The following is a 40,518-nucleotide window of genomic DNA, read 5'->3' on the forward strand; positions in this document are numbered from 1 at the left end:
CCCTTTTATACTATTCTCCCCATTTGAAATTATAGTTACTAAACGCAACTTAAATTCATAATTATATATCTGTTTTTTACTCATAAAAAATGCCCCAAAAAGTGTCTAACTTTTTGGGGCATGTCTACTGTTAGAAGGGATTTTTATTTTCTATCACCTCATCGAAATCATTTGCTTTCCGATTTCAAGTGTAATCTACTCATTAGAGGGAAGTGGTCAGAATTTACAAAGGAATCAAATGTTTTAAACGACTTGACTTCAATTAAAGGATCTACAAAAATATAATCTATTCGCATTGGAAAAAGATTAAAATCATAGGTTTTTCCAAAACCTTGTCCGGCTTTAACAAAAGCATCATCTAAGTCTCCTCTTACATTTCGATAAACATAGGAGAAAGCACTATTATTCATATCTCCACAAATAATTTTGCGATGGTTAGCGTCCTTCATATGCGAACGAATAAGTTCCGACTGCAATTGTTGTTCAGAGAAAGCTTTTGAAATCCTTTTTATAATACGTTTAGAGTCCATTTCATCCACACTTTCATGGATATCTGGACTAATGCTTATCGATTGTAAATGGATACTATAAATACGAATGGTATCTCTTTGGATTACAATATCTGCAAAAATGACATTGTTATTGGAATTTGGTAAATTAATTTCCCCTTTATCAACAATTCTAAACTTAGAGAAAATGGCCTGTCCAGTCTTTATTTTATTTCCGTGAGAAACAATATAGCTATAAGGATATTGCTTAAACTTAATCTTTGTGTTTTTAGAATATTCCTGTAAAGCTAATACATCAGGATCTTGTACATCAACAAACTCTTTAATGTTTTGACTAACCTTTGGGTCATCTATCCATTTGAATAAGTTAAAAAGTCTTACGTTATAACTCATCAAGGTAAAGTCCGTTTTTTCTTGAGGTAAATTAACTCCTGAAAAACGATAAAATTTATTAATAAAAGTAAAGCCTAAAAGCAGAATAAAAATAGAAAGCCAAATTTGTTTTTTGACCAAAAAAAGCCAATAGATAAGAAAAACCACATTAACGATAAGCAGACTTGGCAGCAACAAAGAAAATACCGATAAAAGCGGAAAAATCTTTGGAGCTAAAAACGGTAAAAAATAGCCTATAATTGTCAATATAGCTAATACTATATTCAACAAAAAAATGCCTTTATTAAACCAAGATAGATTCTTCATAAATTATCTTTTTCCACTAGTAAACAAAAAACTTTTTTCCTCCTTAGTTAAGCTCTCATAACCGCTTTTACTTATTTTCTCTAGTATAGAATCAATTTTAGCTTGATTGCTAGCACTTGGAGCTTTGTCAAAAGTTTTACTTTTGGTATTTCTATATACCTTTTTTAAATTTCCTTTGTTATTATTTGTAAAAACAGAAGACACTTTAGCCTGTAAATTAGAAAAAACGGGAGTATTTCTTATATACTTAATATATAAAAAACCCATGCAAGCCCCTCCTAAATGCGCTAAATGTCCTCCTACATTACTTCCACTTAGTTGTACGATATCTAAGATAATAATAAAAGCAGCGATATACCAAATCTTAACAACTCCTACTAACATCAAACGAATTTCCATTTTGGGATTGTAAAAAACAAGAGCCATTAATGGACAAATAATAGCAGCCGAGGCACCTACTAACAAAGTACTTACAGGTAAGACAAAAGACCCTATTACAAAGAATACCCCACCTAAAAAAGCACCTAAAAAGTAACATGTAACAAACTCTTTTGCCGAAAAATAAGTAGAAAAGAGTTGGCTTACAAAATAAAGTACAACAATATTAAATAGTAGATGTATAGGCCCGGCATGAACAAAACTATAAGTTACTAAGGTAAAAGGCTTATAAAGTAATTCCGTAGCATTACTAGATAGACCTACCCAAAACAAAGCATTGGAGTAAAAGCTAATCGAGATAACTTTTAGTAAAAAGAATATAACAGATACTCCTATTATCCAATACATAAGTCGCTCAATTGGGCTACTTAAAGGATAATTTTGACGAAAGTTCTTCCATATTTTTGCCATACTTAATTCCAACGATAAGGATTAAACTGAGTTTTCTTCCAATAATACATTAAAAGAAATCCCGTAATAGCACCTCCTATATGAGCAAAATGCGCTATTCCACTTCCTCCTCCAAAAAGGCTGAAGCCACCAGTCATACCACCATATAAGTCAATTAATAAGATACCTGGCACAAAGTACATTGCCTTGATAGGAATCGGTACAAACATCATCATTAATTCAGCACGAGGAAACATAAAAGCAAAGGCTACCAAAAGTCCATATATAGCACCAGAGGCACCAACAACAGGTACATTATAAGCTACTACAGCATTAGTTAAATCCTGTGCACTAATAAATTCTAACCAAGCAGTAGGATAACTATAAGAACCTGCTTCTGCTGTAATTATCTGATAAAAATATTCCTTATCTACTCCTAGGTGTTCTACTTTGTTATAAACACTCATAATCGAGTAGTAATTTACACCTTGATGCATTAAGGCTGCCCCTAATCCACAGGCAATATAAAAAATCAAAAATCTTTTGGCTCCCCAAATACTCTCAAGGGTTCTACCAAAGGAGTATAAAGCAAACATATTAAAGAAAATATGCATAAAGCCCCCATGCATGAACATATGAGTTAAGGGTTGCCAAGGGTAGAATGCACTACTTTGAAAAAAGTACATAGCAAATAATTGCTGTAAAGCTTCCACAAAAAAACCAGCACCGAACAAAATAATGTTCAGTATAATTAAATGTTTTACAGTTTCTGAAATTCTCATTATAACGTAAATTTTTTCTCTATATCTTCTACTTTCATAGTTACAAAAGTAGGTTTCATAAATGGTGATACATTTGGTTCATTACAAGCAAACAAGCGATTTACAATATTCTCTTGTTCTTCACAACTCAAGGTTGTACCTGTTTTTACCGATAAACTATGGGCCAAAGACTTAGCAATACGCTCACTTTGGCTATAATTAACTCCAGGATGTCCACTTCTAAAGTCACCGATTAAATCCTCTAAAACAATGGAAGCTTCACTCTCTGAAATATGCACAGGTAAACCAGATATAACTACGAATTCCTCCGCCATTTGTTCAAATCCAAATCCTGTTTGTTGTAGTAATTCCCTTATTTCTCTTAATACCTCCATCTCATAAGGAGCATAGTATAAAGTTAATGGAAATAACAATTGCTGAGACGCACCAGAGTGATTTTTTATACTCTCTAAAAAGTTTTCGTATAAAATTCTTTGGTGAGCTCTTCCTTGGTCAATTACAACAAGTCCAGATTTTATCGGACTAACAATATATTTTCTATTGATTTGAAACGTTCTAGAAGTACTCATCTCATTTTGGTAACCTCCAAAAAGATCGGCAGAAGGAGTTTGTTGCTCCAAAACCAAATTGGAAATATCTAAATGACTAGAATCTTGCTTAAGGCCCTCATATAAACTAGACCAGTTTTTTTGATTACTCTTAGAAGAAATACGCTCATTTTCTACTTTAGAATTATTGAACTTACTCTTTGCAAAGCTAGACTTGGCGTTTACTTTAGAATCTAAAAAAGGAGTATCTCTTTGTTGAGTGAACCCCGAAGTGTATTGATCCTCTTCACTAGTTTCAAAAGGGTTGAAATCACTTTGATTACCTTTAGACTCAAAAGTTAGACTATCCTTTTGATCTGTCTCAAAAGAATAATCTTCTTGGTTACTTTTAGATTCATAGGTTACCCCTTGTTGTGATTCAGAAGACTCCAAAGTGAAATCAGCCGTATTTCCTTTAGACTCGAAAGTTAGATCCGAAGCCATAGAGGGAGATTCTTGCTCTAAATCACTAGAGTCAATAGATAAATCCGTTAATTTAGATTCTATTAAATCTGCATTACCAAAGGGATTTTCAAAAGGATTATATTCAAATTTATCTTCTTGTAAATTCTCTTCCCTTGTAAAGGGATTGAAGTTGCGGTCTACCTCTATAGTAGGGGTAGCTGCATGGGTTCCTTGATAATCGTAAGGTGTATCTAAAGAGGCATCGCGTTGAAAGTCCAACACAGGTGCTACATTAAATTGCCCCATACTATGCTTGATAGTAGATCTTAAAATACTATATAAGGCTTGCTCATCATCGAACTTAACTTCCGTTTTAGTTGGATGAATATTAATATCAATACTATCGGTAGGAACTTGTAAATAAATAAAATAAGTAGGGTGTGTACCTTCTTTTAATAAACCTTCATAAGCTGCAAGTACTGCATGATGTAAATAACCACTTTTCACATAGCGATCGTTTACAAAAAAGAATTGTTCTCCCCTATTTTTTTTTGCATATTCAGGCTTTCCCACAAAGCCCTCTATAGTTACAATATCAGTTGTTTCTGCTATAGGTACTAATTTTTCATTAGTTCTAGAGCCAAAAATGGCAACAATTCTTTGTCTTAAATTACTACTTGGTAAATTAAATACTTCATTGCCATTGTGGATCAAAATAAATTGAACCTCATTGTGTACTAAAGCAATTCTCTCGAACTCATCTACTATATTTCTAAACTCAACGTTTACACTTTTAAGGAAGTTTCTTCGAGCTGGGATATTAAAAAATAAATTTTTTACAGAAAAGGAGGTTCCTACTGGACTTACAACTGGCTCTTGACGGACTAATTTCCCTCCTTCAATAACAATATGCGTCCCTAAGGAATTAGCCTCTTGACGAGTTTTTAACTCTACATGAGCAATAGCTGCAATAGAAGCTAAAGCTTCTCCTCTAAACCCCTTAGTATGCAGAGCAAATAAATCCTCTGCTTTAGAAATCTTAGAAGTAGCATGCCTTTCAAAAGAAAGTAAAGCATCCTGCTCGCCCATACCCTTACCATTATCAATAACTTGAATCAAGGTCTTACCGGCTTCCTTTAGTACCAATTTGATCTCTGTAGCACCAGCATCTACTGAATTTTCAATAAGCTCTTTTACAACAGAAGCGGGTCTTTGAACAACTTCTCCTGCTGCGATTTGATTTGCTACGTGATCCGGTAGTAAGCGAATTATATTTGACATCTATTTATTTTAAGAATAGGTAGATTTATGAATAAATAAAAACTCAGCACTTTGCTTAGAGCTACAAATTTACTTAAATAATAGTCCTTAAACTATTATAGTATTTGTAAATTATCATTAAATAAAAAAACCTGCAAACACTTGATGCTTGCAGGTAGAAGGCTTTTAATTTTAAAAGCTTAATATTTATTATTTAACTCAATCATTTTTAAAGCTGCAACAGCTGCTTCTGTTCCTTTATTACCAAATGCTCCTCCACTTCTATCAATAGATTGTTGCATATTATTATCAGTAAGAACACAGAAAATCACAGGAATATCAGCCATTAAATTTAGATCTTTGATACCGTGTGTTACTCCAGTACAAACAAAGTCAAAATGCATTGTTTCCCCTTTAATAACACAACCTATCACAATTACTGCATCTAAATCCTCATAAGTTTCAATCATTTTACGGGCTCCGTAAACTAACTCAAAACTTCCTGGTACATCCCAACGAATTATATTTTGCTCTAGAGCTCCGCAATCTAATAATGCATCTTTTGCTCCTTGATATAAACCATTAGTTACATTATCATTCCACTCAGATACTACGATACCAACCTTAAACTCTTTTGCATTAGGTAGAGTATTTTTATCGTATTGAGAAAGATTTTTATTTTCTGTAGCCATGTCTTATTGTGCTAATCCAATTAAACCATCAATAGAACTTGCCTCTATTGATCCTTGGTAATTATTTTTAATATCATTAAACATTGTTAATGCTTCTTGTCTTTTTCCTAATTCTAAAGCTACAACTCCTCCTTTGTATAAAAAGCGTGGAGACGTTAAGTCATTTTTCCCATGCTTAATCGCTTTATTGTAATATTCTAAAGCTTCTTTCTTTTGCCCTAATTCAGAGAAAGCGTCTCCGATTGCTCCAAGAGCTAAAGCTCCAACAACTGCATCGTTTGTGCTAAATTTCTCTAAGTGCTCAATAGCCTTAGTATACTCTCTTTGGTTTAAGTAAGCTGTCCCAGCATAATAATGAGCTAAGTTAGCTGAATTGGTTCCACTATAATCTCTAATTATCCCTAAGAACCCTAATTTACCTTCTCCTCCTTCAAGAGCTAATTGGTATAAATTGTCTTTATCTGTAGTACTTTGAACTGCGTTATTATAGTAAGCTTGTGCTTGAAACATTTCATTTGCAGCATCATTATTTTTAGGCTCTACGATAAACTTTCCGTATCCAGCATATCCTAATGTAATTAATGCAACGGCTCCAACAATTCCAAAAATAGCTTTAGAATTACGAGACACCCAATTTTCCATCTTATTGGCTCCCTCATCTAAAGAATCAAACACCTCAGCTGTTGTACTGTTAGATGCATCTACGTTTGCGAATTGATCAAATTCTCCATCTTCATTCTGCGTGGAAGGTTTAGGGGCTTTGTAACCTCTTTTATTATAAGTTGCCATGTTTTCAAAAGTTTAATATACGCAAAAATAGGATTTTTATTGTAATATAAAAGTGCTTTCTATCTATATTTTTGATAATTTGCAGCGAATTTGAGCAAAGTGCTACTTTGAAACATATAATACTTGAATATCCTGTGTATTTAAAAAATTTAAACATCCTGAATTTCAAAAACATAACAGACAAATCTTTTGAATTTAATCAAAAAATAAACTGTTTTGTAGGCTTAAATGGCGTAGGTAAAACCAATATATTAGATGCCATTTATTACATGGCCTATGGAAAGAGCTACTTTAACCCTGTGGCTGTCCAAAACATTAATCATCAGAGCGATTTCTTTGTTATTGACGGTACTTTTGACATAAAAGACCAAGCAGAACAAATCGTATGTAGTCTAAAAAAAGGCCAAAAAAAAATAATAAAAAGAAATGGGAAAAATTACGATAGATTATCCGATCATTTTGGATTAATCCCACTGGTTATTATATCCCCATCTGATAGAGATTTAATCACAGAAGGAAGTGAAACAAGAAGAAAGTTTTTAGATAGTGTTATTTCTCAAATGGACCCAGGCTATTTGCAATTAATTATACAGTATCAAAAATTAATTACTCAGCGAAATGCACTTTTAAAGAATTTTGCTTTACACCATTATTTTGATCAAGCAACCCTTGAGGTTTACAATGAGCAAATACAGGAAATAGCCTTACCTATTTATCAAAAACGTTCTTCATTCATTGAACAATTTGTTCCTATATTTAATCACTATCATTACCTAATAACAGGTTTACAAGATGAAGTTGTCTTAGAGTATGACTCTCAACTACATCAAAATACAATGCTAGAACTTTTCCACGAGAACTTAGCAAAAGACCGTGCTTTACAATATACAAGTGTAGGTATTCACAAAGATGATTTAAATTTCAAATTGAAAGAACACCCAATTAAGAAATTTGGATCCCAAGGACAACAGAAATCCTATTTAATTGCTCTTAAACTAGCACAGTTTGAGTTTATAAAAAAGCAAAAAGGTGTAGCTCCAATTTTATTATTTGATGATATCTTTGATAAATTAGATGAAAATAGAGTTCGCAAAATACTAGAGTTGGTTAATTTAAAAACCTTTGGGCAAATGTTTATCTCAGATACACATGCACAAAGAACAGAAGACTTATTAAATAGTATACACCAAGATTTTGAAATATTTAAAATAGCGGATAATTAATCCATAGTATTGCTTCACGCAAAGTCACAGTTATGCAAAAAAACATCTCTTTACAACCATATAATACTTTCGCTATCCAAGCCCTTGCCAAAGACTTTATCCTTATCAATACCCAAGAGGAGCTAATAAAGGCTTTAAAAGAAAACAACAACAGGGATCTTTTTATTTTAGGAGGAGGAAGTAACATGCTTTTAACCCAGGACATAGAAAAGCTCGTTCTTAAAATTAACACAAAAGGCATCGCTATTGTTCAACAAGATACTGACCATGTAATAGTAGAGGTTCAGGCAGGAGAAAATTGGCATGAGTTTGTACTATGGGCTATAGATAATGATTTTGGTGGAATTGAAAACCTATCCTTAATCCCAGGTAATGTAGGCACTACACCTATACAAAATATAGGTGCATATGGCGTGGAGGTAAAAGACACTATTGTCAGTTGTCAAGCCTTAGATATCGACAAAATTAGTTTTACTACTTTTAGCAATCAAGACTGTCAGTTTAGTTATCGAGAAAGTGTATTTAAAAATGAATTAAAAGATCGTTACATTATAACAAGCGTTAGTTTTAAATTAACCAAAAACAACCATTTATTAAAAACTCAATATGGAGATATTCAAGCCAAACTAGACTCACAAAATATACAATACCCCACTATAAGGGATATCAGTAATAGTGTTATTCAAATTAGGCAAGAAAAGCTACCTGATCCTAAAGTAATTGGAAATAGTGGTAGTTTCTTTAAGAATCCGATTCTACCTAAAGAACAATTCGAAAGGTTAGTGCAAGAGTATCCACAAATACCTAACTATCCATTACAAGATGGCAAAGTAAAGGTTCCCGCTGGTTGGCTTATTGAGAAAGCAGGCTTTAAAGGCTTTAGAATAAAAGACGCAGGGGTACATGAAAAACAAGCTCTTGTACTAGTAAACCACGGCGAGGCTACAGGAAAAGAAATCTTGGAGCTTTCTAAAGCAATACAAGCTAAAGTGAGAGAACTTTTTCAAATAGACATTCAACCCGAGGTAAATATTTTTTAAACTTTTTTTCTACACCATAGATTACTAAACACCCTATGCTAACAACGATCCTTTTATACGCCTTACTTGCAATTATTGCTTTAGAGGTTTTTAATTACTTTATATTTTACAGCAAATTAGCTTTTGGCAAAAACAACATCCAAAAGCAAACAGACAGAATGCAAAAACCTGTTTCTTTAATAGTTTATATTAAAGACCAAGAAGATATTTTACCACAGTATTTACCTACTTTACTAAATCAAGATCATCCAACGTATCAAATAATCTTAGTAAACAATGCCTCTTGTGATGATTCTTTAGAAATACTTGAAGCTTTCGAAAAGACCCATCCAAGAATTAAGCTAGTAAATGTGGTTAATAATGAAGCTTTTTGGAACAATAAGAAATATGCATTAACCTTAGGGATAAAAGTAGCCAAACATGACTATTTAGTGTTTACAGAACCATCTGCACAATTACTAAACACCAACTGGTTAAGTAGTATGGCTAATTATTTCACTCCTAAAAAACAAGTGGTAATTGGATATACTAGCATAGTGAAGAAAAAGAGATCTTTTATTAATAAATTATTCCGCTACCACAATACTTTTGCTTTCAGCAAACTTTTTACCGGTACTCAGCTAATGGGGCCATTACACGGTAATACATTAAATCAAGGATATCTAAAAGACTTATTTTACGCCAATAATGGATTTATACAGCAAATGAAAATCCCTTTTGGAGAAAAGTATTCCTTTATACAGCAAATTGCATCTAGTAAAAACACCACTATTGCTATAAACTCCAGTAGTTTTGTTTACCAAGAAGAAGATAATAAACTGAGTACTTTTATTAAAGAGGTAAAAATGCAAGGTTTACAACTGAAAGCTTCTAGCTTTAAATTTCGCCTTGTTAGAAGTTTTAGCGCAATTTTGCCTTTGAGTTTTTATATTCTTTTTATAATCCTTGTAAGTATTAATCCTCTACTAGAAGTACTATGGATTGGCTTTGGCCTTAGAATGTTAGTGAAGTTTATCTATGACTACCAACTTTTTAAAAAATTTGCTACTAAAGATTTGATTTGGGTACTACCTTTATTAGAATTTATTCATATTTTTATATTATCATATTTGGCCATAACCCAATTTATAACTGGAAAGAAACTTGAAAAAAACAATAGTTAATCAAATAGCACTAGCTAAGCAATCGGATCAATCCGCTTTTACCTTCTTACTTGATCACTATTGGGGCGAAGTTTACTATTTCATTCTACAACGTATAAATAACGAGGCAGATGCAGAAGACATCACTATTGAAACCTTCTCAAAGGCATTTAGTAGTATTCAAAGCTATGATGACAAATTTAGCTTTAATACTTGGCTTATTGCTATTGCTAAAAATGTACATATAGACCTAGTTCGCAAAAGAAAAAAGGATGGTGTTTTGATGGTTAATCCAGAGAATCATCCTGCATATAATAATATTGCAGATGATACGGCAAATATGGAAGACCTACTTATAAAGCAACAGAATTTAGCTGTTTTTAAAAGTTATGTAAAGCTTTTAAAGCCACATTACCAAGAAGTAATTGAATTGAGGTTTTTTCAAGAACTTTCCTATAATGAAATTGCCACTATAACTGGCCAACCTCTAAATAATGTAAAGGTAAAACTCATAAGAGCCCGTAGATTACTTCAAGAAATTATCTTAAAGCAAATTGACTCTAACTTTACCATCTAAAAGGCAAAAATCTCCACCAGATGCTAGCGTTTTAAAAATGTTTCTCCACAAAAAAGTCCTTGAGACAATTCATAAAGCGTAGTGGTCTCTAACATATCGCGTAACATTCCTCTAATATTTTTAAATTTACCATGGACAGGACATGGTTTTAAAGCATTACATTCTTTTAAACCAAGTGCACAACCTGTGAACACAGAATCGCCATCTATAATACTTACAATCTCGGCTAATTTAGTTTGCTTCATTTTTTCTTCCAAGATGCTATAACCACCTCCTACACCTTTTACAGAGTCTAGTATTCCATGTCTAGCTAAATTTTGTAGGATCTTACCTGTAAAGGCAGTTGGAGCATCTATTTGCTCAGCAATCATTTTAAGCCCCACCCGTTTATTACTCAAGGAATTCTCTGCAATATAAATAAGAGCTCTTATAGCATATTCACAAGCTTTAGAAAACATATTTTATTAATTTTATTTATCAAATATAGTTATTTTTTCAACAGTCAATACATTAGCACTATAACAAAACAGGCTAGATAATATTTATCTAGCCTGTTTTGTTTATTCTTGCTTAACGAAAGACAATATCTCTAACAATCTCACTTTTTAATTCTTCATTTAAAAGAGCGATGATTTTACTTTTTCCATAGGTTAATTCTTCTCTTACAATTGGGGAAGAAAGAGCGACATATAATACATCCTTTCTTAACAAGATATCCAAAGTATAATTTTTGATACCTGGACCTAAAATATCCCCCCATGCTTGTTTGATACTAACATTGTTATACCCACTTTGCAAAGGTGTTTCCTTAATAATAATCTGTAGGATATCACCTATAGTATTATTTTCACGAAGTCTTTTAGATGCATTGAATTTCTTCACGTATATTATTTTAAAGTAAAAGGAACTGGTCGTTTGTAGGTATAAATAATATCATTTTGGTTTTTAACAACTAACTCCTTATCATTCAATTTCATTAATTGCTCCTCCCAAGAAGAGTAATCTGTAGTGTAGATAATCCAAGTAGCATCCTTACGATAATCTATAACAAAATCTTCTGCTACTTCATTAGTTAGATATTCTCCATTGAATTGAGGCATTACTTTAAAGCGCTTACCTACCCCTTGATCAACCTCAAAAAAATCAATACTTCCATTAATTGTAAAATCCTTAGTTGTCCCATCGGGCAATTGCACTTTAGCAATTTCCCAATAACCATTAAGAAGTTGTATTTCTTTCGGACTAATTGAAGAAGAACAACTAACAAAAAAAGCTACACAACTCAGTAGTAAGAAAACCTTAAAATACCTCATCTTTTAATTATTTAAAAAAAGAGTCTACAAACTCTACCTTATTAAAAACTTGAAGATCCTCAATACCTTCACCAACACCAATATACTTAACTGGTATTTGAAATTGATCCGATATTCCGATCACTACACCACCTTTAGCAGTACCATCTAACTTTGTTACAGCTAAACTTGTTACTTCTGTAGCGGCTGTAAACTGCTTAGCTTGCTCAAAAGCATTTTGCCCTGTAGAACCATCTAAAACTAACATTACATCGTGAGGAGCGTCGTGAATAACTTTTTGCATTACACGCTTTACCTTGGTTAACTCATTCATTAAATTAACTTTATTATGTAACCTACCTGCAGTATCTATAATAACAACATCGGCATTTTGGGTAACCGCGGATTGTAGAGTATCAAAAGCTACAGAAGCAGGATCACTACCCATCTGTTGCTTGACAATTGGCACTCCTACTCTATCTGCCCAAACTTGAAGTTGATCGATTGCAGCAGCTCTAAATGTATCAGCAGCACCTAAAACAACATTTAAACCAGCTTTCTTAAATTGATAAGCTAATTTCCCTATCGTAGTAGTTTTACCTGCACCATTAACTCCAACAACCATTATAACATATGGCTTTTTATCTTTAGGAATTTCAAACTCTGTTGCCTCCCCTGATTGCGTCTCAGATAATAGCCCAGCGATTTCCTCTCTTAAAATCTTATTAAGCTCTTGGGTACCTACATATTTGTCTTGCGCTACACGCGCCTCAATACGATCGATAATTTTCAATGTAGTATTTACACCAACATCTGAACTTACAAGTACTTCTTCTAAATCATCTAGTACATCGTCATCTACTTTACTTTTCCCAGCAACTGCTTTGGTAAGTTTAGAGAAAAACGAGTCCTTAGACTTCTCTAGTCCTTTGTCAAGAGTTTCCTTCTTCTCAGAAGAAAATAATTTCTTAAAAAAACTCATAATAACCTTTTTTAACTAATACAAATATAGAAATATTAAGTAGACTTTATTCCAAAATAAATCCACAACTTCTATTAATATAATAAAATAAAAAAAAGCCGTCTAAAAAGACGGCTTTTTCAAGATTTTTATAATGGTCAAATTACTTCTTTGCGAAGAATTCGTCTACGAAATCAGGAGCCATAACAGCTTCTACGAATGTGTAAGCACCTGTCTTTGGAGATTTCACCATTTTAATTGCTTTAGTCAACTTTTTAGAACCTGTTCTTAAAGCTGCTATAGATTTTTTTGCCATGACTACTAATTATTTAATTTCTTTGTGTACTGTTACTTTCTTCATGATAGGATTAAATTTTTTGATCTCTAATCTATCTGGAGTATTCTTCTTATTCTTAGTCGTGATGTATCTTGAAGTTCCTGGTAAACCAGACGCTTTATGTTCAGTACATTCTAAGATTACTTGTATTCTGTTACCTTTCTTTGCCATCGTATTCTATTTTTTATGGTCCCGATTACTTAACTAATCCTCTTACTTTTGCATCTTTCAATACAGCAGTAATACCTTTTTTATTAATTGTTTTTAATGCAGACGTTGATAATTTCAATGTTACCCATCTGTCTTCTTCAGCAATGTAGAAACGTTTTTTAACTAAGTTCACAGAAAACTTTCTCTTAGTTTTATTCATCGCGTGAGAAACGTTGTTTCCAACCATTGCTCTTTTACCAGTAATTTCACAAACTCTTGACATTATTTCTTATCTTTTATTTCAATATTCAAAATCAGGGTGCAAAGTAACGGAAAAGAAAATTATTATACAAAATATTTTCCGTTATTTTTTTATTATTTCTTTATATATCAATTCCAAACCCTTTGAAACAGCACAATTTACGACCCTTTCACGAGATCCATGGAATTGAAATTTTTTTGCAAAAACTTTGTTTGGAGTAGCAATTCCAATATAAACGGTTCCTACATCAGCACTAGAATCCCCTTTTTTAGGTCCTGCATTACCTGTTGTAGCTACTGCAAAATCACTTGCAAATTGCAATTTTGCTTTTTTAGCCATTTCAATAGCTACTTGTTCGCTTACCACACTATATTTTTCTACACAGTATGGATCAACTCCTAATATATCTATTTTACTACTTGTTGCATAAGGAATTATTCCTCCTTTAAAATAAGCAGAGGCTCCAGGATTAGAATTGAACATTATTGCCAATCTTCCACCTGTACAACTTTCTGCAAAAGAAATAGTTTTATTTCTAATATGCAACTCTTTGGATATTATTTGTGAAAAATCTATATCCTCGTATCCTAAAATAAACTCAAATACCTGAAAAGGAATACTTTGCAAACATTGTTTCAATTTATTTTTTAATTCATTTTCGTCCCTTCCCCTAGCTGTTAAACGCAAATTCACCCTTCCTTCTAGGGGTAAATAAGCTAAAGTCACCTCTGAGGGTAAAGTATTTTCCCATGGAGCAAGAATTTGAGCTAACTCACTCTCTTCTATTGCATAGGTAGAAATACTTTTATGTAGAACAACATTTGATTTAAAATGTTGCTTTATATAGTCTAAGACTTCTTCTTTCCAAATGGTTTTCATCTCTAAAGGAACACCTGGCAAAATAATAAAGGTAGTATTTCCTTTACGCATTAACATGCCTGGGGCAGTACCATAAGAGTTAAAAAAGACTTTAGCCAAAGAAGGCACTAAGGCCTGGTTAGCCTCAATATCCAATAACTCACTTGGATCTGGCTTTGCTAAAATAGAACATACTTGCTGCAATACCAAAGGATCCATTACAAAATGATCCTCGAAAAATTCGCAAAACACTTTTTTAGTAATGTCGTCTTTAGTAGGTCCAAGTCCACCAGTTAAAACAACTAGGTCTACTTGATCTATAAAGCTTGACATTATTTGCCTAATATTTTTACTTTTATCGGCAATACTACAGATTTGAACTACTTCACAGCCAATTTGATCTAATTCCCTAGCAATAAAAGCAGAATTAGTATTTACTATTTGCCCTATGAGAATTTCATCTCCAATGGTAACAATACTAGCTGTCATACCTTTTGTAAACAAAAATCTTTTTTAATTTCTTTTTTTGCTTTCTTAACGTGTTCTTTAAAAGCTTTAAAGTTTTCCTTTACTTCTTTTATTTTTCCTTTGTCTTGGATCCATTTCTCTATAAAGCCAAACTCTTCCATAGCTTGATCAATACCTAAAAACTCTAAAGAAGGCTTTAATTTCTCTAAATGCTTAGTTACTTTAGAATAGTTCTTTTTCTCTATTGCCTTTTTTATCTGTTTTAAACTATGTTTAGAATCAGCTAAAAACGTCTCCAATATGTTTTTCACTTTTACTTTATCATCATTATATCGACGACAAAGTGGTCCAACATCGTAATATAATGCCATAATGTTATTTTATAGATATACGGAATAATTCTTGATCCTCTAGGCTTCCGCGTAATTCGTCAGCTCTTTCTACTTTACCAACGCCTACAGGAGTACCTGTAAAAATTAAATCTCCTGTTTTTAAAGTAAAATACTTAGATACCTCGCTAATTAACTCATCAATAGACCAAATCATTTGCTTGGTAGAAGCACTTTGAACCACATGTCCATTTTTACTCATTGAAAAATGCATATCGTTTAAATCCTTCAATTCATCCTTACTTATAAACTTACCTACTACAGCAGATCCATCAAATCCTTTTGCCTTCTCCCATGGTAGACCTTTTTCTTTGAGTTTACTTTGTAAATCCCTAGCTGTAAAATCAATACCAACACTTACCTGGTCGTAGTATTTATGGGCAAATTTAGGTTCAATAAACTTCCCTACTTTACATACTTTAACTACAACCTCTAGTTCATAATGAATATCAGTAGAGAAAAAAGGAATAACAAAAGGTATTTCTTTTCCTAACAAAGCAGTATCTGGTTTGATAAAGATAACTGGCTCACTTGGTCTTTCATTATTCAACTCTTCTATGTGCTCTACATAGTTTCTTCCAATGCAAATAATTTTCATTCGAAAATCTAATTTTATAGTTTATTATTAAGCTTACGTAATTTTATACCTGTAAGAACTTTTTTAGTATATAATGGGAAATCCGCATTTTGGATCCAACCATAGTAACCAGGTTCGTTTTCTAAAACATGCTCTACTAAAACTCCTTTGTGCTTACCAAAAGCAAAAATCTCTCTATTTTGTTCATCTAGAGCAATAAATCCAGCAAAGTCAACACTCTTTTTTCTAGTAGTATATTCTGACAAAGCTTTCATATCATTCTCTAAATCCGTATAGCGATCAAGCTGAGCTTTTAAAATCTCATAAGTTGCATTAGTATCTGCTTCTGCTGAGTGTGCATTTTCTAGAGTTTGATCACAATAAAAACGATAAGCAGCACTTAAAGTACGCTCTTCCTTTTTATGAAAAATAGTCTGAACATCTACAGAAACACGATTACCCATGTCAAAATCGATACCTGCTCTTAACAACTCTTCTACTAATAGAGGAATATCAAATCTATCAGAATTAAATCCTGCTAAGTCTGAATCCTTAATCATTTGATATATAGCTGGTGCTAATTCTCTAAAATGAGGTTCATTAGCAACTTTTTCATCTGTTATCCCATGAATACTTGTTGAATGTTCAGGAATAGGCATACCTGGGTTCACTAACCAAGTTTTGCTTTCCTTGTTACCATTGGGAAATACTTTTAAAATAGCAATTTCGACAATTCTATCTTTTGCAACGTCCACCCCTGTTGTTTCTAAATCGAAAAAACAAATGGGTCTATGTAATTTCAACTCCATTATTCTAAATTGTTTAATCACAAATATAATAAATGTAAATCACTACTGGGTTACATTAGCCTTATTGTTTTAGCATTATTTACTAATTAAGGACCTAGCAAACACCATGCGACAAATATTTTATAGGGTATTAAAATGATCCCAATTCTGATTCACAAGCCAAAATCACAAAAAAACTCCCTCTTTTAAAAACAACAAATAAGCTAGATTTTAAAACACCCTTACTTATAATTAAAAAAAAAGCCTCTTAATAAGAGGCTTTTTAATATTTTTTTATAATTGATTCTTAGAAATCATGATGCTCAAGTACATGTACATCATAGAAGTTTACAACCTCATCACATGACTTATGAGAATACTCTTCTTGTCCTGCATCAAATAAGACAAAATTTAATCTCTTAAACAATAAATCTAATAATTGTTTTTGCCCGTCTTGGTCAAGCTCTAAAAGCATATTAACTACATGCTCTTTTGCAGGTGAACTCTTTTCTTTATCTATACAAAATAAAGTAATCTCAAAATTGTGTATTCCTGATAAGGAAACTCCCACAACTTTATACTTCTCTTGGTTTACATTAAAGTATTCTCCAATACTGCTAATGTAATTTCCTTTTTTCGCAGCTATACTATCTGAGATATCAGCTGCCACACTTCCTACGAAGTCATTGTACTGTACTTTTGCTTTCATAAACAACAAATTTTATTTTTTTCTTCCATACTAAGATACTAAAACATTAATAATCATTTACATATAGATTAATAATTCCGACTATAACAAATAATCCCCCTAGATAATAACAAATCAAAGTAAAATCATTAATTATTTAATTTAAAACAAAATTAATCCTTAATATTTTAGAATATTACACAAAATTTTAAGACAAAAAACACAATAAAAACGAGGTTTACTGCGCAAAACAAAGAATATACTAATTTTATAAAAACAAGAGTAAATACGCAATAAAATAACCTTTACACTTAATAATTACACAATATACCATTATCTAACTGTAAATACTGCAATTTCGCGCTAATTCATTAACATTTAGTATCCTTTTAAGGTTGTATTCCTAGATTTTGGATAAATAATTATTAAATATTATAACATTATATACTTTATTCTACTAAATCCCTAATAAAATTAACGTTTTTCCAAAGTCTCAGTCTAAAAACTGCTATTAATTGTCAATTTCAACTGAAAAAAATGTTTTTTCAAAACGCGTAAAGCCAACTCCTAGGTGTTTTTTTTATCTTTTTTCCACCTAAAAAACGACGTAGAATAAAACTTAGATTTTAAAGTATGGAATTTAAAAACCTTACTTATATTTGCAACATGCAAAAAGTTTTATTCTTTATAGTGATTTTGTTCTTCGCAAAACCAATATTCCCAGTATTGGACTTTGTGATTAACTATGACGCTATACAAGAACTTTGTATCAATAAAAATCTTCCTGAACTTCAATGTAATGGTACTTGTCATCTTAAAAATGAACTAGCGAAAACCGCTCAGAGCGAAAATCCTTTCGCAGCCAAGAAAACTTTCCAATTACATTATGAAATTCTGTTTTTTGAAAATCAAACTTATAAATCACAAGATAAACCTCTTATTGCAACGCAACCTCAACATGGGGATTGGTATTTAGATTTATATAGTTTCTTACCCAATTTCAAGGAAAAAAAGCCACCTTTAGTTTAAATTATTTTTTAGTCAATTCGCTTTCTACACTTTTTTAAGATGTAGAGGCATTCCTATGTCTTTTTTTAAAAAATAATTTAATTCCAATGAAAAAAATATTTAATTTCCTTGTGCTACTTCCTATCTTTATTTTAGTAACTAGCTGCTCTACCAATACGCAAGACTCATTTTTAGATGACCCATTCAATAAAAAAACCTTAATAAGCACCTTAACTCAAGATGGCTATACCTTTAATTTATATAGTCAACAAAGTAATCTATGGGCACCTTATACTAATTCTATTAGTTTACAGATTTATTCATCAGACCAACAGACTCCTATTCTTGTAAAGGATTTAAAATGGCATCTAACTATGCATATGATCAGTGGGCATTCCACTATGCAAACAATGACACATTCCGCGCCCGCAACTGACCCTAGAAAAGACCCAAAAACTACTGGGCTATATCATGGAGAACTGCTCTTTACAATGCCAGGAAACGAACCAGGGCAAAATTTTTGGACTTTAACCCTTACTTTTTTAGATCAAAACACTACTAAAAGCATAGATATCCCATTGTTTGTGGACCCTTTAAGTAGCGTAAAAAAGAAAAACTTGGCTTCATTTTCTTATCAAAACACAACGCATTATGTAGGACTTATAGAACCGACTCAACCTAAAATTGGTGAAAATAATTTACAAATAGCGGTATTTAACTCTACCGATCATGGTCAAAACTACAAGCAAGTTCCAGGACTGACTATTTCCCTTGACCCTAGAATGCCTGATATGGGAAATCATGGAGTAAATAATGAAATTAAAAACCTTTATTTTAATCCAGTTTCTAAACTATACCCTGGAAGTATACCATTTACTATGTCAGGATATTGGTTAATCAACCTTATAATACAGGATTCTGAAAATCAAACAATAGCAGGTTCTCCAGTAAAAGAAAATATAAATAGTACTCTTTATTTAGAAGTAGAATTTTAAACAATTCAAAAGCTTTACAATTAATTTGGCCCCTATATTTTAATAGCGGGCCAATACTATTATGTCAAAATGGAAAGAACAACAACCTTATTTATACTTTTAATTTGGAGCCTGTATCCTATTAAGGCTCAAATTAAATCCGATACAATTATTTTCAACCAAGTTTTAACAACTATAGAACTAAACAGTAAAAAGACAACAACTCCCACTATAAGTATAGACCAAGCACTTGCCCAGGATTCTGATGTAACTTTAATAAAAAGAGGAGCTTATGCTTGGGAGCCAATGATTAATAATATGGGAGATTCCCGAATCACCACTACAATAGATCAAATGCGTATTTTTAAAGCATGTACAGATAATATGGATCCCGTGACTTCCTATGTAGAAGTACCTAACCTTGAAGCGATCGCTATATCAAACAATGGGGAAGGTAGTGGAGTTAATTCAAGTTTTGCCGGAGCAATAGATCTGCAAACCAAAATAATTGACACCTTGCAAAGCAAACCTTTCGCAATGGACCTTTTTGGTAATTACCAAAGCAATAACCAACAAAAAAACATTGGGGCTAGTTGGAGTACTTCTGCTAAGAAAATTAAATCTTATTCCACCTTCTCTTATAAAAAATCCGCAAACTACAAAGCCGGCCATAATGTCGAAATAGAAAACTCCCAGTTTGAAAAATACAATGCCTCTACAAAAGTTGCCTATACCATCTCAGAGAACAAAACAATAGAATCAAACTTCATATGGGATAGAGCTCAAGACGTTGGATATCCAGCCTTACCTATGGATGTTTCCTTAGCACAAGCTTTCATTGGATCTTTGTCTTACAATACAAAACTTTCTCAAAAGCTTAAAAATTGGCAAACTAAACTGTATTATAACACTATTTCTCATACCATGGATGACTCTAAAAGAAAAGAAGTAGCTATACGAATGGATATGCCAGGTAAAAGTACTACCGTAGGTATACTATCAACTTTAGAAATAGAAAAATGGAAAAATCACAGCTCACAAGTATCCATCTCCGCTTTTGAAAACTTATCTCAAGCTAGCATGGTAATGTATCCAAATGATCCAATGAATAAACCAATGTTTATGTATACTTGGGGGGATATTGAACAACAAAATATAGCAATTAATATAAAAGACACCTGGAAAGTATCCCATAACAAATACTTAAATCTAAGTGCAGGAGTATACCTTAATAAGCAAGGAGTATATAACAAAGATGCTTTAGAGAGTTTAAAAATATTCTATCCTCTTATGAGCAAAAGCCGAACAGACTACTTTAGCAACCTTTCCTTTTCGTATCATTATAAACCAAAAGGTAACTTTAATTTTGGAGCAAATCTTACTTTTGCATCTAGAGAGTTTTCTGCATCAGAGAGTTATGGTTATTATATCTTTAATAGTCATCAAAACTACGATTACTTAGGAAATCCATTTCTAAAAAAAGAGTGGAACTTCCAATTTTCAGGTCACATTGAATGGAAGTCAGCATACTTCAAAACAAGAATTTCAATGGAAAACTTCTATCTGAAAAATTATATTATCGGAGTAATCCAGCCTAATTTAAGGCCCATGACTATTGGAGCAATAGGAGTCAAAAAGTACGATAATCTATCCTACGCTTTACAAAATCAATTTCACTTACATACTCAATACCTAATTACTGCAAAATGGAAGGTATTATCCGAGCTCTCTTATTATTTAGCTAAGGATAATAATGGCAATAACTTACCCTTTATAAGTCCATTACAATACAAATTAAATCTACATTATAATACCCAAAGACTCTATAATACATTAGAAGTTGTAGTGAATGGTAAGCAAAGTAAAGCTGCTACCTATTATGGAGAAACTGCAGTACCTAGCTTTGGAATAATTAACCTACAATCTACATTAATCTTACCTTTTCAAAACTACAATCAACAACTCAAATTAACTTTAAGTATTTCTAATTTACTTGACACCTACTACACCACCTATGCCAATTGGAACCATTTACCACAAATGGGTAGAAACATGCTATTATCAGTGCACTATGCTTTGTAGAAGTTAAAAAAAGTCTTTTGTTTGTAATCTATAAAATAAAACATATGTCCAGAGTAAAACTAACAATGCCTAAAAACTATATTTTTAGCACACAGATACCAGTTAGAATCACAGATCTAAATTATGGTAATCACTTAGGAAATGATAAATTAGTTTCGCTAATTCATCAAGCAAGAGTTCTTTTTCTAGACTCCTTTAAGTATACAGAACTTGATTGCGAAAAAGTAGGCTTAATTATGGCTGATCTTGCCATAGAATATAAAAATCAAGCTTTCTTCAATGATATATTAACCTTTGAAATTGCCGCTGATAACTTCACCAAAGTAAGTTTTGACCTGTTTTATTTAGTATCATGTAAAGATAAAACTATTGCAAAGGTAAAAACAGGTATGGTTACTTTTGATTATACTACTAACAAAGTTACTCCTGTTCCTACTTTACTTAGCACAAAATTTCAAGCAGAATAATAAAGGCTTATAAAACTTCTAAGAACCAAAAACCATAGTTTTGCTCCGATGAACTAGATTCACTTTCAGGCTTTGGATATTGCTTATAAATAGCTTGGCCAACTTGATAGTCAACAGGTTTAACAAACATAGGTCCATCAAAAACAAAACTATGGTATTCTCCATTTTCACCACAAGGATCCACATTACTAGGAAGATCTTCTAAAAATTGCATATCAATTACTCTACCTAAAAAACTTTTATCTAAATAAGCTTCGTTAACACAAATAACCATTGTCTTGACTCCAGATTCAATCATCTCTATAAGTAATTGTCTAGTATCTTTTTTCCAATTTGGAAAAATTCCTTTCATGTTAACTTTCTCTAATTGTTGTTCTCGAAACACTTTTAAATCCTCTAAAAGAATATCTCCATAAGCACTATGGTAAATACCTTGGCGTGTCATTTCCATCAAAGTATTTGTCATTTTCTGTTCATACTCCTCCATAGTAATGGAACTAGAAATAGAACAAATCTCTAATGGCAATCCTAGATTACTTACTTGTCGATATAAAACTTCAACACTTATTCCATGCATAGAAACCCTTTGGTGCTCTAAGCTTATGGTAGTGAGTAATTTCACTACTTGATTCTGTGGATCTTTGTTTAATTCATATAAAGCATAAGCTGCATCCTTGCCTGTACTCCAGTTTAAAACTATTTTCATATTAATATTTATTAGCTAATATATATATCAAAAAAAAGAGCCAAAGGAATACTTTGGCTCTTTATAATGTTGTATAAAATCTATCTTGATTACACTTCTCTTGTAATATCCCAAGCTTCTAGAATTTGAGCAACTCTTTGTACGAATTGTCCTCCTAAAGCACCATCTACTACTCTGTGATCGTAGCTGTGAGATAAGAACATTTTTTGACGAATACCAATAAAGTCTCCTTCTGGTGTTTCGATTACTGCAGGCACTTTACGTATAGCACCTAAGGCTAAAATACCTACTTGTGGTTGATTTAAAATTGGTGTACCAAACACACTTCCAAAAGTACCCACGTTAGTTACTGTATAAGTTCCTCCTTGAGTATCATCTGGCTTTAATTTACCACTACGAGAACGAACTGCTAAATCATTTACAGCTTTAGCCATTCCTACTAAGTTTAATTGATCTGCATTTTTAATAACAGGAACAATTAAGTTACCGTTAGGTAAAGCCGCAGCCATTCCTAAATTGATGTTCTTTCTCTTGATGATATAATCTCCTTCAACTGAAATATTCATCATTGGGAACTCTTTCAATGCTTTTGCAATTGCCTCCATAAAAATTGGAGTAAAAGTTAATTTCTCTCCTTCTCTTTTTTCAAAAGCATTTTTATGTTTATTTCTCCAATTTACAATATTAGTAACGTCTACTTCAATAAAAGATTGAACGTGAGCAGAGGTCTGAATAGATTGAACCATGTGGTGAGCAATAAGCTTACGCATACGATCCATTTCAATAATTTCATCTTGACCATTCACAGAAACTGGAGCTGCCTTAGCAACCGGAGCTGCTTTTACAGCTGGAGTAGCCACTACTGCTGCTTGCTCTACTTTTTGTGTAGCTACAGGTGCACTTGATCTATCTTTAATATAAGTAAGGATATCTGACTTAGTAATTCTTCCATCTTTACCACTACCCTTAATAGCTTCTAATTCTTCCAAAGAAAGTCCTTCTTGCTTAGCAATATTTTTCACTAATGGAGAATAGAATTTATCTGAATCACAAAAAGAGATTTCTTTTACTGATTCTTGAGCAGCAGCAACACTTTTTTCTATTTGAACACTTGCTTGTGCAACATCAGATGCCGCTGAACTAGCACTAGCTGGCTCTCCACCTTGTGTTTCAATTATTGCAATAGTTTGCCCAACTTGAACTACGTCGTCTACTTGAAATAAAATTTCTACTATAGTACCCGCTACCTCACTTGGAACTTCACTATCCACTTTATCTGTTGCTATCTCTAATACAGTCTCATCCGCCTCTACAACATCTCCTACATTTTTCAACCAATTTGTAATTGTTGCCTCAGCAACACTCTCACCCATCTTGGGTAATTTCAATTCGAACTTTGCCATATTTATAACCTAAGGTTGTGATTTCTATTTCTTATTACAAATTTAATAATATTTTGGACTTATTTTAAAATAAAATAAAATTATCAAACTATTAAAATCTACTGTTCTATACAACTCTTTAGTGCATAACTTCTAGATAAATTATCCGATTAAGGCTGTTTTATTTTAAAATTTATTCTATTTTTCACAATTTCTATAAACCTACCTACAAGTAAAAAATAGTAGAAATCCCTCCGAAATAGGTAAGAAATCTCGCTTTATCAAAAAATTAATAAAATTCTTTTTGCTTGACATACCTACAATTGAAAACCAAAATATTAATATCCCTATGCCTGTACTTACAAAGGATAGATAATAAAAAAGGGCTGACTATATTAGTCAACCCTTTTCTTATACTATTACTAGTTTATTTTATTACGCTTACGATCTGTCTCTTTTAAGTAGATTTTTCTTAAACGTAGACTCTTAGGTGTTACCTCACAGTATTCATCCTTTTGAATGTATTCTAAAGCTTCTTCTAAAGAGAACTTGATTGCAGGAACAATACGAGCTTTGTCATCTGTACCAGAAGCACGAACGTTCGTTAACTTCTTAGTTTTAGTAACGTTTACTGTCATATCATCTCCTCTTGAGTTCTCTCCAATTACTTGTCCTTCATAAATATCTTCGTTTGGATCAACAAAGAATTTACCACGATCTTGTAATTTATCAATAGAATAAGGAATCGCCTTACCATTTTCCATAGAAATTAAAGAACCATTTTGACGTCCTGCAATTTCTCCTTTGAATGGTTGGTACTCCAAGAATCTATGTGACATGATAGCCTCACCTGCAGTTGCAGTTAAAAGTTGATTTCTTAAACCAATAATACCTCTTGAAGGAATTAAAAATTTAATGATCATTCTCTCTCCTCTTGGCTCCATTGAAGTCATCTCTCCTTTTTTCAAAGAAACGTACTCTACAGCTCTACCAGATAAGTTTTCAGGGATATCAATTGTAAGCTCTTCAATTGGTTCACATTTAACACCATCAATTTCCTTGATAATTACTTGTGGTTGTCCAATTTGTAACTCATATCCTTCACGTCTCATTGTTTCAATTAAAACTGATAAGTGTAAAACTCCACGTCCGAAAACCATGAATTTATCCGCACTATCCGTTTCTTTAACACGTAAAGCTAAGTTTTTCTCTAATTCTTTATTTAAACGTTCTTTAACGTGTCTAGAAGTAACAAATTTACCTTCTTTACCAAAGAATGGTGAGTCGTTAATTGTAAATAACATACTCATCGTTGGCTCATCAATTGTAATAGTAGGTAAAGCCTCTGGATTTTCAAAATCAGCGATAACATCTCCAATTTCGAATCCGTCAATTCCAACTACAGCACAAATATCACCAGCGTGAACTTCACTTACTTTCTTACGTCCTAAACCTTCAAAAGTATGAACTTCTTTAATTTTACTCTTTACAATACTACCATCTCGTTTAATTAAAGATATATTCATACCTTCTTTTAAAACACCACGTTGTAAACGTCCAATAGCAATACGTCCTGTAAATGTAGAATAGTCTAAAGAAGTAATTAACATTTGAGGAGTTCCTTCGTTTACTTTAGCAGCTGGGATATGCTCAAGAACCATGTCTAATAATGGCTCGAAAGAATCCGTAGGTTGCTTATAATCTGTAGACATCCAATTGTTCTTAGCAGATCCATAAACAGCTGGGAAATCCATTTGCCACTCTTCTGCACCTAGTTCGAACATTAAGTCAAAAACTTTTTCATGAACTTCTTCAGGTGTACAGTTTTCTTTATCGACTTTATTTACAACAACACAAGGTTTTAACCCTAAATCAATTGCTTTTTGAAGTACGAAACGAGTCTGAGGCATTGGTCCTTCAAAAGCATCCACAATTAAAAGAACACCATCAGCCATGTTCAAAACACGCTCTACTTCTCCACCGAAATCCGCGTGACCAGGAGTATCAATAATATTGATTTTCGTCCCTTTATATTCTACCGAAACGTTCTTAGAAGTAATTGTAATACCTCTTTCTCTTTCGATATCCTCATTATCCAAAATCAACTCTCCTGTACTTTCGTTCTCACGAAAAGATTGACAGTGGTGTAAAATCTTATCAACCATAGTAGTTTTACCGTGGTCAACGTGTGCAATAATAGCAATATTCCTAATTGTTGTCATATAAGTATTGTTTATACAATATTCTTTTTTAAAACTTTACATCATGTCTATCTCTAGAAAAAAATCAGCTTTCAACTAGATTAAAAAAAGACACAACTTTCGTTGTGCAAATGTACTACTTTTTATCAAAACTTTAAATTTAATTTTACAAAATATCCTTTCAATAACTTTTTTAATAAGACTTAGGATTAATTAATCAAATTTATACATTCTATTTAGATAATCTCAAAAACAACTACATTCAACAAACTATATGTAAAAAATAAATAATAAGGACTAATCATTAACCCTTAAAGCCAAACGATTAAATAGCTCTTCTTTGAATGAAGTATCTAAAAACGAAGCAATTTAAAGCATAACCTATCTTAAAGTACATGCTAAGCTTTTACATGTTCATAGTTACACAACTATATCTTTGAATATCTACAAAAAAAAAGCCCTCAATTATTTGAGGGCTTTTCTTTGTTTGATAACTTAAAACTTCTACTTATTATAAAGCAGCAACGTGTTTTGTTAATTTCGATTTTAAGTTAGAAGCTTTGTTTGCATGAATGATATTCTTTTTAGCTAATTTATCAATCATTGAAACTACTACAGTTAATTTCTCTCCAGCTTCAACTTTATCTTCGATCATACGTAAAGCTTTGATAGCATTACGAGTCGTTTTGTGTTGATATCTGTTTAATACTCTTTTCTTTTCGTTACTTCTAATTCTTTTTAAAGCTGACTTATGATTTGCCATTTCGTTTAAATATTTTATTAAGTCTATACTATTTTTCTCTTGTAGTCCGTAGGGGAATCGAACCCCTGTTACCAGGATGAAAACCTGGCGTCCTAACCCCTAGACGAACGGACCGTGCATTTTATAAATAAGCTTATGCGAAGCTTTGTAGTCCGTAGGGGAATCGAACCCCTGTTACCAGGATGAAAACCTGGCGTCCTAACCCCTAGACGAACGGACCATGCATTTTATAAATAAGCTTATGCGAAGCTTTGTAGTCCGTAGGGGAATCGAACCCCTGTTACCAGGATGAAAACCTGGCGTCCTAACCCCTAGACGAACGGACCGTGCATTTTATAAACAAGCTTATGCGAAGCTTTGTAGTCCGTAGGGGAATCGAACCCCTGTTACCAGGATGAAAACCTGGCGTCCTAACCCCTAGACGAACGGACCCTTTTGTTTATCTAATGCGGATGCAAAACTACAATATTTTTTCATATCCGCAAGAGAAAAACAAAAAAAAATTAAATTAATATGCTTTTGCAAATAGTACTCTACCTTGAGAAGGTTTACCACTATATATACAAACTCCTTGCTCCAATTCCCTATCGATTGGAATACAACGAATTGTAGCTTTAGTTAATTCTTTAATCTTCTCTTCTGTCTCAATTGTACCATCCCAGTGAGCAGAAACAAATCCAGTTTTATTTTCTAAAACATCTTTAAATTCTTCGAAAGTATCCACCTCTGTAGTGTGTTCTTTACGGTAATCGAAAGCTTTTGTAAATAAATTATTCTGAATATCCTCAAGTAAATCTTGTATATGTTCTACTAAAGCAGCTTCCGCAACTATCTCTTTAGTTAGATTATCACGTCTTGCAACTTCAAAAGTTCCGTTTTCTAAATCTTTTGGTCCAATTGCAATACGAACAGGTACACCTTTCATTTCATATTCTGCAAACTTCCATCCTGGTTTGAATCCAGTACGATCATCGAATTTAAAAGAAATATTTAATTTTTTAAATTTATCTGTTACTTCTTTAACCTTGGCTTTGATTTGCTCTAATTGCTCCTCTGTTTTATGAATTGGTACAATTACAACTTGTATTGGTGCTAAGTTTGGAGGCAATACTAATCCGTTATCATCCGAGTGCGTCATAATTAATGCTCCCATTAAACGAGTACTTACTCCCCAAGAAGTAGCCCATACAAACTCTTGCTTTCCTTCTTGATTTGTAAATTTTACATCAAAAGCTTTTGCGAAGTTTTGCCCTAAAAAGTGAGAAGTCCCAGCCTGAAGCGCTTTTCCATCTTGCATTAAAGCTTCAATACAATATGTTTCGATTGCTCCAGCGAATCTTTCATTCTCTGTTTTATATCCTTTTACAACTGGAATAGCCATAAAGTCCTGTGCAAAATCAGCATATACATCTAGCATTTGTTCTGCTTCTGCAATTGCCTCTTGCTTAGTTGCGTGAGCTGTATGCCCTTCTTGCCATAAGAACTCAGCTGTTCTTAAAAACAATCTAGTTCTCATCTCCCAACGAACAACGTTAGCCCATTGATTTACCAAAATTGGCAAGTCACGGTAAGACTCAATCCACTTTCTATAAGTATCCCAAATAATAGTTTCAGAAGTTGGACGAACAATAAGTTCTTCCTCTAATTTTGCCTCTGGATCCACCTCAATACTCTTACCATCCTCAGAAGTCTTTAATCTATAATGTGTAACTACTGCACATTCTTTAGCGAAGCCATCTACGTGACTAGCTTCTTTACTAAAATAAGATTTAGGGATAAATAAGGGGAAATAAGCGTTTTGATGTCCTGTTTCTTTAAATTTCTTATCAAGCTCTGCTTGCATTTTTTCCCATATGGCATAACCATAAGGTTTTATAACCATACATCCACGTACACCTGAATTTTCAGCTAAATCAGCCTTCACTACAAGTTCATTGTACCACTTGGAATAATCCTCACTCCTTTTAGTAATGTTTTTGCTCATTTTTAATATATTAGCAGTTAAATTGTTTAACTCTTAATTAACTATAATAATACGACAAATCTAACTAAATTTGTTCTTACCAACAATTAAAAAAGCACGGAAATGAAAACAAAAGTAAAAAACAGGATCAATTGGACCAAGATTCTAATGATAGTCTCTATAGCAACTTTTACAGTTTCATGTGGTTCCTACCATAATACTTCCTATTACGACGATGGTACTTATGGCTACAATAATAATGTAGATCAAAATAATCACGCTGAATTCTATTCCGGTTATTTTACTGATTTACAGGACAATTTAGAATACTTTACCGATGTAAACGCTTATTATACCCCAACCATAGATAGCTTAACAAATTCTCAAACTGTTTCATCCACTACCTATGGACCATGGGGCAGTGAACCTAATTCAATAAGCATTAACTATTATAACCAAAATTATGGCTATCCTTGGTATAGCCCATGGTATGGCTATGGATATATGTATGATTCGTGGTATAACCCTTGGTATGGCCCATCTTGGGGATTTGGTTTCTCCTGGGGATATCCTGGTTATTATGGAGGATATTATGGATACCCATACTATCACCGTCCTTATTATGTACCTACAACAAGACCTTCAGGCAATAGAGGAACCTATAATTATAGTAGATCAGGATATACAAATAATTCCTCCTCCTCTGCTTATAGACCATACACCAGATCGAGTAGCTCTAGTGGAACCTATCAAAGACCAGGAAGTGGTATAAACAATACCTATACAAGACCTAGTAGTTCTAATAGTGGATACAATAGACCGAGTAGCAATTCTGGATACAATAGACCGAGTAGCAATTCAGGATACACTAGACCTAGTAGTAATTCCGGATACACTAGACCTAGTAGTAATTCCGGATACACTAGACCTAGTAGTAACTCTAGCTACAATAGACCTAGTAGCAATTCTAACTACAATAGACCTAGTGGTAATACTAACTATAGCAGACCTAGCACTTCTAATAGTAGTTATAATAGAGCAAGTAGTATGCCTTCAAGAAGTAGCTCTAGTTCCTCTACAAGAAGTAGCTCTGGTTCAGGCGGATATAGAAGATAGTGCTTTAATGTTAAAATATAATTCATGACAAAAAATATAATTACTCTTTTTAGTTTATTACTTACTTGTAGTGTTATACAAGCACAAGAGATGTCAGCACATGATGTAATGCGCTATAACCAATCTGATTTGAATGGTACTGCAAGGTTTAAAGCAATGAGTGGAGCATTTGGTGCAGTTGGAGCAGATGTATCCTCATTGCAAATTAACCCTGCCGGAAGTGCTTTAGCGAATTTTAATTCCGCTTCATTTAGTATGTTCTTTGACGACAAAAGCAATAAATCTACCTATTTAGGAAATAACGACTCAGATAAATACTCAGGCATTGACATTGGTCAACTAGGTGCGATATTTGTGTTCAATAGCAATAACAACAATTCCTTGCTTCGAAAGTTTTCTATTGGGATTAACTATCAAAATACTAAAAACTATAGAAACAATATCAAATTTAATGGTACAGGAAATGTAAATTCTATAGGTGACTACTTTCTAGATGTTGCCAACTCTAATAAAGTACCTTTAGATTATATTTCATCTAACTCCATTACTCAAGGCTATGATAAAGCGGGGTATTTTGGAGGATTAGCTGCACAGCAAGCATTTTTAGCCTATCAAAGTGGATTAATCTCTCCTGTGAATGGACAAGATGGTTTGTATAGCGCTAACTATAATCAAAACTTACCCCATCAACAAGGAAGAGTAATTCAAACCAGTGGAAATAAAGGTTTTTTCAGTGCTAACTTTGCTGGACAATTAGGCCAGCGCTTTTATGTTGGAGCAAATGTAAACTTACACACGGTAGATTATACCCAAAATAGTGCCGCAATACAGAACACTTCTATTAATCAATCTACAGAATCTATACGTTTTGACAATTATCTATACACTTATGGAAATGGTTTTTCATTTAATATTGGAGCAATTGCAAAAGTAACGGATAATTTTAGAGCTGGACTTGCTTATGAATCTCCAACATGGTTCACCCTACATGATGAATTGTCCCAAGGTGTAGCTACAGCATTTACAAATGATACTTCTTATGTAGTTTATCCTAATCTGGTGAATGTATATGATAAATATAAACTTAAAACTCCTTCTAAATACACAGCGAGTTTAGCTTACATTTTATTCAAAAGAGCACTTATCAGCGTAGACTATACTCTAGTAGACTACAGTAAAAATAAATTTAGCCCAACTAAAGATCCTTTATACCAAAATATCAATCAAACTTTAAATAGCTCATTAACTAGCTCTAGTGAAGTACGCGTTGGTGCAGAATATAAAATAAAACAATTTAGTTTACGTGGCGGATACCGCTATGTACAAAGTCCATATAAAGATTTTCAGTACCTAGGGGACCTTAATAGTTTCTCTTTTGGTTTAGGTTATGACTTTGGAGTGTCTAGACTTGATTTAGCTTATGGACATTCCGCTCAAGAATATAAAACTAGTTTAGTAGATATGACGGTAAACAACCTTTATAATTATGCTAAAATAAAAACAAAAGAAAATACTGTAAATCTTACTTATACTATGTATTTTTAGAAGTAAATCTTCTAAATTAACAAAAATCTTTTATAAAAAAATCTCTTTATTCGATAAACCGATAAAGAGATTTTTTTATATTATATTTGCACCTCATAAAGTTTCAAACAAAACCATTATTATATGAAGTATATTTTAAAAGTACTTACTGTATTTACTTTACTTATTAGCTCAATGGCTATGGCGCAAGAAATGGTAACAACACCAATGCGTTATACTGCTTCAAATAAAGGTAAATTCTACATTTATTGGGGTGGAAACAGAGGGTACTTTACCAATTCTGATATTCGTTTTAAAGGGGATGACTATGACTTCACTTTAAAAGACGTAAAGGCACATGACAAACCAAAAGGTTGGCATGTAGACTATATAAACCCAGCTAGAATGACCATTCCACAAACTAACTTAAGGGTTGGTTATTTCTTCACGGATAAATACAACATTTCCTTTGGAGTAGATCACATGAAGTATGTGATGTCTCAAAATCAAATAGTAAACTTTACAGGTTACTACCCTAATATGGGGGATAACACTTTTGGAGAAACAGTTCCTGGGCATCCAGATCAACTTTTACTTACAGAGGAGTTTTTACAATTTGAACATACCGATGGTCTGAACTATGTTAATATTGAAATAAACCGAGTAGATGATATTTCTAAACTATTTGGAATTAGAAATACAGACGTGGTACAGATTAATATAACAGAAGGAGTTGGTACAGGTATTGTGTTTCCAAAAACCAACACTACCCTACTGGGTAAACAGAGGTACGATGAGTTCCATGTTTCAGGGGTAGGTTTTTCTGCTAAAGCAGGTTTAAACATCACTTTCCTAAAACACTTTTTTGTACAAGGAGAATTAAAAGGAGGGTACATCAATATGTACGATGTTAGAACAACAGCTAGCAAAGCCGATAAAGCAAAACATAACTTTTGGTTTGGTCAAACAATCATCGTATTTGGTGGAATATTTAAACTCTAACCATATATAAAAGCAGAAAGGTAAACTTCTCTGCTTTTTTTATTTTTATAAGCTATTAATTAGAAAGGATTTGAATAACATTTAGAGTTCTTATAATTATATTAAAGCTTGGGGTATGTTACTAAAAAGATGTACTTTTGCATTCCAATTTTTTTAAATAAATGAGAACCAAAACTTTAAAAAAGAATAAAATTAACGTAGTTACACTAGGTTGTTCTAAAAATGTTTACGACAGTGAAGTATTAATGGGACAATTAAAAGCTAGTGGGAAAGATGTCACACATGAGGCTCAAAATGATGAGGCTAATATTGTAGTAATTAACACCTGTGGTTTTATTGATAATGCTAAAGCAGAATCTGTAAATACTATATTAGAATATGTTGATAAAAAAGAGCAAGGAATTGTAGATAAAGTTTTTGTAACTGGATGTTTGTCGGAACGTTACAAACCGGACTTAGAGACAGAAATTCCAAATGTTGACCAGTTTTTTGGAACAACAGATCTACCTAATCTTTTAAAAGCTTTAGGAGCTGATTACAAACACGAATTATTAGGAGAGCGTTTAACTACTACTCCTAAAAACTATGCATATTTAAAAATTGCTGAAGGATGTGACCGTCCTTGTAGTTTCTGTGCGATTCCATTAATGAGAGGTAAACACGTATCACAACCAATTGAAAAGTTGGTTAAAGAAGCGCAGAACTTAGCTAAAGATGGTGTTAAAGAATTAATCTTAATTGCACAAGATTTAACTTACTACGGTTTAGATCTATACAAAAAAAGAAACTTAGCAGAATTACTTGAAAACTTAGCTAAAGTAGAAGGAATCGAATGGATTCGTCTTCACTATGCTTTCCCTACAGGATTCCCTATGGATGTTTTAGAGTTAATGCAACGTGAGCCTAAGATCTGTAATTATATTGATATTCCTTTACAGCATATTTCAGATAACATTCTAAAATCAATGCGTAGAGGTACTACACAAGCTAAGACAACAAAACTTCTAAAAGAATTTAGACAAGCTGTTCCAGGTATGGCAATTCGTACTACTCTAATTGTAGGTTACCCTGGAGAAACACAAGAAGACTTCCAAATCTTAAAAGATTGGGTACAGGAAATGCGTTTTGAAAGATTAGGATGTTTTGCATACTCTCATGAAGAAAACACACATGCTTTCCTTTTAGAGGATGACGTTCCTAAAGAAGTGAAGCAACAAAGAGCAAATGAAATTATGGAGATCCAAGCGCAAATTTCATTTGAATTAAACCAAGAAAAAGTAGGTAAGACTTTCCGTTGTATTATCGATAGAAAAGAAGGAAACTACTTTGTTGGAAGAACGGAGTTTGATAGCCCAGATGTAGATAATGAAGTATTAATCGATGCAAGCAAACATTATCTAAAAATAGGTGAGTTTGCAAATATCGTAATCGATGAAGCTACAGAGTTTGACCTATATGGTACACCTGAAAAATAAATATATACTAGCCGAATACTTTTTTGTATTCGGCTTTTTTTATGTGTAAAATATTAAAGTATATTTAAGGTATAACATTTACAATATAAAATATGCTTAGGGTTGGACATAGAGGAGCTAAAGGCTATATCATGGAGAATACCATAGAGTCAATTGAAAAAGCTTTAGAGCTAAACTGTTCTATGATAGAAATTGATATTCATAAAACAGCAGATAATAAATTAGTAGTTTATCACGATTCTAACTTAAATAGATTAACAGGTAAAGATGCTTTACTATCTGATTTTAATTTGGAGCAACTACAACAATTCACCCTTGAAGATAATTACAAAATTCCCACCCTACAACAGGTCATCGAGATTATCCATAAAAAAGCTATTCTAAATATAGAAATAAAGGCAGCAGACTCTTTAAAAGAACTCTGTAGTTTATTAGACTACTTTTTCAAACAAGGATATGCACCAAATAACTTTATAATCTCTAGCTTTGATTGGTTACAATTAAAACAACTTAGCACTATGCTAGAAAACATTCCTTTGGCAGTATTAACCCAAGGAGATCCTATTTTAGCTATACCAATTGCAAAGGAGTTAAAAGCAAAGGCAATCCATGCCCATTATAAAACATTAAACCAAGATAATGTTAGATATATTCAAGACCACCACTTAAAAGTATTAGCCTATACGGTTAACTCTAAAAAAGATATCTCTTATATTAAGAATCTAAAAGTAGATGGTATAATAAGCGATTATCCAGATCGTGTTTAGGCTATAAACTAGAGAAAAAATCAGTGAAATACTGTAAAAACAGCACCCAAAGAATAATAAGTATTGTTCCTACGATAGCACCGAAAAAGCCTCCTAGTACAAAATCCTTTTGTTTTAATAACCCTGTACCATAAACAATGGCATTAGGAGGAGTAGAAACAGGTAAGAATAATCCACAAGAAGAACATAGTCCAATAACTATCCCCACAGGTAATAATTGATTAGCAGGTAAAATAATAGCAGCAATATTTATAATAATTGTTGCGGTAGCTGTACTACTCATAATATTAGAAAAAAGTACGGTCACTAAAGCAAATATAATCATCAGCCAAATGGTATTAAATTCCATTCCTGCTAGAAAACTAGAATAATAAGGTGCTAGAAGTTCTTTGATTGCTAAACCTAAAGCTAATCCACCTGCAACTAACATTAAGGTATCCCAAGGTAACTTCCTAACATCTTCACCTTTAATTATACCAAACATAGGGAGAAACATAATGGGAACCATTGCTGCCCCTGCAGTAGGAATATCTAACCTATGCCCAAACATCCACATACCTACTGTCACTACAAGAATAGTCAAAACTATTAGGCGCTGTAAACGCATAGGTTTAGTTAATTCTAAGGCTTGATTGACAAAGGAAACATCTAAACCTTTTACTTTAGAGGTATACTTTTTAACTACTGCAAACCAAAAAAGTATCAATAATAAAGTAGCTGGTAAAAATCCTAAGACAAACCACTCGTTAAAACCTATATTAAAGCCTTTACTGTTTAAGGTATTAACCACTATAAGATTAGGAGGTGAGGAGACCATACTGATCATTCCTGCAAATGTTGCAGCAGCGGGTATACTTACTAAAATTGCCTTTGACATAAGAGAATCTTTTCCTTGACGTTCGATCAAGGGCATTACGGAGGCTAATACCATAGCTGCAGTGGCTGTATTGGATATAATCAAGGAAAGGATGGATGTAACTATAATAATACCTAAAACCAGCGTATTTGGCTTAGAGCCGAAAATAGAAATCGTTTTTTTAAACAAGGATAAATCTAAATTTGTCTTACGCATTCCTTCAGATAGAAAAAACCCCCCTAAAAAAATCCAAATAACACTATCGGACCAAGTATCAAAAATATCGGACGAGGAAATCGTAGCTCCTTGAGCATTTCCCATGGTATAGACCAAGAAACCAATAATCATAATACCAACGGCAAAGGGAGCTATTGCTTCAGAGGCCCAAAGTAAAATGGAAAAAATTAAAATGAACAACGTATATTCTTGCGCCTCACTAAATACATCTGGAGTTAAAAAATAGGTCGCTGCTATAGAAAAAAGCAAGCAAAAGAAAAAAATACCTATACGTGTTTTAATATTCCACATATTCCAGGAAGCCTCAATAAGTAGCTCACTGTAAAACCTTATCCCCGTTCTAATTTGGCGAATCTTCTCAAAGTAATCGAATTCCATATTTTTGCTTTTAACTTTAAATTTACAATTTAAAAGTTGATTAAAAAATGCAAAAAAAAAGTACACTATAAATAATAATCTTTATAGTGTACCTTATATATTTCTTTCAGTGAGTTTTATCTACTTAATCTATTTTCCTTGAAATAAAACAACTCATCTTGCTCACTAGCGGCAATAATATCTTTGTCTTTATCTTGTTCTACTCTTAAAGGAAATAAAATTCCATTTAAATGGTCCATTTCATGTTGTAAGATAACTGCAGTAAAACCTTCTATGATTTCCTTATATTTTTTACCTTCTAAGTCAAAATAGCTTATCTCAATGGCCATACTTCTATATACTTTTTCATAGATATTTTCAATAGACAAACATCCCTCTTCTCCTAGGCGTAGTACAGTACTATACCAAGTAATTTCAGGATTTACAAAAAACTCAAATGGCTTATCTTTTTTGTCAAATCTTTGGGCTAAAAACACTCTCTTACTAATGCCTATTTGAGGAGAAGCAATACCAACTCCTGGGCGTTTAGGATCACTAACAGTAGCATAAAGTCGCTTTATTAATAATTTAACCATGTCATCACAAGGGTCAACTTCACTACACACTTGAGACAAAATAGCAAGATCTGCATTATTGCTTGCTTGCAACACACGTAAGCTCTCTTTATCTAGTTCACTATGTAATAGATCGATTTGTTCTTGCGAAAATTTAGTTTGTACTACCATATCATTGTGATTTGTGCTTGCTTTAAAGTATTGGTATAAATACCAATACTATACTGCTAATTGTTCTATTTCTTCTTGGTTTTTTTCTTGACTATGCTCGAGTTCATCTTGTATCTCATCTTCTAATTCATCTTCTTCATCATATTTAGTAGAACCACCTAATACTTCACTTGGGCGATACTTACCTAATTTAATATCAAAATCTTCAGAAGTACCCGTAATCTTCATTGGAATACCAACTAATCCTAAAGGGGGTAGTCCCAAACGTAATCCGATATTGATCTTACCATCTAAGCTAACCTGTCCTTCAAACCTTGGACGAAACCCTGCCATCTTCATTTTAGTTCTATCTATAGTAATCACATTATTACTAATGCTAGAGAAAATGTCTACCTGAGATACATTAGCTTTTTCCATTGCTTTAGAATCCGTCTTATCAGCTATGGCACCTAGTAACTTAAAGCCTTTAAATCGAATATCTTCTAATACTAATACCCCTTGACCTTGTATACTTGGTAAAATAGGATACATATCTTTGTTTAGCTTTCCTTTTAATGCGTAATCCAAAGAGACCTTACCATAAGCACTTTCTGCCATAGAAACCATTTCCCTGAACAAAGGTACTTCTTTATAGGCACGTTGAATATCAAAATCTTGAGCTGCAATATGATAATCGAAAATAGCTGAACTTAAGTTTAAAGGTTCATATGCAGCTTGCATTTGTACTTTAGTCCCTATTAATTCAAAATCTGCTTCTTCTAAAAAAGCTTTTCCTTTCATAAATTTCAAGTCTCCTTGAAAGTCACTTATATCGTAGGTAAGGTATTTTATTCTTTTTGCGTCAGCCTTAAATTCTAACTCCATATTCTTTGGAATTTGTATTACAGCCTTTTCTATTTTTTCTTGACTAATAGCAACCTCTAGCTCCTGCTCAGAAGTGAATTCTTTCTTATCCGTAGAAGTTACTAACATAAACTCGTCTACATCTAAAAAGGGAGTATTCAAGCTAAAGCTACCTTGCAAAGTACCCTTCTTTGTCAAGAAACTAATCACATTGGTTAAATAACCATTAAGGTCAAAAGAAGAATTTCCATAAGTAGCATTAAACTTATCAAACTTCATTTTCTCCCTAAAAAAGGTAAACACCCCGCTGCTAATACTAAAGGTTTTTGGTAGATAAGAACTTTTTATCTCAATATCTTCTACGCTTAGTTTTCCAGCGTTCTTAAGATTGGCAAAATTTCCAGCCTTAACATCTGCTTGGGTACCTTGTAAAAATAAATTGGTTTGCACCTTTCCTGTTACTTCTAAACCTGGTATTGGAAACACTCTATAAAGGTCTCCTATATTTAATACACCTTTGGATTTAAGGGTATAATTTAAATTAGTAAAATCGGATAGATTGGCAGAAAGCTTAAATTCTTCTCCTGCAAACCTAAACTCTAAAGGTTCGATATCTACTTTGATACCACTTAAAGTACCCGTATCACTATTAATAATTGTGTGTAAATCGATATTCTCAATTGGCAATTCAGGTACTTTAGCTAACTGTAAATAACCTTGAGAGACTTTAATGTCTGCTTTTAATAACGGATACTTTTTTTGTTTAGGTAAAAAGTTTCCTGATACATCTGTATGAATATCGATAAGCCCTTCTACATTCATGTGTTCGATAGGAATGAACTCCTTTAAGTTCATCAAATCAACTTTTGCAGTTAATTCCCCTTGTACAGGAAAATCAATAAAATTGTCTACTTTGAATTTACCACGAACAACATTGTCTAAAGCTAAAAGCTCTAGACTACTAATATCTAAAAAAGCTTTTCTCCAATTAGAATCTTTAGAAAGGGCTTTCATTTTGAAATTAATCCCCTTAAGACCTTGAGGAAGCGAAGCGAATTTAAAAAAACCATTACTCAAAGAGGTGTTAACCTCAAACTTTGGAACACTTAAAAGCTTCTTATGTCGTATTGTTTTACCACGAACCTTTCTATATACATCTTGACTTTGGAATACTCCATCTAAATCTGCTGTAAAACCCAATAAACCTTTCATTTGAAAACCATTGATTCCCACAGCATGATTAAATAAACCTAGGTCCATATTAATATCCATCTTAGATACAATAGACAGTGAATCAAGTCCAGTACTTTTCCAAACTACATCTGACTTATTCTTCCCTAAAACAAAATTAAGAGCTTTAATATCTAAAGTATTCTTATTCATATTAAGTCCAGGCATGGAGAAATGCATATCTAGATTTAACTTTTCTAATGGAGTATCTACTTGCTTATTATGTATAAACCCATCTTCTAGTACCATGCTAAAGTCTAAATTAGGACTTAATCCTTCACTAATAACATATTTACCTTCTAGAACTAATTTACCGCTAATAAGGCCTGAAATATCTGTGTTATCTAACCATTGCTGATATTCTGGAGGGATAACAGAAAGTAACTCTTCAAAGGTAGCCTTCTCTGTTTTCACATCAAAAAGCATATCATAACCTGATTCTATAAATCCAAAATGACCTTTAAAATCTACTGGTAAACCCTTGATTTTTATACTGTTTTTTTCAAAGCCAAAAGTTAAACTTTTTGTATCAACTAAAGTTTCTAATTTAGCTAAGATTGGTTTTTCCTTAATATAGTGCACTCCTTCAAAATTGAAATCGAAAGAGTTAATACGAGCCACACTCTTTAAATCAAAAACCGCTTGATCCATAGCTCCTCTTCCAACATAATCAAAATCGGAGGCCACAAAACTAAGTCCACTAGCTAAATCATTATAAATAATTTCAGCATCTTTAATTTGAAGACGATTGATTTTTAAACCTAATTCATCCTCTTTCTCTTGGTCTTGTTCTAAAGAATCACTACCATAGAAAATATCATAATTAGCTAAACCTTGCTCATTGACATAAATAAATACAAGAGGCTTATCAATGTAAATCTTGTCAAAGTTTAATTTACCCTGTACTAAAGCAAATAAATTTATCCCTAAACTAATAGATTCTGCTTCAAATAAATTATCATCCAATGCTGAATCCAAAATAACTCCCTGTAAAGAAGGCTTATCCATTGTAGCGGTTAAGAAAGGAAATTTACGATAAAAGGAAATCTCAATCTTTTCATACTCTACATCCCCCTTTACATTATCTTTAAGCAAAACACGTACCTGTTGATCGATAGCATCAGAATAAATTTTAGGCAAGAGAAACATCAATAGTAATAAAACTACTATTACTCCACCTCCAATTAAACCTCCCCATTTAAGTCTACGCCTTAAATTATTTCCCATAATCTACTGTTCTAAATAATAATGTACAAATTAACGTTTTTTTTTACAAACATCTACGCACTGTGCGATTAAAATTATAGTGCAAAAACTAGACCACCACACTTCATTTCCCTGAGTTCATTCCAAAAAAAAATCCCCAACATAAACATGTTGAGGATTTTATAAAAGAAGGGCGGTGTCATACTCTCCCACTGGTTAGCAGTACCATCTGCGCAAGCGGGCTTAACTTCTCTGTTCGAAATGGGAAGAGGTGAGCCCCGCTGCAATAACCACCCTAAATCGGTTGTCA

The 40,518-nt window shown here is 32.8% G+C and carries 39 protein-coding genes, 4 tRNA genes and 1 rRNA gene; 13 read left to right on the plus strand and 31 right to left on the minus strand.

Annotation, left to right across the window (positions count from 1 at the left end; genetic code table 11):
- Window positions 1-167: 167 nt before the first annotated feature.
- The 6 genes from ACYSNM_RS12290 to ACYSNM_RS12315 all read right to left on the minus strand — a co-directional run bounded on the left by ACYSNM_RS12290 (window position 168) and on the right by ACYSNM_RS12315 (window position 6,551).
- Window positions 168-1,208: an endonuclease/exonuclease/phosphatase family protein gene (locus ACYSNM_RS12290; RefSeq protein ID WP_461757179.1), complete on the minus strand. Its 1,041-nt coding sequence runs from the start codon at window positions 1,206-1,208 to the stop codon at window positions 168-170.
- 3 nt (window positions 1,209-1,211) lie between these two features.
- Window positions 1,212-2,057 (minus strand): rhomboid family intramembrane serine protease, encoded by an 846-nt coding sequence (locus ACYSNM_RS12295; protein WP_461757180.1) that lies wholly within the window; start codon window positions 2,055-2,057, stop codon window positions 1,212-1,214.
- Window positions 2,058-2,059: 2 nt separating this feature from the next.
- The gene (locus ACYSNM_RS12300; protein ID WP_461757181.1) at window positions 2,060-2,818 is read right to left on the minus strand and encodes a rhomboid family intramembrane serine protease; all 759 of its coding nucleotides are present in this window, start codon (window positions 2,816-2,818) and stop codon (window positions 2,060-2,062) included.
- On the minus strand, window positions 2,818-5,091 hold the full coding sequence (mutL, locus tag ACYSNM_RS12305) for a DNA mismatch repair endonuclease MutL (protein WP_461757182.1): 2,274 nt from the start codon (window positions 5,089-5,091) through the stop codon (window positions 2,818-2,820). The genes ACYSNM_RS12300 and mutL overlap by 1 nt, the downstream gene beginning before the upstream one ends.
- Before the next feature lie 179 nt (window positions 5,092-5,270).
- A complete protein-coding gene (gene ribH, locus ACYSNM_RS12310) occupies window positions 5,271-5,762 on the minus strand; it encodes a 6,7-dimethyl-8-ribityllumazine synthase (protein WP_461757183.1) in 492 nt (163 codons plus the stop codon).
- 3 nt (window positions 5,763-5,765) lie between these two features.
- On the minus strand, window positions 5,766-6,551 hold the full coding sequence (locus tag ACYSNM_RS12315) for a tetratricopeptide repeat protein (RefSeq protein ID WP_461757184.1): 786 nt from the start codon (window positions 6,549-6,551) through the stop codon (window positions 5,766-5,768).
- A 134-nt stretch (window positions 6,552-6,685) separates the two neighbouring features.
- Between ACYSNM_RS12315 and recF the strand changes: the two genes are divergently transcribed.
- Genes recF through ACYSNM_RS12335 form a run of 4 tightly spaced genes read left to right on the plus strand, consistent with a single transcriptional unit; the run spans window position 6,686 to window position 10,533 of the window.
- Complete coding sequence (recF, locus tag ACYSNM_RS12320) at window positions 6,686-7,774, plus strand: DNA replication/repair protein RecF (protein WP_461757213.1); 1,089 nt, start codon at window positions 6,686-6,688, stop codon at window positions 7,772-7,774.
- A 32-nt stretch (window positions 7,775-7,806) separates the two neighbouring features.
- A complete protein-coding gene (gene murB, locus ACYSNM_RS12325) occupies window positions 7,807-8,814 on the plus strand; it encodes a UDP-N-acetylmuramate dehydrogenase (protein ID WP_461757185.1) in 1,008 nt (335 codons plus the stop codon).
- 35 nt (window positions 8,815-8,849) lie between these two features.
- Window positions 8,850-9,977, plus strand: coding sequence for a glycosyltransferase (locus ACYSNM_RS12330; RefSeq protein WP_461757186.1), 1,128 nt, complete (start codon window positions 8,850-8,852; stop codon window positions 9,975-9,977).
- Window positions 9,958-10,533 carry an RNA polymerase sigma factor gene (locus ACYSNM_RS12335; RefSeq protein ID WP_461757187.1) on the plus strand — a complete coding sequence of 192 codons (576 nt, stop codon included), beginning with the start codon at window positions 9,958-9,960 and terminating at the stop codon, window positions 10,531-10,533. Before ACYSNM_RS12330 ends, ACYSNM_RS12335 begins: the two co-directional genes overlap by 20 nt.
- A 23-nt stretch (window positions 10,534-10,556) precedes the next feature.
- Here ACYSNM_RS12335 and ACYSNM_RS12340 read toward each other — a convergent pair whose 3' ends face one another.
- The 12 genes from ACYSNM_RS12340 to ACYSNM_RS12395 form a co-directional block, all read right to left on the minus strand.
- Window positions 10,557-10,991, minus strand: a complete 435-nt coding sequence (locus tag ACYSNM_RS12340; protein ID WP_461754654.1) for an RrF2 family transcriptional regulator — start codon at window positions 10,989-10,991, stop codon at window positions 10,557-10,559.
- A 112-nt stretch (window positions 10,992-11,103) separates the two neighbouring features.
- Window positions 11,104-11,415, minus strand: coding sequence for a DciA family protein (locus ACYSNM_RS12345; RefSeq protein WP_461757188.1), 312 nt, complete (start codon window positions 11,413-11,415; stop codon window positions 11,104-11,106).
- Window positions 11,416-11,420: 5 nt separating this feature from the next.
- Entirely contained in the window at window positions 11,421-11,846 is a 426-nt protein-coding gene (locus ACYSNM_RS12350) for a hypothetical protein (protein WP_461757189.1), read from the minus strand.
- Between the two features lie 7 nt (window positions 11,847-11,853).
- Window positions 11,854-12,807, minus strand: coding sequence for a signal recognition particle-docking protein FtsY (gene ftsY, locus ACYSNM_RS12355; RefSeq protein WP_461755046.1), 954 nt, complete (start codon window positions 12,805-12,807; stop codon window positions 11,854-11,856).
- A gap of 142 nt (window positions 12,808-12,949) precedes the next feature.
- The gene (locus tag ACYSNM_RS12360; protein ID WP_461755047.1) at window positions 12,950-13,102 is read right to left on the minus strand and encodes a DUF4295 domain-containing protein; all 153 of its coding nucleotides are present in this window, start codon (window positions 13,100-13,102) and stop codon (window positions 12,950-12,952) included.
- Window positions 13,103-13,111: 9 nt separating this feature from the next.
- Window positions 13,112-13,294 (minus strand): 50S ribosomal protein L33, encoded by a 183-nt coding sequence (gene rpmG, locus ACYSNM_RS12365; protein ID WP_006260303.1) that lies wholly within the window; start codon window positions 13,292-13,294, stop codon window positions 13,112-13,114.
- Window positions 13,295-13,319: 25 nt separating this feature from the next.
- Entirely contained in the window at window positions 13,320-13,556 is a 237-nt protein-coding gene (gene rpmB, locus ACYSNM_RS12370; protein ID WP_461757190.1) for a 50S ribosomal protein L28, read from the minus strand.
- An 81-nt stretch (window positions 13,557-13,637) separates the two neighbouring features.
- A complete protein-coding gene (locus ACYSNM_RS12375) occupies window positions 13,638-14,882 on the minus strand; it encodes a CinA family nicotinamide mononucleotide deamidase-related protein (RefSeq protein ID WP_461757191.1) in 1,245 nt (414 codons plus the stop codon).
- The gene (locus ACYSNM_RS12380; protein WP_461757192.1) at window positions 14,879-15,232 is read right to left on the minus strand and encodes an Hpt domain-containing protein; all 354 of its coding nucleotides are present in this window, start codon (window positions 15,230-15,232) and stop codon (window positions 14,879-14,881) included. Before ACYSNM_RS12380 ends, ACYSNM_RS12375 begins: the two co-directional genes overlap by 4 nt.
- A gap of 4 nt (window positions 15,233-15,236) precedes the next feature.
- Window positions 15,237-15,848, minus strand: a complete 612-nt coding sequence (locus ACYSNM_RS12385) for a fumarylacetoacetate hydrolase family protein (protein WP_461757193.1) — start codon at window positions 15,846-15,848, stop codon at window positions 15,237-15,239.
- 14 nt (window positions 15,849-15,862) lie between these two features.
- On the minus strand, window positions 15,863-16,636 hold the full coding sequence (locus ACYSNM_RS12390) for an exonuclease domain-containing protein (RefSeq protein ID WP_461757194.1): 774 nt from the start codon (window positions 16,634-16,636) through the stop codon (window positions 15,863-15,865).
- Between the two features lie 286 nt (window positions 16,637-16,922).
- The gene (locus ACYSNM_RS12395) at window positions 16,923-17,324 is read right to left on the minus strand and encodes a hypothetical protein (RefSeq protein ID WP_461757195.1); all 402 of its coding nucleotides are present in this window, start codon (window positions 17,322-17,324) and stop codon (window positions 16,923-16,925) included.
- A gap of 612 nt (window positions 17,325-17,936) precedes the next feature.
- Between ACYSNM_RS12395 and ACYSNM_RS12400 the strand changes: the two genes are divergently transcribed.
- The 4 genes from ACYSNM_RS12400 to ACYSNM_RS12415 all read left to right on the plus strand — a co-directional run bounded on the left by ACYSNM_RS12400 (window position 17,937) and on the right by ACYSNM_RS12415 (window position 21,834).
- Window positions 17,937-18,332 (plus strand): hypothetical protein, encoded by a 396-nt coding sequence (locus tag ACYSNM_RS12400; protein ID WP_461757196.1) that lies wholly within the window; start codon window positions 17,937-17,939, stop codon window positions 18,330-18,332.
- Window positions 18,333-18,418: 86 nt separating this feature from the next.
- Window positions 18,419-19,306 (plus strand): hypothetical protein, encoded by an 888-nt coding sequence (locus ACYSNM_RS12405; protein ID WP_461757197.1) that lies wholly within the window; start codon window positions 18,419-18,421, stop codon window positions 19,304-19,306.
- A gap of 69 nt (window positions 19,307-19,375) precedes the next feature.
- The gene (locus tag ACYSNM_RS12410; RefSeq protein ID WP_461757198.1) at window positions 19,376-21,367 is read left to right on the plus strand and encodes a TonB-dependent receptor; all 1,992 of its coding nucleotides are present in this window, start codon (window positions 19,376-19,378) and stop codon (window positions 21,365-21,367) included.
- Between the two features lie 44 nt (window positions 21,368-21,411).
- Window positions 21,412-21,834, plus strand: a complete 423-nt coding sequence (locus ACYSNM_RS12415; RefSeq protein WP_461757199.1) for an acyl-CoA thioesterase — start codon at window positions 21,412-21,414, stop codon at window positions 21,832-21,834.
- A 7-nt stretch (window positions 21,835-21,841) separates the two neighbouring features.
- On the opposite strand, the gene ACYSNM_RS12420 is transcribed toward ACYSNM_RS12415, so the two are convergent.
- The 9 genes from ACYSNM_RS12420 to proS form a co-directional block, all read right to left on the minus strand.
- A complete protein-coding gene (locus ACYSNM_RS12420) occupies window positions 21,842-22,540 on the minus strand; it encodes a Dph6-related ATP pyrophosphatase (RefSeq protein ID WP_461757200.1) in 699 nt (232 codons plus the stop codon).
- A gap of 89 nt (window positions 22,541-22,629) precedes the next feature.
- Window positions 22,630-23,943 carry a dihydrolipoamide acetyltransferase family protein gene (locus tag ACYSNM_RS12425; protein ID WP_461757201.1) on the minus strand — a complete coding sequence of 438 codons (1,314 nt, stop codon included), beginning with the start codon at window positions 23,941-23,943 and terminating at the stop codon, window positions 22,630-22,632.
- A gap of 401 nt (window positions 23,944-24,344) precedes the next feature.
- On the minus strand, window positions 24,345-26,144 hold the full coding sequence (gene typA / locus ACYSNM_RS12430; RefSeq protein ID WP_461757202.1) for a translational GTPase TypA: 1,800 nt from the start codon (window positions 26,142-26,144) through the stop codon (window positions 24,345-24,347).
- A 490-nt stretch (window positions 26,145-26,634) separates the two neighbouring features.
- Window positions 26,635-26,886, minus strand: coding sequence for a 30S ribosomal protein S20 (gene rpsT, locus ACYSNM_RS12435; RefSeq protein WP_461757203.1), 252 nt, complete (start codon window positions 26,884-26,886; stop codon window positions 26,635-26,637).
- Between the two features lie 42 nt (window positions 26,887-26,928).
- Window positions 26,929-27,000, minus strand: a tRNA-Glu gene (locus ACYSNM_RS12440).
- 34 nt (window positions 27,001-27,034) lie between these two features.
- Window positions 27,035-27,106 (minus strand) — tRNA-Glu (locus ACYSNM_RS12445).
- A gap of 34 nt (window positions 27,107-27,140) precedes the next feature.
- Window positions 27,141-27,212: transfer RNA gene (locus ACYSNM_RS12450), tRNA-Glu, on the minus strand.
- 34 nt (window positions 27,213-27,246) lie between these two features.
- Window positions 27,247-27,318 (minus strand) — tRNA-Glu (locus ACYSNM_RS12455).
- A gap of 76 nt (window positions 27,319-27,394) precedes the next feature.
- Window positions 27,395-28,870 (minus strand): proline--tRNA ligase, encoded by a 1,476-nt coding sequence (gene proS, locus ACYSNM_RS12460; protein WP_461757204.1) that lies wholly within the window; start codon window positions 28,868-28,870, stop codon window positions 27,395-27,397.
- Window positions 28,871-28,972: 102 nt separating this feature from the next.
- Between proS and ACYSNM_RS12465 the strand changes: the two genes are divergently transcribed.
- The 5 genes from ACYSNM_RS12465 (at window position 28,973) to ACYSNM_RS12485 (ending at window position 34,733) form a co-directional block, all read left to right on the plus strand.
- Window positions 28,973-29,965: a hypothetical protein gene (locus tag ACYSNM_RS12465; RefSeq protein WP_461757205.1), complete on the plus strand. Its 993-nt coding sequence runs from the start codon at window positions 28,973-28,975 to the stop codon at window positions 29,963-29,965.
- A 24-nt stretch (window positions 29,966-29,989) separates the two neighbouring features.
- A complete protein-coding gene (locus tag ACYSNM_RS12470; RefSeq protein ID WP_461757206.1) occupies window positions 29,990-31,510 on the plus strand; it encodes an OmpP1/FadL family transporter in 1,521 nt (506 codons plus the stop codon).
- 123 nt (window positions 31,511-31,633) lie between these two features.
- Entirely contained in the window at window positions 31,634-32,491 is an 858-nt protein-coding gene (locus tag ACYSNM_RS12475) for a hypothetical protein (protein WP_461757207.1), read from the plus strand.
- 161 nt (window positions 32,492-32,652) lie between these two features.
- Complete coding sequence (gene rimO, locus ACYSNM_RS12480; protein ID WP_461757208.1) at window positions 32,653-33,966, plus strand: 30S ribosomal protein S12 methylthiotransferase RimO; 1,314 nt, start codon at window positions 32,653-32,655, stop codon at window positions 33,964-33,966.
- Window positions 33,967-34,058: 92 nt separating this feature from the next.
- The gene (locus ACYSNM_RS12485) at window positions 34,059-34,733 is read left to right on the plus strand and encodes a glycerophosphodiester phosphodiesterase (RefSeq protein ID WP_461757209.1); all 675 of its coding nucleotides are present in this window, start codon (window positions 34,059-34,061) and stop codon (window positions 34,731-34,733) included.
- Between the two features lies 1 nt (window position 34,734).
- On the opposite strand, the gene ACYSNM_RS12490 is transcribed toward ACYSNM_RS12485, so the two are convergent.
- From ACYSNM_RS12490 to rrf, 4 genes are all read right to left on the minus strand, one after another.
- The gene (locus tag ACYSNM_RS12490; protein ID WP_461757210.1) at window positions 34,735-36,204 is read right to left on the minus strand and encodes an SLC13 family permease; all 1,470 of its coding nucleotides are present in this window, start codon (window positions 36,202-36,204) and stop codon (window positions 34,735-34,737) included.
- 116 nt (window positions 36,205-36,320) lie between these two features.
- Window positions 36,321-36,929 carry a peptide deformylase gene (def, locus tag ACYSNM_RS12495; RefSeq protein ID WP_461757211.1) on the minus strand — a complete coding sequence of 203 codons (609 nt, stop codon included), beginning with the start codon at window positions 36,927-36,929 and terminating at the stop codon, window positions 36,321-36,323.
- Window positions 36,930-36,977: 48 nt separating this feature from the next.
- Window positions 36,978-40,229, minus strand: coding sequence for an AsmA family protein (locus tag ACYSNM_RS12500; protein WP_461757212.1), 3,252 nt, complete (start codon window positions 40,227-40,229; stop codon window positions 36,978-36,980).
- Window positions 40,230-40,396: 167 nt separating this feature from the next.
- Window positions 40,397-40,506 (minus strand): 5S ribosomal RNA (rrf, locus tag ACYSNM_RS12505).
- Window positions 40,507-40,518: the final 12 nt, after the last annotated feature.

It is taken from the genome of Myroides sp. LJL116, assembly GCF_054871685.1.

What these genes read in the sequence shown, in the direction of transcription:
- ACYSNM_RS12290 (WP_461757179.1), bottom strand. Translation starts at nt 1,208, where the DNA reads ATGAAGAATCTATCTTGGTTTAATAAAGGCATTTTTTTGTTGAATATA.
- ACYSNM_RS12295 (WP_461757180.1), bottom strand. Translation starts at nt 2,057, where the DNA reads ATGGCAAAAATATGGAAGAACTTTCGTCAAAATTATCCTTTAAGTAGC.
- ACYSNM_RS12300 (WP_461757181.1), bottom strand. Translation starts at nt 2,818, where the DNA reads ATGAGAATTTCAGAAACTGTAAAACATTTAATTATACTGAACATTATT.
- mutL (WP_461757182.1), bottom strand. Translation starts at nt 5,091, where the DNA reads ATGTCAAATATAATTCGCTTACTACCGGATCACGTAGCAAATCAAATC.
- ribH (WP_461757183.1), bottom strand. Translation starts at nt 5,762, where the DNA reads ATGGCTACAGAAAATAAAAATCTTTCTCAATACGATAAAAATACTCTA.
- ACYSNM_RS12315 (WP_461757184.1), bottom strand. Translation starts at nt 6,551, where the DNA reads ATGGCAACTTATAATAAAAGAGGTTACAAAGCCCCTAAACCTTCCACG.
- murB (WP_461757185.1), top strand. Translation starts at nt 7,807, where the DNA reads ATGCAAAAAAACATCTCTTTACAACCATATAATACTTTCGCTATCCAA.
- ACYSNM_RS12330 (WP_461757186.1), top strand. Translation starts at nt 8,850, where the DNA reads ATGCTAACAACGATCCTTTTATACGCCTTACTTGCAATTATTGCTTTA.
- ACYSNM_RS12340 (WP_461754654.1), bottom strand. Translation starts at nt 10,991, where the DNA reads ATGTTTTCTAAAGCTTGTGAATATGCTATAAGAGCTCTTATTTATATT.
- ACYSNM_RS12350 (WP_461757189.1), bottom strand. Translation starts at nt 11,846, where the DNA reads ATGAGGTATTTTAAGGTTTTCTTACTACTGAGTTGTGTAGCTTTTTTT.
- ftsY (WP_461755046.1), bottom strand. Translation starts at nt 12,807, where the DNA reads ATGAGTTTTTTTAAGAAATTATTTTCTTCTGAGAAGAAGGAAACTCTT.
- ACYSNM_RS12360 (WP_461755047.1), bottom strand. Translation starts at nt 13,102, where the DNA reads ATGGCAAAAAAATCTATAGCAGCTTTAAGAACAGGTTCTAAAAAGTTG.
- rpmG (WP_006260303.1), bottom strand. Translation starts at nt 13,294, where the DNA reads ATGGCAAAGAAAGGTAACAGAATACAAGTAATCTTAGAATGTACTGAA.
- rpmB (WP_461757190.1), bottom strand. Translation starts at nt 13,556, where the DNA reads ATGTCAAGAGTTTGTGAAATTACTGGTAAAAGAGCAATGGTTGGAAAC.
- ACYSNM_RS12375 (WP_461757191.1), bottom strand. Translation starts at nt 14,882, where the DNA reads ATGACAGCTAGTATTGTTACCATTGGAGATGAAATTCTCATAGGGCAA.
- ACYSNM_RS12380 (WP_461757192.1), bottom strand. Translation starts at nt 15,232, where the DNA reads ATGGCATTATATTACGATGTTGGACCACTTTGTCGTCGATATAATGAT.
- ACYSNM_RS12385 (WP_461757193.1), bottom strand. Translation starts at nt 15,848, where the DNA reads ATGAAAATTATTTGCATTGGAAGAAACTATGTAGAGCACATAGAAGAG.
- ACYSNM_RS12390 (WP_461757194.1), bottom strand. Translation starts at nt 16,636, where the DNA reads ATGGAGTTGAAATTACATAGACCCATTTGTTTTTTCGATTTAGAAACA.
- ACYSNM_RS12395 (WP_461757195.1), bottom strand. Translation starts at nt 17,324, where the DNA reads ATGAAAGCAAAAGTACAGTACAATGACTTCGTAGGAAGTGTGGCAGCT.
- ACYSNM_RS12400 (WP_461757196.1), top strand. Translation starts at nt 17,937, where the DNA reads ATGGAATTTAAAAACCTTACTTATATTTGCAACATGCAAAAAGTTTTA.
- ACYSNM_RS12405 (WP_461757197.1), top strand. Translation starts at nt 18,419, where the DNA reads ATGAAAAAAATATTTAATTTCCTTGTGCTACTTCCTATCTTTATTTTA.
- ACYSNM_RS12410 (WP_461757198.1), top strand. Translation starts at nt 19,376, where the DNA reads ATGGAAAGAACAACAACCTTATTTATACTTTTAATTTGGAGCCTGTAT.
- ACYSNM_RS12415 (WP_461757199.1), top strand. Translation starts at nt 21,412, where the DNA reads ATGTCCAGAGTAAAACTAACAATGCCTAAAAACTATATTTTTAGCACA.
- ACYSNM_RS12420 (WP_461757200.1), bottom strand. Translation starts at nt 22,540, where the DNA reads ATGAAAATAGTTTTAAACTGGAGTACAGGCAAGGATGCAGCTTATGCT.
- ACYSNM_RS12425 (WP_461757201.1), bottom strand. Translation starts at nt 23,943, where the DNA reads ATGGCAAAGTTCGAATTGAAATTACCCAAGATGGGTGAGAGTGTTGCT.
- typA (WP_461757202.1), bottom strand. Translation starts at nt 26,144, where the DNA reads ATGACAACAATTAGGAATATTGCTATTATTGCACACGTTGACCACGGT.
- rpsT (WP_461757203.1), bottom strand. Translation starts at nt 26,886, where the DNA reads ATGGCAAATCATAAGTCAGCTTTAAAAAGAATTAGAAGTAACGAAAAG.
- proS (WP_461757204.1), bottom strand. Translation starts at nt 28,870, where the DNA reads ATGAGCAAAAACATTACTAAAAGGAGTGAGGATTATTCCAAGTGGTAC.
- ACYSNM_RS12465 (WP_461757205.1), top strand. Translation starts at nt 28,973, where the DNA reads ATGAAAACAAAAGTAAAAAACAGGATCAATTGGACCAAGATTCTAATG.
- ACYSNM_RS12470 (WP_461757206.1), top strand. Translation starts at nt 29,990, where the DNA reads ATGACAAAAAATATAATTACTCTTTTTAGTTTATTACTTACTTGTAGT.
- ACYSNM_RS12475 (WP_461757207.1), top strand. Translation starts at nt 31,634, where the DNA reads ATGAAGTATATTTTAAAAGTACTTACTGTATTTACTTTACTTATTAGC.
- rimO (WP_461757208.1), top strand. Translation starts at nt 32,653, where the DNA reads ATGAGAACCAAAACTTTAAAAAAGAATAAAATTAACGTAGTTACACTA.
- ACYSNM_RS12485 (WP_461757209.1), top strand. Translation starts at nt 34,059, where the DNA reads ATGCTTAGGGTTGGACATAGAGGAGCTAAAGGCTATATCATGGAGAAT.
- ACYSNM_RS12490 (WP_461757210.1), bottom strand. Translation starts at nt 36,204, where the DNA reads ATGGAATTCGATTACTTTGAGAAGATTCGCCAAATTAGAACGGGGATA.
- def (WP_461757211.1), bottom strand. Translation starts at nt 36,929, where the DNA reads ATGGTAGTACAAACTAAATTTTCGCAAGAACAAATCGATCTATTACAT.
- ACYSNM_RS12500 (WP_461757212.1), bottom strand. Translation starts at nt 40,229, where the DNA reads ATGGGAAATAATTTAAGGCGTAGACTTAAATGGGGAGGTTTAATTGGA.